Annotated in this window: 60 protein-coding genes, 1 tRNA gene and 1 pseudogene (2 of these 62 cut by a window edge); 22 read left to right on the top strand and 40 right to left on the bottom strand. The window is 57.0% G+C overall.

All coding sequences use genetic code 11. The annotated features are described in order from the left end of the window. The 20 genes from QMX86_RS04355 to trmJ form a co-directional block, all read right to left on the bottom strand. A protein-coding gene (locus QMX86_RS04355; RefSeq protein WP_041479927.1) for a pyridoxal phosphate-dependent aminotransferase crosses the window boundary here: on the bottom strand, positions 1-217 show its 5' end (the start). Its footprint begins 932 nt before the window's first position; the window shows 217 of its 1,149 coding nt (coding positions 1-217); the start codon lies at positions 215-217; its stop codon lies off the left edge, out of view. 401 nt (positions 218-618) lie between these two features. Then, positions 619-2,091, bottom strand: coding sequence for a ribosome biogenesis GTPase Der (gene der / locus QMX86_RS04350; protein ID WP_024014210.1), 1,473 nt, complete (start codon positions 2,089-2,091; stop codon positions 619-621). 135 nt (positions 2,092-2,226) lie between these two features. Beyond that, positions 2,227-3,378 carry an outer membrane protein assembly factor BamB gene (bamB, locus tag QMX86_RS04345; protein ID WP_051600540.1) on the bottom strand — a complete coding sequence of 384 codons (1,152 nt, stop codon included), beginning with the start codon at positions 3,376-3,378 and terminating at the stop codon, positions 2,227-2,229. Beyond that, positions 3,371-4,012 (bottom strand): tetratricopeptide repeat protein, encoded by a 642-nt coding sequence (locus QMX86_RS04340; RefSeq protein WP_056790153.1) that lies wholly within the window; start codon positions 4,010-4,012, stop codon positions 3,371-3,373. Before QMX86_RS04340 ends, bamB begins: the two co-directional genes overlap by 8 nt. Positions 4,013-4,053: 41 nt before the next feature. Then, positions 4,054-5,343 (bottom strand): histidine--tRNA ligase, encoded by a 1,290-nt coding sequence (hisS, locus tag QMX86_RS04335; protein WP_024014212.1) that lies wholly within the window; start codon positions 5,341-5,343, stop codon positions 4,054-4,056. 22 nt (positions 5,344-5,365) lie between these two features. Next, positions 5,366-6,475 (bottom strand): flavodoxin-dependent (E)-4-hydroxy-3-methylbut-2-enyl-diphosphate synthase, encoded by a 1,110-nt coding sequence (gene ispG, locus QMX86_RS04330; RefSeq protein ID WP_282385519.1) that lies wholly within the window; start codon positions 6,473-6,475, stop codon positions 5,366-5,368. A gap of 3 nt (positions 6,476-6,478) precedes the next feature. Next, positions 6,479-7,498, bottom strand: a complete 1,020-nt coding sequence (locus QMX86_RS04325; RefSeq protein WP_282385520.1) for a RodZ domain-containing protein — start codon at positions 7,496-7,498, stop codon at positions 6,479-6,481. Continuing rightward, entirely contained in the window at positions 7,498-8,256 is a 759-nt protein-coding gene (gene pilW / locus QMX86_RS04320) for a type IV pilus biogenesis/stability protein PilW (protein WP_073473307.1), read from the bottom strand. The genes QMX86_RS04325 and pilW overlap by 1 nt, the downstream gene beginning before the upstream one ends. 12 nt (positions 8,257-8,268) lie before the next feature. Further along, the gene (gene rlmN / locus QMX86_RS04315) at positions 8,269-9,417 is read right to left on the bottom strand and encodes a 23S rRNA (adenine(2503)-C(2))-methyltransferase RlmN (RefSeq protein ID WP_024014215.1); all 1,149 of its coding nucleotides are present in this window, start codon (positions 9,415-9,417) and stop codon (positions 8,269-8,271) included. Positions 9,418-9,445: 28 nt separating this feature from the next. Further along, positions 9,446-9,871 (bottom strand): nucleoside-diphosphate kinase, encoded by a 426-nt coding sequence (gene ndk / locus QMX86_RS04310; protein WP_024014216.1) that lies wholly within the window; start codon positions 9,869-9,871, stop codon positions 9,446-9,448. Positions 9,872-9,959: 88 nt separating this feature from the next. Beyond that, positions 9,960-10,160: a Fe-S cluster assembly protein IscX gene (gene iscX, locus QMX86_RS04305; RefSeq protein WP_008084655.1), complete on the bottom strand. Its 201-nt coding sequence runs from the start codon at positions 10,158-10,160 to the stop codon at positions 9,960-9,962. 14 nt (positions 10,161-10,174) lie between these two features. Next, positions 10,175-10,516 carry an ISC system 2Fe-2S type ferredoxin gene (gene fdx / locus QMX86_RS04300; RefSeq protein ID WP_016773327.1) on the bottom strand — a complete coding sequence of 114 codons (342 nt, stop codon included), beginning with the start codon at positions 10,514-10,516 and terminating at the stop codon, positions 10,175-10,177. Continuing rightward, entirely contained in the window at positions 10,516-12,381 is a 1,866-nt protein-coding gene (gene hscA / locus QMX86_RS04295) for a Fe-S protein assembly chaperone HscA (RefSeq protein WP_282385523.1), read from the bottom strand. Before hscA ends, fdx begins: the two co-directional genes overlap by 1 nt. Positions 12,382-12,431: 50 nt before the next feature. Beyond that, the gene (gene hscB, locus QMX86_RS04290; protein WP_282385525.1) at positions 12,432-12,953 is read right to left on the bottom strand and encodes a co-chaperone HscB; all 522 of its coding nucleotides are present in this window, start codon (positions 12,951-12,953) and stop codon (positions 12,432-12,434) included. An 8-nt stretch (positions 12,954-12,961) separates the two neighbouring features. Further along, positions 12,962-13,285: an iron-sulfur cluster assembly protein IscA gene (iscA, locus tag QMX86_RS04285; protein ID WP_003227904.1), complete on the bottom strand. Its 324-nt coding sequence runs from the start codon at positions 13,283-13,285 to the stop codon at positions 12,962-12,964. Positions 13,286-13,319: 34 nt separating this feature from the next. Further along, positions 13,320-13,706 (bottom strand): Fe-S cluster assembly scaffold IscU, encoded by a 387-nt coding sequence (iscU, locus tag QMX86_RS04280; RefSeq protein ID WP_003227907.1) that lies wholly within the window; start codon positions 13,704-13,706, stop codon positions 13,320-13,322. 100 nt (positions 13,707-13,806) lie between these two features. Next, positions 13,807-15,021 carry an IscS subfamily cysteine desulfurase gene (locus tag QMX86_RS04275; protein ID WP_016773324.1) on the bottom strand — a complete coding sequence of 405 codons (1,215 nt, stop codon included), beginning with the start codon at positions 15,019-15,021 and terminating at the stop codon, positions 13,807-13,809. Positions 15,022-15,071: 50 nt separating this feature from the next. Beyond that, positions 15,072-15,563, bottom strand: a complete 492-nt coding sequence (gene iscR / locus QMX86_RS04270) for a Fe-S cluster assembly transcriptional regulator IscR (RefSeq protein WP_016773323.1) — start codon at positions 15,561-15,563, stop codon at positions 15,072-15,074. 245 nt (positions 15,564-15,808) lie between these two features. Continuing rightward, positions 15,809-16,585, bottom strand: a complete 777-nt coding sequence (gene cysE, locus QMX86_RS04265; protein WP_273526225.1) for a serine O-acetyltransferase — start codon at positions 16,583-16,585, stop codon at positions 15,809-15,811. A 3-nt stretch (positions 16,586-16,588) separates the two neighbouring features. Beyond that, positions 16,589-17,359: a tRNA (cytosine(32)/uridine(32)-2'-O)-methyltransferase TrmJ gene (gene trmJ, locus QMX86_RS04260; protein ID WP_282387823.1), complete on the bottom strand. Its 771-nt coding sequence runs from the start codon at positions 17,357-17,359 to the stop codon at positions 16,589-16,591. A gap of 145 nt (positions 17,360-17,504) precedes the next feature. On the opposite strand from trmJ, the gene suhB reads away from it, so the two are divergent. Continuing rightward, a complete protein-coding gene (gene suhB, locus QMX86_RS04255) occupies positions 17,505-18,323 on the top strand; it encodes an inositol-phosphate phosphatase (protein WP_016773320.1) in 819 nt (272 codons plus the stop codon). Between the two features lie 240 nt (positions 18,324-18,563). Here the strand turns inward: suhB and QMX86_RS04250 are convergent, their stop codons facing one another. The 6 genes from QMX86_RS04250 to queA form a co-directional block, all read right to left on the bottom strand. Next, a complete protein-coding gene (locus tag QMX86_RS04250; RefSeq protein ID WP_007916907.1) occupies positions 18,564-19,112 on the bottom strand; it encodes a glycine zipper 2TM domain-containing protein in 549 nt (182 codons plus the stop codon). A 121-nt stretch (positions 19,113-19,233) separates the two neighbouring features. Beyond that, the gene (gene secF / locus QMX86_RS04245; protein ID WP_016773319.1) at positions 19,234-20,148 is read right to left on the bottom strand and encodes a protein translocase subunit SecF; all 915 of its coding nucleotides are present in this window, start codon (positions 20,146-20,148) and stop codon (positions 19,234-19,236) included. A gap of 9 nt (positions 20,149-20,157) precedes the next feature. Beyond that, positions 20,158-22,026 carry a protein translocase subunit SecD gene (gene secD, locus QMX86_RS04240; protein ID WP_016773318.1) on the bottom strand — a complete coding sequence of 623 codons (1,869 nt, stop codon included), beginning with the start codon at positions 22,024-22,026 and terminating at the stop codon, positions 20,158-20,160. Between the two features lie 65 nt (positions 22,027-22,091). Further along, positions 22,092-22,430, bottom strand: a complete 339-nt coding sequence (gene yajC, locus QMX86_RS04235; RefSeq protein WP_016773317.1) for a preprotein translocase subunit YajC — start codon at positions 22,428-22,430, stop codon at positions 22,092-22,094. A gap of 43 nt (positions 22,431-22,473) precedes the next feature. Then, positions 22,474-23,589 (bottom strand): tRNA guanosine(34) transglycosylase Tgt, encoded by a 1,116-nt coding sequence (gene tgt / locus QMX86_RS04230; RefSeq protein ID WP_160768392.1) that lies wholly within the window; start codon positions 23,587-23,589, stop codon positions 22,474-22,476. A gap of 14 nt (positions 23,590-23,603) precedes the next feature. Beyond that, entirely contained in the window at positions 23,604-24,668 is a 1,065-nt protein-coding gene (queA, locus tag QMX86_RS04225) for a tRNA preQ1(34) S-adenosylmethionine ribosyltransferase-isomerase QueA (RefSeq protein ID WP_016773315.1), read from the bottom strand. A 108-nt stretch (positions 24,669-24,776) separates the two neighbouring features. On the opposite strand from queA, the gene QMX86_RS04220 reads away from it, so the two are divergent. From QMX86_RS04220 to QMX86_RS04165, 11 genes are all read left to right on the top strand, one after another. Further along, positions 24,777-24,861: transfer RNA gene (locus QMX86_RS04220), tRNA-Leu, on the top strand. A gap of 165 nt (positions 24,862-25,026) precedes the next feature. Beyond that, positions 25,027-26,268, top strand: a complete 1,242-nt coding sequence (locus tag QMX86_RS04215) for a tyrosine-type recombinase/integrase (RefSeq protein ID WP_282383991.1) — start codon at positions 25,027-25,029, stop codon at positions 26,266-26,268. 246 nt (positions 26,269-26,514) lie between these two features. Next, positions 26,515-27,453, top strand: coding sequence for a hypothetical protein (locus QMX86_RS04210; RefSeq protein ID WP_073473318.1), 939 nt, complete (start codon positions 26,515-26,517; stop codon positions 27,451-27,453). An 82-nt stretch (positions 27,454-27,535) separates the two neighbouring features. Beyond that, a complete protein-coding gene (locus tag QMX86_RS04205; RefSeq protein ID WP_282383992.1) occupies positions 27,536-27,790 on the top strand; it encodes an AlpA family phage regulatory protein in 255 nt (84 codons plus the stop codon). Then, positions 27,787-28,395, top strand: a complete 609-nt coding sequence (locus QMX86_RS04200) for a hypothetical protein (RefSeq protein WP_282383993.1) — start codon at positions 27,787-27,789, stop codon at positions 28,393-28,395. The genes QMX86_RS04205 and QMX86_RS04200 overlap by 4 nt, the downstream gene beginning before the upstream one ends. Continuing rightward, the gene (locus QMX86_RS04195) at positions 28,392-28,697 is read left to right on the top strand and encodes a hypothetical protein (RefSeq protein WP_047599285.1); all 306 of its coding nucleotides are present in this window, start codon (positions 28,392-28,394) and stop codon (positions 28,695-28,697) included. Before QMX86_RS04200 ends, QMX86_RS04195 begins: the two co-directional genes overlap by 4 nt. Positions 28,698-29,225: 528 nt before the next feature. After that, positions 29,226-29,510, top strand: a complete 285-nt coding sequence (locus tag QMX86_RS04190; RefSeq protein ID WP_073473331.1) for a hypothetical protein — start codon at positions 29,226-29,228, stop codon at positions 29,508-29,510. After that, positions 29,507-29,779: a DUF3077 domain-containing protein gene (locus QMX86_RS04185; RefSeq protein ID WP_102901546.1), complete on the top strand. Its 273-nt coding sequence runs from the start codon at positions 29,507-29,509 to the stop codon at positions 29,777-29,779. The genes QMX86_RS04190 and QMX86_RS04185 overlap by 4 nt, the downstream gene beginning before the upstream one ends. Beyond that, complete coding sequence (locus QMX86_RS04180; protein ID WP_282383998.1) at positions 29,776-32,682, top strand: DUF927 domain-containing protein; 2,907 nt, start codon at positions 29,776-29,778, stop codon at positions 32,680-32,682. Before QMX86_RS04185 ends, QMX86_RS04180 begins: the two co-directional genes overlap by 4 nt. Positions 32,683-32,775: 93 nt before the next feature. Then, entirely contained in the window at positions 32,776-33,720 is a 945-nt protein-coding gene (locus tag QMX86_RS04175) for a chromosome segregation protein SMC (RefSeq protein ID WP_282384000.1), read from the top strand. A gap of 222 nt (positions 33,721-33,942) precedes the next feature. Then, positions 33,943-34,308, top strand: coding sequence for a histone-like nucleoid-structuring protein, MvaT/MvaU family (locus QMX86_RS04165; protein WP_282384004.1), 366 nt, complete (start codon positions 33,943-33,945; stop codon positions 34,306-34,308). Positions 34,309-34,467: 159 nt separating this feature from the next. Here QMX86_RS04165 and QMX86_RS04160 read toward each other — a convergent pair whose 3' ends face one another. From QMX86_RS04160 to QMX86_RS04145, 4 genes are read right to left on the bottom strand one after another with little or no spacing between them, the layout of a single operon-like run. Next, positions 34,468-35,427, bottom strand: coding sequence for a hypothetical protein (locus QMX86_RS04160; protein WP_282384006.1), 960 nt, complete (start codon positions 35,425-35,427; stop codon positions 34,468-34,470). Beyond that, complete coding sequence (locus QMX86_RS04155) at positions 35,417-37,492, bottom strand: hypothetical protein (RefSeq protein WP_282384008.1); 2,076 nt, start codon at positions 37,490-37,492, stop codon at positions 35,417-35,419. The genes QMX86_RS04160 and QMX86_RS04155 overlap by 11 nt, the downstream gene beginning before the upstream one ends. 2 nt (positions 37,493-37,494) lie before the next feature. Next, positions 37,495-38,457: a hypothetical protein gene (locus QMX86_RS04150; protein WP_282384010.1), complete on the bottom strand. Its 963-nt coding sequence runs from the start codon at positions 38,455-38,457 to the stop codon at positions 37,495-37,497. Then, positions 38,457-39,797, bottom strand: coding sequence for a hypothetical protein (locus QMX86_RS04145; protein WP_282384012.1), 1,341 nt, complete (start codon positions 39,795-39,797; stop codon positions 38,457-38,459). The genes QMX86_RS04150 and QMX86_RS04145 overlap by 1 nt, the downstream gene beginning before the upstream one ends. Before the next feature lie 1,006 nt (positions 39,798-40,803). Between QMX86_RS04145 and QMX86_RS04140 the strand changes: the two genes are divergently transcribed. Beyond that, positions 40,804-41,214 (top strand): response regulator, encoded by a 411-nt coding sequence (locus QMX86_RS04140; RefSeq protein WP_282384014.1) that lies wholly within the window; start codon positions 40,804-40,806, stop codon positions 41,212-41,214. A 456-nt stretch (positions 41,215-41,670) separates the two neighbouring features. Here QMX86_RS04140 and QMX86_RS04135 read toward each other — a convergent pair whose 3' ends face one another. From QMX86_RS04135 to QMX86_RS04125, 3 genes and pseudogenes are all read right to left on the bottom strand, one after another. After that, the gene (locus tag QMX86_RS04135; protein ID WP_130928493.1) at positions 41,671-42,027 is read right to left on the bottom strand and encodes a hypothetical protein; all 357 of its coding nucleotides are present in this window, start codon (positions 42,025-42,027) and stop codon (positions 41,671-41,673) included. 67 nt (positions 42,028-42,094) lie between these two features. Then, positions 42,095-42,214, bottom strand: a pseudogene (locus QMX86_RS04130) (PAAR domain-containing protein); the annotation flags it as partial. Positions 42,215-42,414: 200 nt separating this feature from the next. Then, positions 42,415-42,633, bottom strand: a complete 219-nt coding sequence (locus tag QMX86_RS04125; protein ID WP_241089700.1) for a DUF6429 family protein — start codon at positions 42,631-42,633, stop codon at positions 42,415-42,417. Positions 42,634-42,854: 221 nt separating this feature from the next. Here QMX86_RS04125 and QMX86_RS04120 point away from each other — a divergent pair, with 221 nt between their 5' ends. Continuing rightward, complete coding sequence (locus tag QMX86_RS04120; RefSeq protein ID WP_016773313.1) at positions 42,855-43,184, top strand: hypothetical protein; 330 nt, start codon at positions 42,855-42,857, stop codon at positions 43,182-43,184. 18 nt (positions 43,185-43,202) lie between these two features. Here the strand turns inward: QMX86_RS04120 and QMX86_RS04115 are convergent, their stop codons facing one another. Further along, positions 43,203-43,571, bottom strand: a complete 369-nt coding sequence (locus tag QMX86_RS04115; protein ID WP_039761415.1) for a PH domain-containing protein — start codon at positions 43,569-43,571, stop codon at positions 43,203-43,205. A gap of 75 nt (positions 43,572-43,646) precedes the next feature. On the opposite strand from QMX86_RS04115, the gene QMX86_RS04110 reads away from it, so the two are divergent. The 5 genes from QMX86_RS04110 (at position 43,647) to QMX86_RS04090 (ending at position 47,678) form a co-directional block, all read left to right on the top strand. Beyond that, positions 43,647-44,105, top strand: a complete 459-nt coding sequence (locus QMX86_RS04110; protein WP_146226152.1) for a hypothetical protein — start codon at positions 43,647-43,649, stop codon at positions 44,103-44,105. Positions 44,106-44,197: 92 nt separating this feature from the next. Continuing rightward, entirely contained in the window at positions 44,198-44,950 is a 753-nt protein-coding gene (locus QMX86_RS04105) for a hypothetical protein (protein ID WP_073473375.1), read from the top strand. Positions 44,951-45,021: 71 nt separating this feature from the next. After that, positions 45,022-46,941, top strand: a complete 1,920-nt coding sequence (locus QMX86_RS04100) for an alkaline phosphatase D family protein (RefSeq protein WP_282384026.1) — start codon at positions 45,022-45,024, stop codon at positions 46,939-46,941. A 231-nt stretch (positions 46,942-47,172) separates the two neighbouring features. Beyond that, positions 47,173-47,427: a type II toxin-antitoxin system prevent-host-death family antitoxin gene (locus QMX86_RS04095; protein WP_282384028.1), complete on the top strand. Its 255-nt coding sequence runs from the start codon at positions 47,173-47,175 to the stop codon at positions 47,425-47,427. Then, the gene (locus QMX86_RS04090) at positions 47,424-47,678 is read left to right on the top strand and encodes a Txe/YoeB family addiction module toxin (protein WP_073473381.1); all 255 of its coding nucleotides are present in this window, start codon (positions 47,424-47,426) and stop codon (positions 47,676-47,678) included. Before QMX86_RS04095 ends, QMX86_RS04090 begins: the two co-directional genes overlap by 4 nt. Here the strand turns inward: QMX86_RS04090 and QMX86_RS04085 are convergent. Next, a complete protein-coding gene (locus QMX86_RS04085; RefSeq protein ID WP_243242057.1) occupies positions 47,672-48,859 on the bottom strand; it encodes an aspartate aminotransferase family protein in 1,188 nt (395 codons plus the stop codon). The genes QMX86_RS04090 and QMX86_RS04085 overlap by 7 nt on opposite strands. A gap of 102 nt (positions 48,860-48,961) precedes the next feature. Between QMX86_RS04085 and QMX86_RS04080 the strand changes: the two genes are divergently transcribed. The 3 genes from QMX86_RS04080 to QMX86_RS04070 all read left to right on the top strand — a co-directional run bounded on the left by QMX86_RS04080 (position 48,962) and on the right by QMX86_RS04070 (position 51,160). Continuing rightward, positions 48,962-49,882 carry a LysR family transcriptional regulator gene (locus tag QMX86_RS04080; protein WP_073473387.1) on the top strand — a complete coding sequence of 307 codons (921 nt, stop codon included), beginning with the start codon at positions 48,962-48,964 and terminating at the stop codon, positions 49,880-49,882. 38 nt (positions 49,883-49,920) lie between these two features. Next, positions 49,921-50,325 (top strand): GNAT family N-acetyltransferase, encoded by a 405-nt coding sequence (locus QMX86_RS04075; RefSeq protein ID WP_282384043.1) that lies wholly within the window; start codon positions 49,921-49,923, stop codon positions 50,323-50,325. Positions 50,326-50,458: 133 nt separating this feature from the next. Then, positions 50,459-51,160: a hypothetical protein gene (locus QMX86_RS04070; protein WP_016773307.1), complete on the top strand. Its 702-nt coding sequence runs from the start codon at positions 50,459-50,461 to the stop codon at positions 51,158-51,160. A gap of 258 nt (positions 51,161-51,418) precedes the next feature. On the opposite strand, the gene QMX86_RS04065 is transcribed toward QMX86_RS04070, so the two are convergent. The 5 genes from QMX86_RS04065 to cyoB form a co-directional block, all read right to left on the bottom strand. After that, positions 51,419-51,910: a RidA family protein gene (locus tag QMX86_RS04065; RefSeq protein WP_110646186.1), complete on the bottom strand. Its 492-nt coding sequence runs from the start codon at positions 51,908-51,910 to the stop codon at positions 51,419-51,421. A 235-nt stretch (positions 51,911-52,145) separates the two neighbouring features. Beyond that, positions 52,146-53,033 (bottom strand): heme o synthase, encoded by an 888-nt coding sequence (cyoE, locus tag QMX86_RS04060; protein WP_016773305.1) that lies wholly within the window; start codon positions 53,031-53,033, stop codon positions 52,146-52,148. A 10-nt stretch (positions 53,034-53,043) separates the two neighbouring features. Next, positions 53,044-53,379: a cytochrome o ubiquinol oxidase subunit IV gene (gene cyoD, locus QMX86_RS04055; protein WP_011335842.1), complete on the bottom strand. Its 336-nt coding sequence runs from the start codon at positions 53,377-53,379 to the stop codon at positions 53,044-53,046. After that, a complete protein-coding gene (gene cyoC, locus QMX86_RS04050) occupies positions 53,379-54,002 on the bottom strand; it encodes a cytochrome o ubiquinol oxidase subunit III (protein WP_016773303.1) in 624 nt (207 codons plus the stop codon). Before cyoC ends, cyoD begins: the two co-directional genes overlap by 1 nt. A 3-nt stretch (positions 54,003-54,005) precedes the next feature. Further along, a protein-coding gene (gene cyoB / locus QMX86_RS04045; RefSeq protein ID WP_016773302.1) for a cytochrome o ubiquinol oxidase subunit I crosses the window boundary here: on the bottom strand, positions 54,006-55,442 show its 3' portion. The gene runs 594 nt beyond the window's last position; 1,437 of the gene's 2,031 nt are visible here — the last part of the coding sequence; the start codon falls outside the window, past its right edge — the gene reads right to left on this strand; it ends in the stop codon at positions 54,006-54,008.

Here is a 55,442-nt window from a genome sequence, read left to right as displayed (position 1 = left end):
TGGCCGCGATCTGCTGACGCAACGCCGGCAAACCGGTCATCGGCGAATACTGGTTATGGCCACTGGCGATATGCCGCCCGACCGCATCACGCAACGACTGCGGGCCGTCGAAATCCGGGAAACCCTGGGACAGGTTGATCGCGCCGGTCTGCGCCGCGAGCTGAGACATCTGCGTGAAAATAGTGATGCCGACATTCGGCAGCTTGCTGGTGATCATCGGGGGTTCTCTGCTCAACACCCGGCTCTGACGACGGCGCGGGAGAGCCCGAGGATAGCCCATCCGGCGCCCATAAAAAAAGGGCGCCAAACGGCGCCCTTCTTTGATTCAACAATGACCGATCGTTCCCATGCTCTGCGTGGGAATGCCGCCACGGACGCTCTGCGTCCCTCGCTTTGTGACGCGGAGCGTCACGGGATGCATTCCCACGCGGAGCGTGGGAACGATCAATCCTGTGGCGAGGGGATTTATCCCCGTTCCGGCTGCGAAGCAGTCGCAAACCCGTTGAATGCGGTTTGACTGATACACCGCGGACACAGGTTTTGGGGCTGCTGCGCAGCCCATCGGGGATAAATCCCCTCGCCACAAAAGCCCCACACAAAATTGTGCAGGGCCTCGGATCACTTCTTGTCGCGGCGCTTCTTGCTGGCTTTCTTGTTGTGCGACATCAAGCGACGCTTCTTGTTGACCTGGCGGTCGGTCAGCGTGTTCTTGTTGCCTTCGTACGGGTTCTCGCCGCCCTTGAACTCGATGCGGATCGGCGTACCGACCAGCTTGAGTACACGACGGTAAGTGTTTTCCAGATAGCGCACATACGACTTCGGCACTTTCTCGATCTGGTTACCGTGGATCACGATGATCGGCGGGTTCGCACCACCCAAGTGAGCGTAACGCAGCTTGATCCGGCGGTTGTTAACCATCGGTGGCGCGTGCTCGCCCACCGCATCTTCCAGAATCTGGGTGAGACGGTTGGTCGGCCAGCGGGTAACCGCGGACTTGAACGAGTTCTGCACCGAGGCGTAGAGGTTGCCCACGCCCGTGCCGTGCAGGGCCGAGATGAAGTGAATGTCGGCGTAGTCGACGAAGAACAGCCGGCGTTGCAGCTCGACTTTGACGAAGTCGCGCTCGCTCGGCGTCATGCCGTCCCACTTGTTGATCGCGATGACCAGCGCACGACCGGATTCGATCGCGAAGCCCAGCAGGTTCAGGTCGTGATCGACCACACCCTCGCGGGCGTCCATCACGAAGATCACCACGTTGGCGTCTTTGATCGCCTGCAGGGTTTTGACCACGGAGAATTTTTCGACTTCTTCGTGGATCTTGCCGCGCTTGCGCACACCGGCAGTGTCGATCAGCGTGTACTTCTCTTCATTGCGCTCGAACGGAATGTAGATGCTGTCGCGGGTGGTGCCCGGCTGGTCATACACGATGACCCGATCTTCACCGAGCATGCGGTTGACCAGGGTCGACTTGCCGACGTTCGGACGACCGATGATGGCGATCTTGATCCCGTCTTTTTCGCTCGGACCAGGAATGCGCTTGGCTTCCTCGCCTTCGGCAACGACTTCTTCCTCTTCACCTTCAGCCGGCTCGTCATCATCGCGCGGGAATTCGCTCAGAGCGGCTTCCAGCAATTGCGTGATGCCACGGCCGTGGGCGCCGGCGATCGGGATCGCGTGGCCCATGCCCAGCGGGGCGAATTCGGCGCGGGCCATTTCCGGGTCGATGTTGTCGACCTTGTTGGCGACCACGTGGGAACGCTTGTTACGTTTGCGCAAATGCTCGGCGATCATCTGGTCGGCAGCGGTAAAACCGGCCTTGGCATCTACCAGAAACAGCACCACATCGGCTTCTTCGATGGCCAGCAGCGACTGCTCGGCCATTTTTTCGTCCATACCATGTTCGTCACCGGAGATACCGCCGGTGTCGATCAGAATGTAGGAACGCCCTTGCCACTTGGCCTCACCGTACTGGCGATCACGGGTCAGACCGGACAGGTCGCCGACGATGGCGTCACGAGTCCTGGTCAGGCGGTTGAACAAGGTGGACTTGCCGACGTTCGGTCGGCCCACCAAGGCGATTACGGGAACCATGCGGCTCTCCACTTCGTTATTTCAGAAAATACAAAAGCCGCTGCGAGGCAGCGGCTGGTGCTCGGGGCAACACCCGGGGGCGCTGCAAACCCTGCTGATGCAGGGCCGCTTGGGGATGAACCCCAAGCATAGTTGTTACTTGATGGTCAGGGCTTCCAGTTTGCCGCTGTTGCCATACACATAAATCGTGTCGCCCACCACCAGCGGACGGGCACGCAGGCCGTCGCTGTCGATGCGCTCACGGCCGACGAAACGACCGTCGACCTGACTCAGCAGATGCAGATAACCTTCCAGATCACCCACAGCTACGTAGCTGGAGAACACTTCCGGTGCCGACAGTTGACGGCGAGCCAGCGAGTCGTTGCTCCACAGTGCGGTGGTGGAACGCTCGTCGACGCCTTCAACGGTGCCCGAAGACAGGCTCACGTAGACGCTGCCGAAACCTTGAGCGATACCGGCATAGCTCGACGCATCGCGCTGCCACAGTTGACGACCGCTTTCCAGGTCCAGTGCCGCAACGCGACCCTGATAGCTGGCCACGTACAGCGTACCGCCGGACAGCAGCAGACCGCCGTCGATGTCGACCACGCGCTCCAGTTCCGAACGACCTTGTGGAATGGCGATGCGTTGTTCCCACACCGGCACGCCGTTGGAGATGTCCAGCGCGACCACTTTACCGGTCGACAGGCCAGCTACGGCCAGACGGTTGGTCACCAGCGGAGCACTGGTGCCACGCAGGGTCAGGACCGCCGGGGTGCTGTCATACACCCAGCGCTGGTTGCCGGTGGCAGCGTCCAGACCGATCAGACGATCGTCCTGGGTCTGCACCACTACCACGTCGCCATTGTTGGCCGGCGGCGCGAGGACTTCACTGTTGACGCGGGCACGCCACTTCTCTTCACCGTTGCTGGTGTCCAGAGCGACGACTTCGCCACGCAGGGTACCGATCAGTACCAGACCGTAACCCACGCCAACGGCGCCGGAGACAGGCAGTTCCAGATCCTGGTCCCACTTCACGTCGCCATTGCTGCGATCCATGGCCATTACGACACCGGTAACATCGGCGGCATAGATGGTGTCACCGTCGATCGCCGGCACCAGCATGTTGTAGGTTTCGCCCTGACCGTCACCGATCGAGCGGCTCCACTGCTTCTGCAGAACGACTTCTTCTTTGAAGTCGGTCAGTTCGGCCGGTGGCAATTCTTTCTTGCTGTTGCTGCTGCAACCCGCGGCCAGAAGGGCCAGAGCCAGCAATGCTGCATGCTTCCAACGGATCACGTCACGCATCCCCTTTGGCCAGGTCGTCGAGCTTGATTTGAAGGCCACCGACCGCCGCTTCATCCGACAGTGCCGCCTTGGCTTTTTGATACGCCTTGTTCGCGTCATCGGTACGGCCCAAGCGCACCAGCAGGTCGCCCTTGAGTTCTTCGCGAGTGGCCAGGAACGCTTTGTCGGCATCGCCGTCGAGCAGTTTCAGGGCGTCTTCGGCCTTGTCCTGCGCGCCCAGCACCTGCGCCAGACGCTGACGGGCGATTTCGCCCAGCGCCGGGTTGGCCGGTTTGTCGACGATGGCTTTGAGTTCGGTTGCCGCGTCGTCCAGCTTGCCGCTGTCGACCGCTACTTTGGCGACGAACAGGCTGCCGTACTGCGCGTAGGCCGAACCGCCGTATTCGCTGTTGAGCTTGCCGGCCAGGTCCGCAACGCGGGCGGCATCAGGCTTGCCGTCAGGCGTCAGCGTGGTTTCCAGCAATTGCTGATAGAGCACCGAGGCGCCTTGCGACTGGTTGCTCTGATATTTGTGCCAGGCCTGCCAGCCGAACACGATGACCAGCGCCAACAGGCCGCCGGTGACCAGAGGTTTGCCGTTGCGTGTCCACCAGTCCTTCAAATCCGCCAACTGTTCGTCTTCGGTACTCGACACCCCAATACTCCTTAATCGCTAAATCGGCTGTTAAGACAGCTTCAACCCTGCACGACGCAGGTGGCCAGGTGAGCGGCGAGCGCATCCCAGGCAATGCTTTGTTGTTCGCCCTGGCCACGCAGGGGTTTGAAACCTACCACTTGCTGGGCCATTTCGTCGTCACCGAGGATCAATGCGTACAGCGCACCGCTCTTGTCGGCCTTCTTGAACTGGCTTTTGAAACTGCCGGCGCCGGCATTGACTTGCAGGCGCAGGTTTGGAAGTTCATCGCGAACCCGTTCGGCCAGGGCCAGACCGGCCAGCTCGGCTTCTTCACCGAAGGCGCAGAGGTAGACGTCGACCTGACGGGAAATTTCCTGCGGGATCTGCTCAAGGGTTTCGAGCATCAATACCAGACGCTCGATGCCCATGGCGAAACCGACGCCCGGGGTTGGCTTGCCGCCCATCTGCTCGACCAGACCGTCGTAACGGCCGCCCGCGCACACGGTGCCCTGGGCGCCGAGCTTGTCGGTGACCCATTCGAAAACGGTTTTGCTGTAGTAATCGAGGCCACGCACCAGTTTCGGATTGAGCACGTAAGGAATGCCAACGGCATCCAGACGCGCCTTCAGGCCTTCGAAGTGAGCGCGGGACTCGTCGTCGAGGTAATCGGCCATTTTCGGCGCATCGACCAGCACGGCCTGGGTGTCGGCATTTTTCGTGTCGAGCACGCGCAGCGGGTTGGTTTTCAGACGACGCTGGCTGTCCTCGTCGAGCTTGTCGTGGTGCGCCGAGAGGTACTCGACCAGCGCTTCACGATAGCGACCACGGGATTCGCTGGTGCCGAGGCTGTTGAGTTCGAGCTTGACCGCATCACGGATGCCCAGCTCGCCCCACAGGCGCCAGGTCATGATGATCAGCTCGGCGTCGATGTCCGGACCGTCGAGGTTGAACACTTCCAGACCGATCTGGTGGAATTGGCGATAACGGCCTTTCTGCGGACGCTCGTGGCGGAACATCGGGCCGATGTACCAGAGTTTCTGCACCTGACCACCGCCGGTGATGCCGTGTTCGAGCACGGCGCGCACGCAGGCCGCAGTGCCTTCCGGACGCAGGGTCAGGGAATCACCGTTGCGGTCTTCGAAGGTGTACATCTCTTTTTCGACGATATCGGTGACTTCGCCGATCGAGCGCTTGAACAGCTCGGTGAACTCGACGATCGGCATGCGGATCTGCTTGTAACCGTAGTTATCCAGAAGACGCGCCACAGTGCCTTCGAAATAACGCCACAGCGGGGTCTGTTCGGGCAGGATGTCGTTCATGCCACGAATGGCTTGCAGAGACTTGCTCACAAAATTTCCTTAATTCGTTCGATCAGCCGCGCGCGATAACGGCAGCGTCAGCTTCGACCTTTTCGGCCGCTTTCTGGCGGATCAGCTTTTCCAGCTCGTCCACCAGATTGTCATTCGTCAGCTTCTGCGACGTCTTGCCGTCGATGTAAATCAGGTTGGGCGTGCCGCCGGTCAAGCCGATATGGGCTTCCTTGGCTTCGCCGGGGCCGTTGACCACGCAACCGATGACCGCGACATCCAGCGGCACCAGCAGGTCTTCAAGGCGCCCTTCCAGCTCGTTCATGGTTTTCACCACATCGAAGTTCTGCCGCGAGCAGCTCGGGCAGGCGATGAAGTTGATGCCACGGGAACGCAGATGCAAAGACTTGAGAATGTCGTAACCGACCTTCACTTCCTCGACCGGATCGGCCGCCAGCGAGATGCGGATAGTATCGCCAATCCCTTCGGCGAGCAGCATACCTAGGCCCACGGCGGATTTCACCGTGCCCGAACGCAAACCGCCAGCTTCAGTGATGCCGAGGTGCAGTGGCTGGACGATTTCTTTCGCCAGCAAACGGTACGCTTCGACGGCCATGAACACGTCGGAGGCCTTAACGCTGACCTTGAAGTCCTGGAAATTCAGGCGTTCAAGGTGTTCAACGTGGCGCAAAGCGGACTCGACCAGCGCCGCCGGGGTCGGCTCGCCGTATTTCTTTTGCAGGTCTTTTTCCAGGGAACCGGCATTGACGCCGATGCGGATCGGAATGCCGCGATCACGGGCCGCATCGACCACGGCACGCACACGATCTTCACGACCGATGTTGCCCGGATTGATACGCAGGCAATCCACACCCAGTTCGGCCACGCGCAAAGCGATTTTGTAGTCGAAGTGGATGTCAGCCACCAACGGCACTTTGACCAGTTGCTTGATCTTGCCGAACGCCTCGGCGGCGTCCATGTCCGGCACCGAGACGCGAACGATATCGACGCCGGCGGCTTCAAGACGATTGATCTGCGCCACGGTCGCGGCGACATCATTGGTATCGCTGTTGGTCATGCTCTGCACAGCGATCGGCGCGTCGCCGCCCACCGGTACGTTGCCGACCCAGATCTTGCGCGATTCGCGACGTTTGATTGGAGATTCGCCGTGCATGACTTATTGACCCAACTTCAGGCGAGCAGTCTCGCCACTGGTGAACGGAGCGATATCGACCGGTTGGCCGTTGTAGCTGACCTGTGCTGCGCGGGCAACGCCCAGACGCACATTGAGCGGCGGCTTGCCGGAAACGCTCACGCTGTCGCCTTTATGCTTCAGACCACTGAAAATCACTTTGCCACGGCCATCGGTCACCTGTGCCCAGCAATCGCCGGTGAACTGCAATTGCACCTGGCCTTCGCCGGCAACCGGAGCAGTTGCTTCAGCGCTTGGCGCTTGAGCAACCGGCGCGGTCGGGGCAGGTGTCGCTGGGACACTCGGCGCTGGAGTGGCCGGAGCCGCCACCACTGGCGCAGGCGTCTGTGCCGGTGCGCTTGGCGCAACTGCCGGGGCAGCTGGCTCGGTCGCTGGCGCAGCAGATTCGGCGCCGGTCGATTCAGCACTGGTTTCCGACTGCGGCAAGGCCAGCGTTGTCGAACTGTCGGCCTGATTTTCGGCGACAGCCTGATCTTCCGGCTCGTCGATCGGGTGGATCTGCGTGGTGCCGTCCGCGCCTTCGACTTCGACGTGCTCCGGTGCGAGGCTGGTCAGATCGCGGGTGCGCTGGGAGGTCTGATCCTGCCACCAGACGAATCCGCCGCCGATGACCGCGATCAGCAACAACAGGCTGACAATACGCAAAATGGTGTGGGAAACGCGCACCGGCTCTTCGATACGACCGAGGGCGTGAACGTTGCTGCCCTGAGAGTCGGTGCCGGTGGACTGGTCGAACTGCTGAACCAGAACGGTCTGGTCCATGCCGAGCAATTTGGCATAGGCGCGAATGTAACCGCGAGCGAAGGTATGCCCCGGCAGCTTGTCGAAAGCGCCGGCTTCAAGATTGCTCAGGGATGTCACGGTGAGGTTGAGCTTGAGGGCCACTTCGGCCAGCGACCAGCCATTGCTTTCGCGGGCCTGGCGCAGGGTCTCACCGGGATTTACGCGATTCGCTGCTACAACTTCGGGATGCGCCGCTTTCATCATTGCTCCGACAGGTATTGCTGATATTCCGGCGTACCGGGATAGAGTCGTTTTAATTGCAGACCGTAACTGGCCGCCTTGTCGCGATCTTCAAACACTTTTGCCAGCCGAACGCCGAGCAATAGACTACGTGCATTTTGTTCGGTGAGCTGGCTGAAACGGTCGTAATAGTCACGCGCGGGCACATAATGCCTGTCTTCGAAGGACAACTCAGCCATTTCCAGCAATGCGCGTGGTTGTTGGCGATTCAGGCGCAGGGCTTTTTCCAGCTGTTGCTGGGCCAGATCACGCTGGCCAAGCTTGGCGGCGGTCATACCGAGGTTTTCGAAGACCCGCGAGCGCTCAGGATACAGGGTATCGGCGGCCGCTTGTTCAAAACGCTCGTAGGCTTCCTTGTAGCGCTGTTCTTCGTAGAGAAAACTGCCGTAGTTGTTGAGAATGCGTGCATCGGTGGGACGTGAGGACAAGGCCTTGCGAAAGTGCTCGTCGGCAAGTGCCGGCTCCATTTCAGCCTGGAACACCAGACCGAGGGCCGCATTGGCGTCGGGGTCGGAACCGTCCAGTTCCAGCGCTTTCTTCAATGGCACCTTGGCGCGCTCGGTCATGCCCTGCTGCAGGTAGCCCAGCCCCAGCTGCACGTAGGCAGCCCGCGCTTCATCGCGGCCCTTGCTGGTCTTCATCGGATTGTAGTCACCCGACAGGACACAACCAGCACACAGGCTGGCCAACAGCAACAGCAGCGCAAAGCGCAGGGACATAGAGATCCTCTCTTAGTTAGTGTTCGCGGCGTTCTGTGCCAGATCGCTGTCGGCGCTCAACTCGCGCACGGCGATGTAACGTTCGCTGCGACGGGTGCGATCCAGCACCTGCCCTACCAATTGACCACATGCGGCATCGATGTCTTCACCACGGGTGGTGCGCACGGTGACGTTGAAACCGGCCTGATGCAACTGATCCTGGAAGCGGCGGATGGCATTGTTGCTTGGCCGCTCGTACCCGGAGTGCGGGAACGGGTTGAATGGAATCAGGTTGATCTTGCACGGGATATCTTTAAGCAACTCGATCATTTCCACCGCGTGCTCAAGCTTGTCGTTGACGTCCTTGAGCAAGGTGTACTCGATGGTCAGCACACGTTTCTCGCCAAGGGCGGACATGTAGCGCTGGCACGACTCGAGCAGCATCTTAAGCGGATATTTCTTGTTGATCGGCACCAATTGGTTACGCAATGCGTCATTCGGTGCGTGCAGGGACAACGCCAGGGATACGTCGATGTGCTTGGCCAGCTCATCGATCATCGGCACCACGCCCGAGGTGGACAGGGTCACGCGGCGCTTGGAGATCCCGTAGCCGAGGTCATCCATCATCAGATGCATGGCGGCGACGACGTTGTCGAAGTTCAGCAACGGCTCGCCCATGCCCATCATCACCACGTTGGTGATGGCGCGGTCGACGGTGGCCGGGACGCTGCCGAAAGATTTGTTGGCAATCCACACCTGACCGATGACTTCGGCGGCGGTGAGGTTGCTGTTGAAGCCTTGCTTGCCGGTGGAGCAGAAACTGCAATCCAGGGCACAGCCTGCCTGGGACGAAACGCACAGAGTGCCGCGCTTGCCCTGGGGAATGTACACGGTCTCGACGCAGCTGCCGGACGCCACGCGCACCACCCACTTACGGGTGCCGTCGCTGGAGATGTCCTCGCTGACCACTTCCGGACCACGCACTTCAGCAATGGCCTTGAGCTTGTCGCGCAAGGCTTTGCTGACGTTCGTCATGGCGTCGAAATCATCGACGCCAAAGTGGTGAATCCATTTCATTACCTGACCGGCACGGAAACGCTTCTCCCCGATTGAGTCGAAGAATTTTTCCATTTCCGGCTGGGTCAGACCCAGCAGGTTTGTTTTAACAGTCGATGTAGTCATGGATTCACCTTCACTCTGCAAGCAATGCTTAGCGAGTGGTTACTTCAGTAGCTGCGAAGAAGTAAGCGATTTCGCGAGCGGCAGCAGCTTCGGAGTCCGAACCGTGAACGGCGTTGGCGTCGATCGATTCAGCGAAGTCAGCACGGATGGTGCCGGCAGCAGCTTCTTTAGGGTTGGTAGCGCCCATCAGCTCACGGTTGCGAGCGATAGCGTTTTCGCCTTCCAGAACCTGAACGACAACCGGACCGGAAGTCATGAATGCAACCAGGTCACCGAAGAAACCGCGCTCGCTGTGCTCAGCGTAGAAGCCTTCGGCTTCGGCTTTGGACAGTTGCTTCAGTTTCGAAGCTACAACGCGCAGGCCAGCGTCTTCGAAGCGAGTGGTGATCTTGCCGATCACGTTTTTAGCAACGGCGTCAGGCTTGATGATGGAGAAAGTACGTTGAACAGCCATGGTGTAACTCCAGAAACGGTAATTTGCGAAAAATTAAACCCGCGAATTATACGCGGGTTCTTGGGTATTGCCTAACCTGCGAGGACGATCAGTCCAATTCTTCAGCCCAGAGCGTCTGGACCGCTTCCAACACCTTCTCGCCAACACGGCCAGAGGTGTTGTCGAAATCCGGCAGCTCTTTGATCCATTGCTGCAGATCGACGAAATTGACAGAAAACGGATCTACGCCCGGCTTGGCCTCAGCCAATTCTTCTGCAATGCGTTGAACATCATTCCAACCGTAGCTCATGACAGTCTTACCAGTCAGTGCGGCGCTTCGGCCGCATGGTTAAGCGAATATTTCGGAATCTCGACGGTGAGGTCTTCCTCACCGACGATGGCCTGGCAAGCCAGACGCGATTGCGCCTCAAGGCCCCAGGCACGGTCGAGGAAGTCTTCTTCCAGCTCGTCGGCCTCTTCCAGCGAGTCGAAACCCTCGCGGATGATGCAATGGCAAGTAGTGCAGGCGCAGACGCCGCCGCATGCGCTTTCCATCTCGATATGGTGTTCGTGGGCCAGTTCGAGAATCGATGTGCCGGGCGCAGCCTCGACCACCATGCCTTCAGGGCAGAACTTCTCGTGGGGCAGAAAAATGACCTGCGGCATCAGATATCCTCGATTTCATTCAGGTTGCGCCCCGACAGAGCGGCTTTCACCGTCAGATCCATGCGGCGGGCAGCAAAAGCATCGGTCACTTGCGACAGACGCTTGGTCTGCTGCTCGATGGCGTAACCATCGGTACCTTTCATCAGTTCGGCCAGTTCCTGCATTTGCAGTTCGATGACCATGCGCTCTTCGGCATCGAGCAAACGCTCGCCATCGGCATCCAGCGCGCCCTGCACCGCTTCGAGCAGGCGCTGGGCATCGACTTGCTGCTCACGCAGAACACGGGCGACCTTGTCGTCATTGGCATGCTGGAACGAATCCTTGAGCATCTTGGCGATTTCGCCATCGGTCAGACCATAGGAAGGTTTGACCTGAATGCTCGCCTCAACGCCCGAGCCCAATTCACGGGCAGACACGCTGAGCAGACCGTCGGCGTCGACCTGGAAGGTCACGCGAATTTTCGCCGCACCGGCCACCATCGCCGGAATGCCGCGCAATTCGAAGCGCGCCAGAGAGCGGCAGTCGCTGATCAGCTCGCGCTCGCCCTGCAACACGTGGATCGCCATGGCCGACTGGCCGTCTTTATAGGTGGTGAAATCCTGAGCGCGCGCGACGGGGATGGTGGTGTTGCGCGGAATCACCTTCTCCATCAGACCGCCCATGGTTTCCAGCCCCAGGGACAGCGGAATCACGTCGAGCAGCAGCAGTTCGCCGCCATCGCGCTTGTTGCCAGCCAGGGTGTCGGCCTGGATCGCGGCCCCGATGGCCACCACTTGATCCGGGTCGATTTCCGTCAATGGCTGACGACCGAAGGCTTCGGCAACGGCTTCACGCACGCGCGGCACGCGGGTCGAACCGCCGACCATGACCACGGCGTGGACGTCTTCCAGTTCGATACCGGAATCGCGAACGGCGCGGCGGCAGGCTTTCAGGCTGCGCGCGACCATCGGTTCGATCAGCGCATCGAAGGCTTCGCGGGTCAGCTGTGCTTTCCAGTCGCCGTAAGCCACTTCCACACTGGCCGCATCGGTCAGGGCTTCTTTGGCCGCGCAGGCGGTTTGCAGCAGATTGCGTTGCGCGCCCGGGTCGAGATCGGCGGAGAGGCCAGCGCTCTCGATGATCCAGCCGGCAATCGCGTGATCGAAGTCATCGCCGCCCAGCGCGCTGTCGCCGCCAGTGGCCAGGACTTCAAAGACGCCGCCGGTCAGACGCAGAATGGAAATGTCGAAGGTGCCGCCGCCCAGGTCGTAGATCGCCACCAGACCTTCGGCGTGTTGATCCAGACCATACGCCACAGCAGCAGCGGTCGGCTCGTTGAGCAGACGCAACACGTTCAGACCGGCGAGTTTGGCAGCGTCTTTGGTGGCCTGACGCTGCGCATCGTCGAAGTAGGCAGGAACGGTGATCACCGCGCCAACCAGCTCGCCACCCAAGGTCGCCTCAGCGCGCTGACGCAGGACCTTGAGGATGTCGGCGGAGACTTCAACCGGGCTTTTCGGGCCTTGCACGGTATCGATAAACGGCATGTGCGATTCGCCGCCGACAAAGCGGTACGGCAGTTGCTCGCCCAATTGCTTGACGTCGGACAGACCACGACCCATCAAGCGCTTGACCGAGAGCACGGTGTTCAGGGGATCGGAGGCTGCCGCCAGCTTGGCGGGCTCACCGACTTCGACGCGGTCGGCGTGATAACGCACGGCGGACGGCAGGATGACCTGCCCGTTGGCGTCGGCCAGCGGTTCGGAAAGACCACTGCGCAGCGCAGCGACCAGCGAATTGGTAGTACCCAAGTCGATGCCCACAGCCAGGCGACGCTGGTGCGGTTGAGGACTTTGGCCGGGTTCGGCGATCTGCAGTAGAGCCATGGTGATCAGGTCTTGTCTGTCTGTCAGCGTGCAATCAGGGCAGCACTGGGTTAATCGTCGAGGCGCTCTTCCAGCTGGCGCACTTCGTAGGTGAGCTTGTCGAGGAACTGCATGCGCCGCATCAGGCGTTCGGCCTGCTCGCGTTGCGCTGCATCATCCCAACAGGCTGCGAAGCTTTCGTTGAGCTGCTCCTGAGCCGCCTTCAAGCGACGCTTGAACACAGCGACACCGTCGAGGTCGGCACTGTCCTGCAGATCTTCGAGCTCTTCGCGCCATTGCATCTGCTGCAGAAGGAATTCGGGATCGTGAACAGTGACTTCCATCGGCACTTCATGCCCGCTGATTTTCAGCAGGTAGCGTGCGCGCTGGGCCGGACTCTTGAGCGTCTGGTAGGCGTCGTTGAGCCGCGCCGATTGCTCGAGCGCCGAGCGCTGCTCGCGTTCGGATGCATCGGCAAAACGGTCAGGATGGACGCCGCGCGCCAACTCACGGTAGCGCGTGGCCAACTGCTCGAGATCCGGGCGGAAGCTCGGTTGCAGCTCGAATAAAGCGAAATGACAAGGAATACCCACGACCAGCCTCAGATGTTGAAGCTTTCGCCGCAGCCACATTCACCGCGCACGTTGGGGTTGTTGAACTTGAAGCCTTCGTTCAACCCTTCCTTGACGAAGTCGAGCTCGGTGCCGTCAAGGTAGGCCAGGCTTTTCGGGTCGATGATCACTTTTTCGCCGTGACTCTCGAACACCTGATCTTCCGCCACTACCTCGTCGACAAACTCCAGCACGTAGGCAAGGCCGGAACAGCCTGTGGTGCGAACACCCAGACGAATCCCTTCACCTTTGCCGCGCCCGTCGAGGGAGCGCCGCACGTGTCGAGCAGCCGCTTCTGTCATGCTGATAGCCATCGTTGACTCCTTACTCGTCGCCGAATCTTGAAATTCAGATCAAGCCTTTCTTCTGCTTGTAGTCGCGAACAGCCGCTTTGATAGCGTCTTCAGCGAGCACGGAGCAGTGGATTTTCACTGGCGGCAAAGCCAGTTCTTCGGCCAGCTGAGTGTTCTTGATGGTTTCGGCTTCGTCCAGGGTCTTGCCCTTCATCCACTCGGTAGCGAGGGAGCTGGAGGCGATTGCCGAACCGCAACCGTAGGTCTTGAACTTGGCGTCTTCGATAACGCCCTGATCGTTGACCTTGATCTGCAGACGCATCACGTCGCCGCACGCCGGAGCGCCGACCATGCCGGTGCCGACATCAGGATCTTCCGCGTTCATCTTGCCGACGTTGCGCGGGTTTTCGTAGTGGTCGATGACCTTTTCGCTGTAAGCCATGATTCTCAATCCTCACTCATCAGGGCCGCTCTTGAGACCCTGCAACTGCGCTGCGTTAACGCCGCGTCGCTACAGGATCTGTATCCGGCGGCTTCTATAGTTAGTGTGCCGCCCACTCGATTTTCGAGATATCGACGCCGTCTTTGTACATGTCCCACAGCGGCGACAAAGCGCGCAGCTTGGTAACGGCCTCGCAGACTTTCTGCGCGGCGTAGTCGATTTCTTCTTCGGTGGTGAAACGGCCGAAGGTAAAGCGGATCGAGCTGTGTGCCAGTTCGTCGTTGCGGCCCAGGGCGCGCAGAACGTACGAAGGCTCCAGCGACGCCGAGGTGCAGGCCGAACCGGACGATACCGCCAGATCCTTGAGCGCCATGATCAGCGACTCGCCTTCAACGTAGTTGAAGCTCAGGTTCAGGTTGTGCGGAACGCGGGCGGTCAGGCTGCCGTTGACGTACAGCTCTTCCAGGTGCTCGACCTGCTTGTAGAAGCGATCGCTCAAGGCTTTGATGCGCACGTTTTCAGCAGCCATGTCTTCCTTGGCTACGCGGAACGCTTCGCCCATGCCGACGATCTGGTGGGTCGCCAGAGTGCCGGAACGCATGCCGCGCTCGTGACCGCCGCCGTGCATGGTCGCTTCGATGCGCACACGCGGCTTGCGGCTGACGTACAGCGCGCCGATGCCTTTAGGGCCATAAGTCTTGTGAGCGGAGAACGACATCATGTCGACTTTCAGCTTCTGCAGGTCGATTTCGACCTTGCCGGTGGACTGAGCCGCGTCGACATGGAACAGCACGCCTTTGGCGCGCAGCATCTCGCCGATGGCGGCGATGTCGTTGATGGTGCCGATTTCGTTGTTGACGTGCATCACCGACACCAGAATGGTGTCTTCGCGCAGTGCGGCGTCAATCATTGCCGGGGTGATCAGACCGTCTTCGGTCGGCTCGAGGTAGGTCACTTCGAAACCTTCACGCTCCAGCTGGCGCATGGTGTCGAGGACAGCCTTGTGCTCGATCTTGCTGGTGATCAGGTGCTTGCCCTTGGAGGCGTAGAAATGTGCCGCGCCCTTGATCGCCAGGTTGTCGGATTCGGTGGCACCGGAGGTCCAGACGATTTCGCGCGGGTCGGCATTGACCAGATCGGCCACCTGACGACGGGCGTTTTCGACGGACTCTTCAGCCTTCCAGCCGAACACGTGGGAGCGGGACGCCGGGTTACCGAAGTTTCCGTCGACCAGCAGGCATTCACTCATTTTCTGCGCAACGCGCGGATCAACCGGGGTGGTTGCAGAGTAATCAAGGTAAATCGGCAATTTCATGGACTATCTCCTAAATCAGGGCTGGCGTGCCGCGGGTAGCTCTTCGGCTGTCATTCGACGGCGGACGCTTCAATCTTGTCCAGGCGTGGCGCCTTGCTGCTGCAACGGCGCTGGTCCTGACGCTGGGCCACTTCTTGTACCTCACGGCGAGTCACAAGGTCGGCCAAGCTGATACCGCTCAGAAATTCGTGAATCTGCAGGCTCAAGTCGCACCACAGGTGATGGGTCAGGCAGGTATCACCGGAATGGCAATCGCCCTGGCCCTGGCACTTGGTGGCATCGACCGATTCGTTCACCGCATCGATCACCTGGGCGACCTGGATGCCCTGCATGTCGCGGGACAACTGGTAGCCACCACCCGGACCGCGAACGCTGGAAACCAGGTTGCTGCGGCGCAGCTTGGCGAACAGCTGTTCGAGGTAGGACAGGGAGATGCCTTGGCGCTCGGAGATATCGGCCAGAGACACCGGCCCGTGCTGCGCGTGCAACGCCAGGTCAAGCATGGCGGTCACGGCGTATCGGCCTTTTGTAGTCAGTCGCATGGACAGTTACCACGGAGTTCGGAATGGGCGGGAGTATGCAATTCCCGAGCATTTAAGTCAACTATAAGACCTAGTGCTTTAGTCGGGTTTACCCGCAAAAGAGCGCGCGAATGATAGCAGGGTCTGCAGCCCAATGGCACACCAGCTGCTGGACGCCTTTGTAGGAGCTGCCGAAGGCTGCGATCTTTTGATCTTAAGAAGGCAAAATCAAAAGATCGCAGCCTTCGGCAGCTCCTACAGAGGCTTTAGCCGGCTTTCGATTCGTCCTTGCCCTTGACGCAAGCGAAATCTTCTTCGCGCAGCTCAGGCAGATCTTTCGCACAGTAATTGCTGCCCAGATCCTTCAGCGCGCCGCACATGCCTTCCAGGCGCCCATCCACCGCTTGCAGATGGTCGAGCAACTGGCCGATGGCGCGGGCCACCGGGTCGGGCATGTCTTCGCTGACACCGTAGGCGTCGAAACCGATCTTTTCCGCCATGGCTTTGCGCTTGGCGTCCTGCTCTTCATCGGTCTTGACGATGATCCGCCCCGGAATCCCCACCACCGTGGCGCCCGGCGGCACTTCCTTGGTGACCACAGCGTTGGAGCCGACTTTGGCGCCGGCACCCACCGTGAACGGGCCAAGCACCTTGGCGCCAGCACCAACCACCACGCCGTCACCCAGTGTCGGGTGGCGCTTGCCTTTGTTCCAGCTGGTGCCGCCGAGGGTCACCCCTTGATAGATGGTGACGTCGTCGCCGATCTCGGCGGTTTCACCAATAACGATGCCCATGCCGTGGTCAATGAAGAAACGCCGACCGACCTTGGCGCCCGGGTGAATCTCGATCCCGGTCAGCCAGCGACCAAAGTTCGATACCAGCCGCGCCAGCCACTTCAATTCGCTGCGCCAGAGCATGCCGGCCAGTCGATGAATCCAGATCGCATGCATGCCGGGGTAGCAGGTCAGGACTTCAAAAGCGTTACGCGCCGCCGGGTCTCGATGGAATACGCTTTGGATATCTTCACGCAAACGCTCAAACATCATTCAATCCTTCCGCTTTAGAAGCTCGCCACGGGCCGCTTTCTGGGTTTCCGTGAGGATGCCACGCAAAATGTTCATTTCCGCCCGGCTGACCGAGCTGCGTCCGTACAACCGGCGCAGGCGCGCCATCAAGTGCCGAGGCTTTTCCGGGTCGAGGAATTCGATGGCAACCAGCGTCTGTTCCAGGTGCTCATAGAATCGCTCCAGCTCATCCATGGTCGCCAGCTCGGCGCTTTTCACCGAGGCCACTTCTTCTTTCTCGACCTTGCTTGGCTGACCCTGTGCGGCCAGCCAGGCCATGCGCACTTCATAACTCAACACCTGCACCGCCGCGGCGAGATTCAGCGAACTGAACGTCGGGTCGGAAGGGATGTGCACGTGAAAGTGACATCGCTGCAGCTCTTCGTTGGTCAGGCCGGAATCTTCACGGCCGAACACCAAAGCAATCTCGGCGCCCTGCCCGGCTTCCTCGACCACTTTGTTGCCGCATTCGCGCGGGTCGAGCAGCGGCCAGGGAATGCGCCGGTCACGGGCGCTGGTGCCGAGCACCAGATTGCAACCGACCAAAGCGTCTTCCAAGGTGGCGACGACTTGGGCTTTTTCAAGGATGTCACCGGCACCGGAGGCGCGGGCGTCGGCCTCGTGGTGCGGGAAGACCCGCGGTTCGACCAGCACCAGTCGCGACAGACCCATGTTTTTCATGGCGCGCGCGGCCCCGCCGATGTTGCCGGGGTGGCTGGTGTTGACCAGGACGACACGAATGTTCTGCAGCAAGGGAGGCGCTCTCGGACACAGGAAAGGGGGGCAAATCTTACAGAACAGCCTACCGTTAAGCTATGAAAGCGAACAGCGTCCTTCACCTGAAGAAAAGTTCTGATAGAATGCGCGGCTTTCTTTAACAACCTTAGGTGACACATCCATGCAGCCCATGCTGAATATCGCGCTGCGCGCCGCCCGCAGCGCCAGTGAACTGATCTTCCGCTCCATCGAGCGCCTGGATACCATCAAGGTCGACGAAAAAGACGCCAAGGATTACGTATCCGAGGTCGATCGCGCCGCTGAACAGAAAATCATCGATGCCCTGCGCAAGGCTTACCCGAATCACTCGATTCAGGGTGAAGAAACCGGCCTGCACGCTGGCACCGGCATCGAAGGCGAAGAGTACCTGTGGATCATCGATCCGCTGGACGGCACCACCAACTTCCTCCGTGGCATTCCGCACTTTGCAGTGAGCATTGCCTGCAAATATCGTGGTCGCCTGGAACACGCAGTGGTTCTGGACCCGGTCCGCCAGGAAGAATTCACCGCCAGCCGTGGTCGCGGCGCTCAACTGAACGGTCGTCGTCTGCGCGTAAGCGGTCGCACCAGCCTCGACGGCGCTCTGCTCGGCACTGGCTTCCCGTTCCGTGACGATCAGATGGACAACCTCGACAACTACCTGGGCATGTTCCGCGCTCTGGTTGGCCAGACTGCCGGCATCCGCCGCGCCGGTTCGGCGAGCCTGGACCTGGCTTACGTAGCTGCCGGTCGTTTCGATGCGTTCTGGGAATCGGGCCTGTCCGAGTGGGACATGGCTGCAGGCGCCCTGCTGATTCAAGAAGCCGGCGGCCTGGTGAGCGACTTCACCGGTGGTCACGACTTCCTTGAGAAAGGCCACATCGTTGCCGGCAACACCAAATGCTTCAAGGCAGTGCTGACGGCGATCCAGCCGCACCTGCCGGCCTCGCTGAAGCGCTAAGCTTTACGCGAAACCAAAAAGCACCCTTCGGGGTGCTTTTTTTATGCCTGCAATTCCAAACAGCATAATTCCCTGTGGGAGCGAGCCTGCTCGCGAATGGGCGTGTCAGCAAAGGAACTATCAACTGCTGGACCGTATTCGCGAGCAGGCTCGCTCCCACAGGTGAGAATCGCGCGCTGCCCTGAATCGCGAGCACAAAAAAAGCACCCCGCAGGGTGCTTCTTTCACAACTCTGGAGCCTTACTGAGCCGGCTCATTCTGCGACAGGATCAGCTTGCCTTCCTTGTCGACCGGAATCTGGTTGCCCGGATCGCGATCCATCCGCACTTTGCCTTCCTTGCCATCAAGCGAGTAACGCACGTCGTAACCGACGACCTTGTCGCTGATGTCATTGACCGTGTTGCAGCGAGTTTGCGTAGTGGTGTAGGTGTCACGCTCCTGCATGCCCTCCTGCACCTTGTTGCCCGCATAACCGCCACCGACCGCACCGGCCACCGTGGCAATCTTCTTGCCGGTACCGCCGCCAATCTGGTTACCCAGCAAACCACCGGCCAGCGCGCCGACCACGGTACCGGCGATCTGGTGTTGATCTTTTACCGGCGCCTGACGGGTCACCGTTACATCCTTGCATACTTCACGTGGAGTCTTGATCTGTGTCTTGACCGGCTCAACGGCTAATACTTGCGCATACTCAGGGCCGCTTTTAACCAGGCTGTAGGTGGCAACAGCACCCCCGGCTGTGACACCGACAGCACCCAATACCGCACCAACCAGCAACGACTTGTTCACATGAACCTCCTGACCATCACATGCGGGACGCGCCCGCGCTTCTCCCAGCCTTGGAGCACAAAAAAAGGCGCGAGTTCAACTCGCGCCTTTTGTTGGCTGACAGCCGGGAAATCGCTGGCCGTTATGGACGGTCGTCGACTTCCTTGTCGGTGTTGGCCGGAGGAATCAGATCCTCGGTGGTCAGGTTCAGCCAGATCAGCACCACGTTGGCGATGTAGATCGACGAGTAGGTACCCGCCAGTACACCGATGAACAGTGCGATGGAGAAACCGAACAGGTTGTCGCCACCGAAGAACAGCAGCGCCGCGATCGCCAGCAGAGTGGAGATCGAGGTCGCCATGGTACGCAGCAGGGTCTGAGTGGTCGAGATGTTGATGTTCTCGATCAGCGTCGCCTTGCGCAGCACGCGGAAGTTCTCACGCACCCTGTCGAAAACCACGATGGTGTCGTTCAGCGAGTAACCAATGATGGCCAGCACCGCCGCCAGCACCGTCAGATCGAAGGTGATCTGGAAGTACGAGAGGATACCCACGGTCACGATCACGTCGTGGATCAGCGAGACAATGGCGCCGACCGCAAACTTCCACTGAAAGCGGAACGCCAGGTAGATCAGGATGCCGCCGAGCGCCAGCAGCATGCCGAGGCCGCCCTGGTCGCGCAGCTCTTCACCGACCTGCGGGCCGACGAACTCGACACGCTTGACCGTCGCCGGGTTGTCACCGCCGACCTTCTGCAGCGCTTCCGCTACTTGATGGCCCAACTGCGGGTCTTCACCCGGCATGCGCACGAGCAGGTCGGTGGTCGCACCGAAGTTCTGCACCACGGCTTCGTGATAACCGGAAGTCGCCAGTTGCTCGCGCACCTTGGTGACGTCGGCCGGACGCTCGTAGGTCAGCTCGATGAGCGTACCGCCGGTGAAGTCCAGGCCCCAGTTCATGCCCTTGGTGGCAACACTGAACAAGGCAATGACGGTAAGCAGCAATGTGACGCCGAACGCGAAGTTGCGAACGCCCATGAAGTTGATTGTACGTAACATGGCAGCCCCTTAAATCCACAACTTCTTGAAGTCACGTCCGCCAAAGATCAGGTTGACCATTGCGCGGGTCACCATGATGGCCGTGAACATCGAGGTAAAGATCCCGAGGGACATCGTCACTGCGAAACCCTTCACCGGGCCGGTGCCCATGGCGAAGAGAATGCCGCCGACCAGCAAAGTGGTCAGGTTGGCGTCGAGAATCGCGGTGAATGCCCGGCCGAAGCCTTCGTTGATTGCCCGCTGCACAGTCATGCCGGCGGCGATCTCTTCACGAATCCGCGAGAAGATCAGTACGTTGGCGTCGACCGCCATACCCATCGTCAAGACGATACCGGCGATACCCGGCAGGGTCAGCGTGGCACCCAGCAACGACATCAATGCCAGCAGCAGCACCATGTTCACCGCCAGCGCGACGGTGGCGATGACGCCGAAGAAGCGGTAGATGGCGATGATGAACAGCGACACGAACAGCATGCCCCACAGGGAAGCGTCGATACCTTTGGTGATGTTGTCAGCACCCAGGCTCGGACCGATTGTGCGCTCTTCAGCGAAGTACATCGGTGCAGCCAGACCACCGGCACGCAGCAGCAGCGCCAGCTCGGACGACTCGCCCTGACCGTTCAGGCCAGTGATGCGGAATTGCGCACCCAGCGGCGACTGAATGGTCGCCAGGCTGATGATCTTCTTCTCTTCCTTGAACGTCTGCACCGCAACGTCTTTCTCGACGCCATCGACCACTTGCTTGGTGTAAGTGGTGACCGGACGCTGTTCGATGAAGATCACCGCCATGCTGCGGCCGACGTTGGAGCGGGTCGCGCGGCTCATCAGCTCGCCACCGTGGCCATCCAGACGGATGTTCACTTCAGGCGTGCCGTGCTCGCCGAAACCGGCCTTGGCGTCGGTGACCTGGTCACCGGTGATGATCAGGCCACGCTCGATCTGCGCAGGAGGACGGTTGCCTTCGCGGAATTCGAACGACTCGGAAGTAGCTTTCGAAGCGCCCGGCTCGGCGGCCAGACGGAACTCGAGGTTGGCCGTCTTGCCGAGAATACGCTTGGCTTCGGCAGTGTCCTGCACGCCCGGCAGCTCAACCACGATGCGGTTGGCGCCCTGACGCTGCACGATCGGTTCGGCAACACCCAGCTCGTTGACGCGGTTACGTACCGTGGTCAGGTTCTGCTTGATGGAGTATTCACGGATTTCCGCCAGCTTGGCCGGGGTCATCGCCAGACGCAGCACCGGTTGACCGTTGAGGTCGGCCGGAACAATGTCGAAATCGTTGAAATTCTTGCGGATCAGCGCACGGGCCTGTTCGCGGGAGTCTTCATCGCTGAAGCCCAACTGAATGGCACCGCCCAGTTGCGGCAGGCTGCGATAGCGCAGCTTCTCTTTGCGCAGCAGGCTCTTGACGTCGCCTTCGTAGACTTTCAGGCGCGCATCGAGGGCTTTGTCCATGTCCACTTCGAGCAGGAAGTGCACACCACCGGACAAGTCCAGACCCAGCTTCATCGGGTGCGCACCGAGGTTGCGCAGCCATTGCGGGGTGGTCTGTGCCAGGTTCAGCGCGACGACGTAGTCATCACCCAACGCCTTGCGCACAACGTCCTTGGCCGGCAGCTGATCTTCAGCCTTGCTCAGACGGATCAGACCGCCCTTGCCGCCCGCCGTCAGCGTTGCCGCCTTGACGTTGATGCCGGACTCTTTCAGCGCCGTGCTGACGCGAGCCAGATCGGCGTCATTGACCTGCAGAGCCGTGCTGGCGCCGCTGATCTGAATGGCCGGGTCATCGGGGTAAAGATTGGGAGCGGAATAAATCAGACCGATCGCCAGCACCGCCAGGATCAGAATGTATTTCCACAGAGGGTATTTGTTCAGCATCACGCCGCCCGTTATGAACGCGGGGCGCCTTGCGCGCCCCGTCGATTGAGTAGAAGTTGTTGCTCTTAGATCGCTTTCAGCGTGCCTTTTGGCAGCGTGGCGGCGATGGCGCCTTTCTGGAACTTCATTTCCACGGTGTCGGAAACTTCCAGAACCACGAAGTCATCGGCAACCTTGGTGATCTTGCCGGCGATGCCGCCAGTGGTCACGACTTCGTCGCCCTTCTGCAGGCTGCTCAGCAGGTTCTTCTGCTCTTTGGCGCGCTTGGCCTGTGGACGCCAGATCATCAGGTAGAAGATGACCAGGAAGCCGACCAGGAAAATCCACTCGAAGCCGCCGCCCATTGGGCTTGCAGCAGCCGGTGCAGCTGCGTCAGCCATGGCGTTAGAGATAAAAAAGCTCATTTAGCACTCCAGTTGCAAATGTTGAATCTTGGGGTCAGAAAACTCAGTCCAAAGGCGGAACGGGAAGTCCGCGTTTGGCGTAGAAGGCATCGACAAAGGCGGCCAATGTACCCTGTTGAATAGCCTCGCGCAAACCAGCCATCAGCACCTGATAATGGCGCAAGTTATGGATGGTATTGAGCATGCTGCCGAGCATTTCGCCGCACTTGTCCAGGTGATGCAGATAAGCGCGCGAGAAGTTCTGGCAGGTGTAGCAATCGCAGGTCGGATCCAGCGGCGATTCATCATGGCGATGGAACGCGTTACGGATCTTCAGCACACCGGTATCGATGAACAGATGCCCATTGCGGGCATTACGGGTTGGCATCACGCAATCGAACATGTCCACCCCGCGGCGCACACCCTCAACCAGATCTTCCGGTTTGCCAACGCCCATAAGGTAACGAGGTTTGTCAGCGGGCATTTGGCCCGGCAGATAATCCAGCACCTTGATCATTTCGTGCTTCGGTTCGCCCACCGACAGACCGCCGATCGCGAGGCCGTCGAAGCCGATCTTGTCGAGGCCTTCGAGCGAGCGCATGCGCAGGTTTTCATGCATGCCACCCTGGACGATACCGAACAGCGCCGCGGTGTTGTCGCCGTGGGCATTCTTCGAACGCTGCGCCCAACGCAACGACAGCTCCATCGATACGCGCGCGACGTCTTCGTCAGCCGGATACGGCGTGCATTCGTCGAAGATCATCACAATGTCGGAACCGAGATCGCGCTGCACCTGCATCGACTCTTCCGGACCCATGAACACTTTGGCGCCGTCGACCGGAGAAGCGAAGGTCACGCCCTCCTCCTTGATCTTGCGCATCGCGCCGAGGCTGAACACCTGGAAGCCGCCGGAGTCGGTGAGGATAGGGCCTTTCCACTGCATGAAATCGTGCAGGTCGCCATGTTCCTTGATCACTTGAGTGCCGGGACGCAACCACAGGTGAAAGGTGTTGCCCAGAATGATTTCCGCGCCCGTGGCGACGATGTCGCGCGGCAGCATGCCCTTGACCGTGCCGTAGGTGCCGACCGGCATGAACGCCGGGGTCTCGACGGTGCCACGGGGGAAGGTCAGGCGACCACGACGAGCCTTGCCATCGGTGGCCAGCAGCTCAAAGGACATTCGACATTCGCGACTCATTCTGTTTCCTCTGGGCCTGTCTGTTCAGGGGCAGTTGGAGCGGGATTGCGGGTGATGAACATCGCATCCCCGTAACTGAAAAAGCGGTAGCCGTTTTCCACGGCGGCCTTGTAGGCAGCCATGGTTTCGGGATAACCGGCAAACGCGGAAACCAGCATCAACAGCGTGGATTCCGGCAAATGGAAATTGGTCACCAGGGCATCGACCACATGAAACGGCCGGCCCGGATAGATAAAGATGTCGGTGTCGCCACTGAACGGCTTGAGCACACCATCGCGCGCCGCACTTTCCAGCGAACGCACGCTGGTGGTGCCGACCGCAATCACCCGACCGCCCCGCGCACGGCACGCAGCGACCGCATCGACTACATCCTGGCCGACTTCCAGCCACTCGCTGTGCATGTGGTGATCTTCGATCTTCTCGACACGCACCGGCTGAAACGTCCCCGCGCCGACGTGCAACGTCACGAATGCAGTCTCGACGCCCTTGGCAGCAATCGCCTGCATCAGCGGCTCGTCGAAATGCAGCCCCGCCGTCGGCGCCGCCACCGCGCCCAAACGCTGGGCATACACGGTCTGATAACGCTCGCGATCCGAGCCTTCATCCGGGCGGTCTATATAAGGAGGCAACGGCATGTGCCCGACGCGATCGAGCAGCGGCAAGACTTCCTCGGCAAAACCCAGCTCGAACAGCGCATCATGACGCGCGAGCATCTCGGCTTCGCCACCGCCGTCGATAAGGATCTTCGAACCCGGTTTCGGCGACTTGCTGGAGCGCACATGCGCCAGCACGCGGTGCGCATCGAGCACGCGCTCGATGAGAATTTCCAGCTTGCCGCCGGACGCTTTCTGCCCGAACAGCCGCGCCGGAATCACCCGGGTATTGTTGAACACCATCAAATCGCCCGGGCGCAAATGCTCAAGCAAATCAGTGAATTGACGGTGTGCCAGGGCGCCGCTCGGCCCATCAAGGGTCAGCAGGCGACTACCGCGACGCTCGGCCAATGGATGGCGGGCGATCAGCGAATCAGGAAGCTCGAAAGTAAAGTCAGCAACGCGCATGATGGGGTTCGTCTAGCAGGGCCGGAAAGTCTAGCGGAAATATCAAAAATTGACCATGAAACGTGATTGACCAACGGTAATCACCTCTCTATACTTCGCCGCCATTGAGCCCTGATGGCGGAATTGGTAGACGCGGCGGATTCAAAATCCGTTTTCGAAAGGAGTGGGAGTTCGAGTCTCCCTCGGGGCACCATATAGCAGTATCTGAAAGTCTCTACCAGACTCTCAGACCCAAAGAAACCGGCCACTTGAGCCGGTTTTTTTGTGTCTGGCTATCTACTCCTGTATCCCTTTATCCGTTGTATCCCTGTATCCCTGCTTGTATCCTGAGAAAATTACCGAACTTTGGGATACAAGGATGAAGCGCGCAGACATCAAGCGCCGCCCTCTCGCTGACACGACACTCGCGGGACTGGAGCCGGAATCAAAGGAATACCGGGAGCTAGACGGAAACGGCCTCTATTTCAGGGTCAAACCTGATGGTGGCAAGTCTTGGCAGCTTCGCTACAAACGTCCGGCGGGCAATTGGGCTTGGATGGGGCTCGGGGGTTACCCGGAAGTAAGCGGTGCACTTGCACGAGACAAAGCGGCCGATCTACGCAAGATCGTAAGTAGCGGTGCCGATCCTCTCGAACAGAAGAGATCTGCCAAAGTAGCCATTAACGCTGCCAAGACTAGAACCTTTCGAGCCGCTGCTGAAGCTTGGCTGAAGGCCAAAGAGGAAAAGGGCCTCGCCACCTCCACCCTTAACAAAATTCGCACCTACCTCGACAAAGACATACTCCCAGCATTGGGAGATAAGCCACTCGATGAAATAACCCGTACCGACTGCGCGAATCTTCAGGCATCCCTCGAAGCCCGAAACGCACACAACGTGGCGGAAAAGTGTCGCACCTGGGTCAACCAGATTTTCGGCCGTGCTATCGGATTAGGACTGACTGAAAACGATCCGGGCAGCCGCCTTCGTGATATTGCAGCGCAGGCCCCTAAGACTCAGCAACACCCACACTTGCTTGAACCTGAGCTGGCTGAATTTCTTCACGCACTAAAAAACACTCCGAGCAGACTGACAGCCCGCACAGCTGCATGGCTTTGTTTATGGACAGCATCGCGTCCAGGCATGGTGCGCTTGGCCGAATGGAAAGAGTTCGACCTTGAGAAAGCCATCTGGACTACGCCCGCCGCCAAGATGAAGATGCGTCGGGATTTTGTGTGCCCTTTGCCCCAGCAAGCGGTTACCGCCCTTAAGGAACTGCACTGCCTAACAGGACGGAGTCGCTGGCTTTTCCCCGGCGTAGGAGCCAAGAACCCGACCATCAGCGAAAACACAATTAACAAAGTCTTCGCGACCATCGGCTACAAAGGTCGCCTCGTTGGGCACGGTACTCGACACACAGCGAGTACATTGCTTCGAGAACATGGCTGGCCGAAGGAGCATGTTGAAGCGCAGCTAGCACACAAGGAAGAAGGTATTTCAGGGGTCTACAACAAAGCTCAATACTTAGAGCAGCGCGTAACCATGATGCAGTGGTATGCCGATCATCTTGATGGACTTGCAGCTGGCAATGTAGTGCAAGGTCAGTTTGGAAAGGCAATATGACTTCCCTACCTATCACCCAGTGCAAAACCAGTGTAACGCGTGTTACAGGTGTAACTAAAAACGACAACCAATTGATTTCATTGGTTTTATTTCCAGTTACACGCGGCAAAACACCGCCCCTTTCTATGTGTAACGTCCCTGAATCGTGTAACAGTACTCTCCCCCCATCAGCCATGCTGGCGGCCTATCCATTTGACGTGCGCCGCTGCGATAACACGCCGATTCCGGGGCGACGGGGGAGCCAGAATGGATATTGAACTGGACGCTGACTTAGGGGAGCTGGAAATTGCAGGAGTCGACGTCGAATGCCTAATTAGGGACATGGACGATATCGAAACAGCTGTTCTAGAGTTAGCGCTGTACCCGCAGTTCAACGACTATTTTCGAGAAACATTCGATCTTATCAATGCCGCCACTTCATTCTGGCTTGAGGATGGGGCCTACGCGCTCTGTGCCGAGCGCGTCACAGGAACCTTGTTTCGACTCCGTGACGTCATCGACGAACATGCTAGTGCCACGGAAGCCGGCTCTTTGCCAAATGTCATTCGACAGCTCCCAGGCTTCAATCATCAAGCAACGGACTCGCAACTGGTCGCGGCCTTCGCCCTAGTGCTCGGTACCCAAGCATTGGAGGTCCTCGCGAATTGGCTGTTCGAACTTGAGCTAGCGACTTACGACATCGATGCCGACCTGATAGAGCAACTGAGAAATGAATCGCCGCGCCAGTACCTCGCCCTCATTGAGAAAGAACGATATCGACGTAGCGGACTTGAAATTCGAGCACGAGAGCAATTTGCTGTTTTTATGGGAGAGGCTAATCAGACGCTGTTGATGGCAAATTTTTATCAACAAGTGGAGCGCATGGATGTATCCAAAAATGGTTTCAACACATCAAGTTTAATGCGCCGACTACTCGACGAAGCTTTCTCAGCGAAAGCAACGAGGCGTGGCCAAGAGGCAGGTAAAGGCAACCTAGACCCCAGCTCAAAAACACAAACGGAGGCCATGGATCGACGGTCAAAAATCAAGGCTGCCGCAGAAACGATTATTGAGGGACGCAAGATTGAGAAGCGAAGCCTTAGCGATGCGGAGCTAACCAACCTTCTTTTCGATCAAACAGTACATGGCACAAAAAAAACCATCCGAGAGCATTTGACCGCCCTAGGCCTTAGACCCTTGAAATAAAAAGGGGAACAGACACAGTCCGTTCCCTCTCCCCTCCGTAGCGTATGACCTGTTGTCTCTATTCACACAGGTTTGGATCGCTATGACTACCCAACTAAAAGCCATCACCCCGCACGACCCCGCTACGACGCTCATTCGCATGCCGGAGGTCATTTCAATCGTAGGGCTCGCACGCCCGACTATCTACAAGCTCATGCGCCAACCTGAGAGCGGATTCCCGCTGCCAGTGAAGCTGAGTACCAGCAACGCCCGAAGTGCTCCAGTTGCATGGGTATTGGGAGAGGTACAGGCGTGGACACGAGCGCGTATCGCCGCCCGTGACCAGGTGGCCGCATGAAGCGCAATTACTGCCCTTTCAAGGGACCATTTCTAGACTCCTACAGCATCGGATTCCGCCTCTACCAGCCCGGGGGGATCAACTGGCGCCATCGCACTATTGCGGGTGTGAGCTGGAACGGCGAAGAGCAAGAAGCGTTCTTTTTCAGCCCTGACGGCCTCGCACTTCCACTCAAAGCCAATCCTTGGGAACTGCCCGAGCTGATCCGCAAAAATGCGGTGCGCAGAGAGTTTTCGAGCGTTCACGGCTCCGGCTTTTTTGCTATGAGCGAAAGCCGCCTCGCCTCGTTGAAATCGCGCGGCATGACCGACTGGGTTACCTACTGGCTCGTCGATCAATCAGCGGGATTCGCGAACGATCCGGCGGTATGGCAACGCATCATTGATGAGGATCTTGCCGTCGAGAAGACGACAAGCGAGCGCGCTCATCAAGATATGCGCTTGACCTCCGACCTGAACGGTTATGTCGAGGAGTGTGTTGCACAACGCCGTGAGCAGATGGTCGTTGTACACCGTCGCCGCTGTGTTGAAGACAGCAAGATCCTCGCCTGGCTCAAAGGTGAAACACCGCCGCCACTGTTCGCTAATGCGCAGGAGGCAGCATGAATCGCAAGATCGCTGATAACGCCTTGATGCATCCGTTCTCCGTGCTGCGCCGCATCGGATTTTCTACTCGCCTCATGCAGCGCCTTGAACGCCACCGCAGCCAACAGGAAAAGCGAGGCCGCGTGGTCAGCGTACTGAGTTGGGCCGACGGCACCTGGTGCGCCCTCTCCCTCCACTGCGAAAAAACCGGCGCGGTGATCGTCGACGAAGGCCAGCAAACCCAAGCCTACGAAGACGCCCGCTCGATGCTCAGCGGCGGCTTCCTACCGCTCCTATCCCTGCGCTGGGAAGCCCATGCCTGAAACGAAAACGCCTCCGGGGGCGATCCGGAGGCGTTGAGGTCAATCTACATGCACGAACAATTTATGCCGCACCTGAAAAAACCGCAAGCCATCAGCGCAGTTGCACTTTCGAATAACGGACGTTACTCTTTGGCCGTCGCTGCAAACTCAGTGACCGGGCTTGGTAACCCGTTGAACAATAGGCGCAACAGCGCCCATATCTCTTTTGCAGGCGCTTTTTTTGCGCCCGCAAATCCGTTTTATGGCGGCTGTGCGTGGGAGACCTTCGGGTCTGCCGGGTTCCTATTGTCCCGGTTTACCAACCTGCGCACAGCTGCCACCCATTCGCTTGGTAACGAACGTGGCAGCTCCTCAACAATAGGAGCTTCGCCAGATGCACGCCCTCAATCCGTCCAAAATTCGCGCCGCTGCACACCGTGCAATGGCTCTCGCCGCTCTACACGCCAATTCCAGTCTCGCTACACGCCTCTCCCGTTACAACGCTCACATGGCCAAAGCCCGCGCACTCGAAACCGCAGGCGGTGCCCAATGAACAACGCTTTGAGTTTCGCCCTGCCCGAAGACCTGCTCTGCGTGAATCCGACCGCAGAAGCCGGTGTGCCCATCGACGCCATTACCTGCGCAATTGCTCGCGCCGACTCGGTGCTGACGTTGCTTGAAGAACACTTTGAAAGCGACTCCTCGCGCCTTGCTAACCACGTTATCGCGGCCGTCCTCTGGGACGTGCGCGGCACTCTTGGTTTGATTAAAACACTGACCTTGCACGGCGACTCCACCTCGACGCCTGCTGCGCAGAAAGGCGGTGCGCTATGAATACCTCCACCACCCTCGGGCATGCCACCTTCACTCGCGTGAATGCCTCCGACTTGAAGTTGTTCCGGGTCAATGCCGGAGTACCGGTCGAGGATGCACTGGAGATGGTTTCCCTGCTGCAGCATCACGCAAACCAACTCAACTTCGACGCCGCCATGAGCGACAGCGGTGAGCGTTTCAGTTGGCCTGCTCTGTACCTTGGCGAGATGGCCAAAGCGCTGATTGATGACATCAACGACGCACTGTTTCTGCCGAGGGCTGACACATGAGCCAGCGTCCGAACAGCAATACCAAACGTCCAAGTTTTGCCGACGTGAAGGCCGCCGCGCTTAAAGACATTGATCGTGTCTTGTCGCACTGGCTGCCCAACGGCAAGCGCGTCGATGGCGGCAAGGAATACACCGCACCGAATCCAACCCGCAGCGACAAGCGCGCCGGTTCGCTCAAGATCAGTTTGAGCAAAGGCACATGGTCCGACTTTGCCACCGGCGACAAGGGCGGCGACCTGATTGATCTGGTGCGCTATCTGGACGGCGGCACCGACATCGAGGCCTGCAACCAACTCGCAGAATTGCTCAACGTGTCGCCCGGCGCCGCCCAGGCGAAGACAGCGCCTGCCAAGATAAAAGCACCTGAGTGGATTGCCATTCAACCGATCCCCTCTGAGGCCATGAACAAATGCCCGGCCAAGCATCGGCAGCACGGCGAACCGTCCAAGGTGTGGATCTACCGCGATGCGCAAGGCCAGCCGCTCATGGCGCTCTACCGCTTCGACCTCGCTCCCGATGAGGACGGCAAGCCGAAGAAGGTCTTTGCACCCCTTACATGGTGCGAGCGTGCAAATGGCCAAACCAAGCAATGGCGCTGGCAGGGTCTGCCCGATCCACGCCCGTTGTTGCGCCTTGATGAATTGGCTCAGCGCAACGACGCACCGGTAGTTTTATGCGAAGGCGAAAAAGCTGCCGACGCTGCCGCCAAACTGCTGCCGAGCCACGTGGCCACCTGCTGGCCGAACGGTTCGAACTCTTGGCATAAAGCTGACCTGACACCACTTAAGGGTCGCGATGTGCTGTTGTGGCCTGACAACGACGACAGCGGCAAAGCTTGCATGAAAACCGTGGCCGAGAAGCTGCGCGAAATCGGCGCCGCCTCGGTCCGTTTCATCGCTCTGGACTCGTTCAAACGCAAGCCCACGCTGAAGAGTGGCCGCGCCGCTTTCGCCAAAGGTGGTCAATGGGATGATGGTGATGACGCTGCCGATGCGCTCACCAAAAATTGGACAGCCGCGCATTTCGCCGAGCTGCAAAGCAGCGGCGAGCTGTTTGGTTTGGTAGAGGAAAAAAAATCCCCGGAGCAAACCGAAGCCAAGCCGGACGCGAAGACGAAACCCGCAGCCAAGCGCCCGACAAAATCGAAAACCGATCTGATGCCCGGTGGCTTTCGACTCACGTCCGAAGGTGTGTTTTATGCCGGTGACGACGGCGAAGCGCGTCCGGTGTGCTCGCCACTGGAGATCCTCGCCCGTACTCGCGACGACAAGGGGCAGAACTGGGGATTGTTGGTTGAATTTGACGATCCCGACGGCGCCAAGAAACGCTGGAACATTCCGGCGCGCACCATGACGGGTGACTTCGGCAAAGACGTACTCGGCCCGCTGGTAGACATGGGCCTACGGCTTGCAGGAAGTCGTTCAGGACGCAATGCACGCAATGATCTGCAGAGTTATCTCGGCGGCTTCGACAGCGCCCAACGGGCTCGACTGGTCACGCGTTTAGGTTGGCATGACACGGCGTTTCTACTGCCCGAGCAGCAGGTTGGTGCGCACAGCGAGCACCTACACTTCTACGAAGCCGGTTCGCAACTTCCGCCAATCAGCGAAGCGGGCACGCTTGACCAATGGCAAGAGCAGATCGGCGCGCTGTGCGTCGGCAATCATCGTTTGGCATTTGTCGTCGGCGTGGCCTTCGCGGGGCCGCTGTTGCACATGCTTGGTCATGAGTCGGGCGGCTTTCACTTGTACGGCGACAGCTCCGGCGGCAAGACCACCCATTTACAGGTCGCCGCCTCGATCTACGGCGGACCGCGACTGGTGCGTTCGTGGCGTTCCACCGACAACGCGCTGGAGTCTATCGCCGCCGCGCATTCCGACGGCCTTCTGGTCTTGGATGAAATCGGCATGTGCGACCCGCGCATCATCGGCGAGACGGTGTACATGCTCGGCAACGGCACAGGCAAGGCACGCGCCAACGATCGAGGCCAAGCTGGCCGACAGGTACAGGAGTGGCGCCTGCTATTTCTCTCCACCGGCGAGAAGACGTTGGCCCAGCACATGGCCGAAGCGAACAAGGAACTAAAAGCGGGTATGGAAGTGCGCATGCTTGCTGTCCCGGCCGATGCCAGCAAAGGCCTCGGCATGTTCGATGTGCTCAACGGTTTTGAAGATGCAGCGGCACTGTCCGACGCGCTCAAAGCACGCGTAGCGAAGTACTACGGCACGCCGCTCACAGCCTTCCTTACCGCGCTGTGTGAACCCGGTAAGCGTCACGGCTGGGCAGCCATCCTGCGCCGCACGCTGGAAGGTTTTATCGCCCAGTCGTTACCGGCGTCGGCCAGTGGACAAGCGCACCGTGCCGCCGCTCGCTTCGGTCTCGCCGCTGCAGCGGGCGAGTTGGCAACCGCGATGGGGATCACAGGCTGGCCCGACGGGACCGCCACCATCGCTGCTCGCGTGTGCCTCAACGCATGGATGAACGAGCGTGGCGGCGCCGGCAACTTCGAGGGCGATGCAATCGTGGCGCGACTTAGACAGATCATCGAGCGCTTCGGTGAGAGCCGCTTTACGCGTTGGGAGTCGACGGCGGCGAAGATCGACGAACACGGTCCGCGCACCATCGACCGACTCGGTTTTCGTAAGACGTTGGAGCACGGTCTTGGTGATTCCCTGCACACAACCAACACCTACTACGTGCTCCCCGAGTTATGGCGCTCGGAAATCTTCCGAGGCATGAACATCAACGCGGTGAACAAGGAACTGCTGCAGCGCGGTGTTCTGGAACCGGGGAAGGACGGCAAGGCGTCGAGCCTGATCCGGTTACCAGGCCTCGGTACGCAACGTTGCTACATCGTGAAGACGATTCCGGGAATGGATGAGAGCGAGGCTCGGGCTGCCTGAGGGCATCTCTGCTGATCGAGGTAGCGCCGGCTTATTCCCGGCCTCGCCAGCCACTAAACCACCCCTCAACCGAATTGAACAGAGACTAACCACATGAATGAGATTCAAGCCCTGAAAGACCGTCGCGACCAACTGCTGAGCGAGGCCGATCAACTGCATGCTCAACTGCTGCCTCTTGAGACCCTGCTGGAAAGCGAGGAAGCCATCGAGCCAACTCAGGAACGCGAACTGCGCGATAAATACAACGAGCTGAAACGGAATTTCGATTCGCGCAAAAACAACGCCGACCTTTTGGACAGGAAGATCAGTCGCCGCGAGAACCTCGCCAACTGCGATTCCCTGATGGCGGGGTACATCGAAGCGATGGATAACTGGACCGCTGATGAACAGGAGCTGAAGGAGAAGCGCCAAAGCCTCAGCACCCGCTTGGAGCAGATTCAGCAGCAGGCGGAAGAGGACATGGCGAAAGCTCGTCAGGCCGAAACGGACGCTGCCACAGCTTACGCGCAGGCAGTCGCTTGGGGTGATATCGAAGGCGAGAAGACCGCCAACACCGATGCGCAAAAGGCGGCGAAGAACCTCACGGTGGCCACCGAACACAATCGTCGCCAACACCTGATCATGACAGCCTTGGAGCAAGAGCTGGTCACCGTAGACAAATACATCGCGGAAGCATTGATAAAGCATAAAGAGATTGAGCGAACCGCCTTGTTGCTTTCGCAGACAGTACTTGAAGAGCAGTGGAACGAGGCCGCAAAAACATTGTTCGAGGTGGGAGGAAAACTTTGGGCGAATTACAACCTGATTGGCCGTGACCAGATTGGACTTATGAAGCTCGCCGTTCCAGAGCAAGGTGAGAACTTTGGGAATTGGACGTGGGAAGAGCTATCAGCTCGCTCCCGCCATTATCGCGCGAGGGACTTAATCCAGCTCGATGGCCTACCGGTACCTCAGCAGCCCGAAGACATGAGCAGCCAAGAACCACGCAAGGATGAACATAATGAACAAGTCAATACAGAACAGCACCAGTTGGTGTGACACGCTCAAAACTCGGAAGGCACATCTCAATGCGCTACTGAAGACCATCAACGCAGGGACGGGAAAATCCAGTCCGATACAAAAGCTAACCATCAACGCGATTAAATCGGAAATGGCGCATATTGAAAGTCAGCTGGATCGCCGGAAACAGCGCTGAACTTGTAACGAGCACTAACATCCAATAAGCAAGCACGTATAACCGAACTAAAGAAGGGAAACAACATGTCCAAACTCGCAGAATACCGTCAGCTCGAAAAACACCTCGCCGAGCAGCTCCAGGCCCTGGAAGCACTGAAAGGTGATGATGGTTTGAAGAAAGAAATCGAGTTCGAAACCAAACTGCGCAAGCTGCTCGAAAACTACGGGTTTAGCCTGAAACACATCATCAACATTCTGGAGCCGCACAGCACGGCGCGGCATCAAACAGCAGCTCCGGCTGCCGGTAGACGCAAACCACGCGAACTCAAGGTCTACGAAAATCCGAGTACTGGTGAGGTGATCGAAACCAAAGGTGGGAATCACAAGGCTTTGAAAGAGTGGAAAGCGAAACACGGAGCCAATGTCGTCGAAGGATGGCTGAAGAAGTAAATCTGCTTCGCCTGAAAAAGGGCCCATGCGGTGCCCTTTTTCGGAGTGACGCGGACACCCTCAGGACTACCAGATTAGCGCCCTCTTTCTTAAAAAAACCAGTGATGGCAGTCCCTGTAACTTTCATCGGCACTTCAGTACTGCCACCGCTAACTTATCTTAAATCGTCCATACTGGTAGCTCTATTGAATATTTCCATATTTCTGCGGTACCTATAGATGTTTCTTGTTCATAGCCATTAGCAAAAGGGAATACTATGCTCGAAGCATTATTTTTTGCATAGAGGTAATATAAAGCAAAGCCTAGTGCTTGCGCCTTAGTGGAAAGAGGGCTCAAATACAAATTCGTGATGGGCTTTTTTAACGACTCCGCCTGCACTACTTCGTGGATTCGCTCAGCGGTAGAGAATGGATCGTTGACGGGAGCATAATATCGTTGCTTACCTCTCCCCGTCGGAAAGGCTGCTTCTGGAGCCTTACTAGCCCGAACAACACTCTCCTGATACATATCTGCTCTAAGAGAAGGAAACCCCCACAATGTAACTATATTTGCGAAGTCTTTATGCTCAGCCACTTGCTTGAGCAGTTCGTGATCATAGCCAATACCGAGGAGCAGAATATCGTTTGAGCTTTCATTGTTAGGCTCACCTTCAAATCCGGCGATTGATCGAACTAGCGTTACGGGACCCGCAGAAAAATTGGTATCGTCTTTTTTCTGATATCGAACAGGTTCAGAATAAATTGCGTCAAATTTCAGAAGACCATAATATTGTAGCAACTTGATCAGAAATAATAAGTGGGGCCGCATAAATCCGGTTATATCAATGCACAGTCGCTTGCCTGCCAGAGACCCAGCATACTTCTGAAAAAACTCGTTTAAAAACTCAGACTCTTCCATCTGCGACGAATAGAACACCTCTCCGCTTTCGGGGTACTCAGATTCGTTAAACTGGTATTGTGGAAAAATTAGCCATAGCTTTAGCGGCGCTTGACATTTATCGAACACGACTCCAATTCGATCGCTCAAATTATATGCAGAAATGAATACATCATACTGGGCGTCGAGCGGCCAGCTTCCTTCTATGGGCAGGCGAGTTTTATAAAAGTAATCAAATCGCATCATCGTCACCAAAATTCAGTGAAAGAGTACCGTTGGTGAATAGCTCTTCCATATGTGGACGATTTAACTGAGCTCTCGACTTGCCAAAATTAGGAGCCTTCATACCTAAGGTTGCCTCGTTCAACTCCTTTTGAAAGCCTGAGCTGTCAAGCGTACCGAATATGGCTTCCGCTACGCTGTGGGGCAAGCGGACATCTCCGCGAACAGATACGGGTAGATCCCACTTCGGCGACAGCATAGGGTTGAGTTGATATTTTTCATCGACGCGCTTGGAGTTTGCGTTGGGACGGCCTTTAGGATGGCGGAAAATATATGACCAATTCTCTGCTCGTTTGAGATTGTATTTGGCGGCTTCTGACAGCTTAGACACATCCAAACTGAAGGCTAATGGAGATACCTCAACTGGTTTGGAGGAGAAGCGCACCTCGCGGAGATATTCAGCCAAACGTTCTACTGCACGCTGAACGTTAGGAACGTCCGCACCTGGCCTAGCGTCTTCGTCAAAGAAAAACCCGGCACTTTGTATGACAGCTTCAGCTTGAGTCAGGATTGGAATAGGCCCCTCTCGGAATGGGCGATCACCATTGAACGATGCCCATTTGTAAACATTTTGCAGTATTACCAACAGATTTCTTGGTACACAGGCTGACATCCTGACGAACGAGTCGAATCCAGCATACATAGGAGTCGGTGACTGTTTGTAATCTCGATATAACTGAGCCAACAAATCTATAGCGAAGTGCCCGTATAAAGTTTTGTGCCGACCGGGCTCACCAGCAAGAAAACCTTTGCATTCTTCGGAAATTAATTCCGCTGACTTAATCAGGTCTTTTCCGCGATACCAGTCTTGGTAAAGCATGAAAATGTTAACTTTCTCAACCAGGGGATGCTCATAGATGCTGAGCAAAGAGACTATTCTTTTAGCGTCAGAAGCAGTTGCCACGGCATTATTTGTACCTTTCGAATGAAGCTGATCACGAAGCCTCTTAAAGTACGGGCGGTCGGATGACTTGGCTATTCCGACTAACTCTTTAGTGTGACTACGATAGTAATCGTCCGAACTATACGCTTCAAAAAGACTCTGCAGCACCCCCTTAAGTTTTTGTTCACCCGGTTTGTTCGCGAAACCACCGTCTTCTAAACGCTTGGCGCATAACTCTCTTGAAAACTCTTTGAACGCTTCCCCCTTAGACCTTAGAATTTGATCCAAATACAACGCCTTAAACTCTGAGCCTTCTTTGTTTTCTTCTTCAGTACCGTAATTAGCAAGGGTCTTGATACCGTACAATCGAGCACCAAGCCTAAAGCTGCAAGGGTCCATTGAATGACGAATTAGCGTATTCAAAAACTTTTGTTGATCTTCGGTTAAGTTCTCAACTTCATCTACCAAATATATAAATCGAAGCTTCTCGAATATCTTTATTCGCTTCGTTACGAGCGCCGGCACGCCAAAGAGCAAAGACCCAGGACTTAACAGTATATTTACATTGAGCGATCTAGTGAATACACAGTTATTTACACTCAGGTCGACAGCTTTCCGAAGGGAAACTATAAAATCCAAAAGACTAGTTAGGGTATCTGGTTTTTGGGTTGGCAGCTCGTCCAGCAGCAACAACACATCGCCGACCAAGGAGTTGAGCTCAAGCATTAATTTGTGATCGAACTTTGATAAATCTATCAAGGTAAGTATCAAGTTCTCAACCAATCTTAGCTCAAAATAATAATTAAACAGCGTCCCCCACTTTTCTCCGTCTTGGCCTTTCCCAGAGAATTTCCCCGTATCTAGAGTGTTAGCACGGAGGAAAATCCCGATATAGCCTTCGCTTATCAGACCTTTTATTGAATTATCGGGAAATCGAAGTTTTTGCACGGGGTAGGAGCAATATCGCATCAGGTGGGTCTTACCGCTCCCCTTACCTCCGAGAATATGCATTGACGTAATCGAGGTTGGTTCGAGCAAAGCCTGTAGTTCTTGCCCCTTAAAATCAACCCAAAAATCTTTTATCTGGAGGTCGGAATAGTCAGCAGCCCGAATAAGATCAAATGGATTAGTATTATTTTCCACGATCACACTCCGTATTTTTTATCGAATCGTTTGAAAATCGGCACCCAAGAGGTTGATAGTGGATTATCGAACCACATAATTGGTAAAGAGTTATCAGGGGTGTTGTGCAAAAATGAAAGTAGCAGCTGACCATTTTTATAGCCTAAAACATGATCGCTAGGGAGTAGCTTAGCGCCGTATCCAGCAGCGACATCTTGCGCACTTTGCTTGTCTAAACCATTGGGAAGGTTAGCAAATGCCCTTGCATTCGGTGAAAAACATTTAAATGTTTCATCCAACTCAAATACGCAAGAAACGTTATCCCCAAAGTATTCTGGCTTTCTTGCGGTCTTCAAACCTTTAGTCGTAGCAAATAAAGCGTAGTAGTGACATTCGACACCTGGAAAGCGGCGAATCTCTTCAAGTTTGTGCGAGAGATATTGTTCAATTTGCGAGCCAGATCCTAGCAAATCATCAATAAATACATAGCGCTTTATACTTTTATCCTGCTGCGAAATTTGAATTTGCCCTTGACTGTCACGGGACAATTTAAAAATATCACCGCTATCAATAAACAAATCCTTCCCTAGATTATTTATCTGCCTGAAATAGTAAAGAAGATGAGGGCCGCTTTCTGAAGGATTGCCTACCCCGACGAATCGGGTCTTGAGGCGCTCTTCTAAAAAAAGGGGCTCGATAATTCCGGGATCTAAAGTATCGTTATTAGCACGACGTATTTGAGATGTTATTGGGTGTCGGTATAGTGTCTGGTATACACACTTAAGCATCTCCCTAAGCAAATCAAGTCCGAAATAGTTAACTTGTGAAAGCAGGTGTAATGCGTGCAACCTCTCATTGCTTTCATCTTTGAACTGGCCATTAAAATTTTCTAGCCAAGCTTCAACATCGGGCCAAGTGAGGCGAGAGTCCCAAGCTTGCTGAGAAAGAATTTCAATCTTACGCTTTAGTATGTCTTTTAGTTCCATTAAATAATCTTCCTCAAAACCAAGACCCACTCACGAGTTATAAGACTGGCGGTTTTGTTACGCTTGGTCATCAAACCTCTTGATTTGATCGAGTCGATCAGCTTCAGCCTTAGCTCCATACCCAAACTTTCACAAATCTCTAGCAAATAATCTGAAGACATAAACTCATGCCCGCATACGATATTATTCCCAATCACCAAGACAAGTTGTCCGCCTGGCTTCAAAACTCTAAATACTTCTGTCAGAGCCTGTCGCATCTCGATCAAATAGGTGGAGGCGATAGATGCTCGCAGAGGGTTTACTTCGTATACGTTTTTTAAGATTTTATCAGCTTCTTTTATGCCGGTACTCGAAAAGCTCATGTATTTCTGCTTTGGTATATGCTCTCTACCAATATTTTGGTCTTCAAGACCGCGAAGCTCGCAAGGCTTCGCAAATTCTAGCCAGCCTAAGTTAAGACTAGTCGCCCTAATGTACTTCTGCGCTCCCGCATACGGCGGAGAAGTTATCACTAGGTCTATAGAGCTAGAAGCTAAGGGCTGTCCCGACTCAACAACTAATCTGCGCGCATCTCTTCCCGCCAGACAGGGTCTATGCGTGCCGCTGTCCATGGCGGACAATTCGCGCATGCGTTTTAGGTTTGATTCGAACTGTTCCGAGAAAAGATCAATTACGCTTGTAGACTTACGATCCCTTCGACCTGGATAGTCTTTGATTTTTACTGGGACGGATAATCGTGGATCCGCCAAACTGCTTTTTCTTGTAATCGATGAAAACGTAACCAGAAGAAAGTCTTTGATTATGCCATTAGGTTGATTGCCTATAGCTGCTTTAAGTCGACTAAGATGCTTGATGGTTTGAGGAGTGTACCAGTGCTCGATATTTACGATTTCAGGATGAGATCGAGTACGATTTTTTTTGAAGTCTGAAAGGCACTGTTTGAACGCCTCGTTAAGATTCTCTTCACTAACAAGGGTCGTCTTTACTGAGGTTATCAAACGCGCTAATGGATTAGCATCAGCATAGAACGCTTCACGACCGGATAGCATTGCCTCTAACGCAACTGTTCCTGTACCTGAGAAAGGGTCAAGCACCCGACCTGCTAGGGGGCAGACCCGATCTGACGCCAAGAAGAAATGCGCAATGTGCGGCAAGAGCTTCGCTGGGTAACTATGAATGTAGTGCGTCGCACGCTCTCCGACCTTCATCCATGGCACGAGCTCTCGGAAGGAGACCTCCTGAGCCTCTCCCGAATTTATGAAGTTGGCGAGTAAGCTGTCAAGGATGGCATCAGTGGAAAACGGATACCCCTTACCTCGCCACTGGACGAATTTATTCATTCCCGTTTGCTCTAGCGAAGCACTCAAAAGAAGCTGGCAAGGTTTTTTCCGTTTGTTTGATCGTTTGTAAAATTTGCTTAGCAAGGCTCGATGTAGTCAGAGCCGCCATTTTGGAACGCATCCTATCATCGGTGAGGGTTGGACGCTCGGTCGTCACCTTATCAACGGCCGTTGGAGGTGAGCGCATATCGCTGATCGGAAGCCCCTCAAAAGTCGAGCTTTGTTCCTCTCTGCTGTCGACCGATATGTTACACCGATCCGAGTTGTTACACCGAATATCGGGATTGCTCCTGACACGTGTTACTCATAGTTTATCTTTTAAATTCAATGACTTGCGACATCTTGTTACACCAGTAACACCTGTAACACGACATTTGTTAGCTATCTGCCCCCGCCCCCCATAATCAAAGCTCCCACCGCGATGAATACTCCAGCGAGAGCGGGGGCGGGGGCCCCTGAGGGAATATGCCCCCCACGGGGTCGGAAACCCGCCGGACTTTGTTAGCGGACAGGTGCGCAGCTTAGTGAACAGGTGAATCGGGTGAACACACAGTTCACCAGTGCAATTGCACAAGGTGTTGAGAAGTCGCCGGGGCCCCTGGGCATTTCTGAATGGCACGGGGCACAAAACCCGCGCGATCTTGGTAGTGGCTGATTTTTTTACATTGGTTGACAGGTTGACTCGGTTGACGGCCCAAGGTGTCCATAATCATCAACACAAAAGGCCATCATTACCGATGCGGTAACGATGGCCTCTTTTCAGCAGAATTCTTTCGATTTCAATGGCTGAAATTTCAGTAACTTTGAAAACCTTCCACTAACGCAGTCCTGCGGGTTTCCGACCCCGTGTCTACTCAATATCGCCAGGGGCCCCCGGCTATTTTTCAATCGCCAGGCGATCCGGACCCGTTTTGCTCATTGCCAAAGGTTCGGAAAACAAGCGAGGCAGTTTGGCGCTAGACTTCACCTTCACGTTCGTCCGCCTAAGGCGATGATAAGGCCATCTATGATCGCAAACTGGGAAGGAATGAGACGAATCGATGGTGAGATATTGATCATCGAGGACGATCCGACTCTGCGTAGGATTACCCAACACATCGTGGAGGAGTTAGGCGCGGAGGCCGTCACGTTTGAGTCAGCCGATGACGCGCTGGTGTATCTCTTGCAATCAAGCAAGCTCTGCTGCCTTGTGATCGCTGACTACGGCGTGCCGGGCCAGCTCAACGGGATGGAGCTTATTCGACTGGTCAGAGAAAAGTGGCCGTCCGTCAAAACATTATTGATGTCCGGTTACGAACTCTTGCCTGCAACAGTGTCTGCTCCTACGGTCTACCTTCAGAAACCGTGGACGATCGATGAGCTCTTGGTTTCGATAGCTGATTTGCTACAACCCGACTTCCCTATACAGAAACTGTAGGTCGCAATCAGTCGTCGATACAGCCCGGCGAAAGGATGAGAAGGCTAACAGAGCAAACCGTGTATCCCAGCTTGTATCCCAAACTTTCGGAATCCTCTACAGACCACAGGATATCTGGAACAAGCGAGTCTCCCTCGGGCACCAACACAGAGAAAAAGGTCTTGCGAAAGCAGGGCCTTTTTTTCGTCTGGTGGAAAGTGGAGGGTTGTTTTTGTCTTTTTTCCAAAACAATCAGGGCAACCAGCTTTTCACTCTTGCGGCGCCGGGGCCAACGCGCCACCGGCTAGCCTAATGCCCAACCGTCTAGGGCAACAAGCCCATCAAAAAACCTCAATCGAACCTGCAGTAATTGCTCTGACTCCATGTCCTGACGCTGGGGAACTGGCCGGATCGGTTACGTGCCGCAGGTTTTGCCAAACGCCCTGTCATAATCGCCTGATCCCGGCTAGTTCGAGCTCAAAGCCTACTTTCGATTTCCTCCCAGATGTACGCGTAGTTGTACTTCAACCAACGAACCAGCACTTTATCGAACTGGCGACGAAACCAGTTTCGCTCTCTAGCTGCCAGCCTTTCCTCAATCGATTTTCTGAGTATGTCGGGGTCGAAACCCGTCCATATCGGAGGCACAGGTGCAACGAGATTGGTAAAGCACACCGGCGCGACCTCTGAATAAAGAATTGAGTAAAGGATTTCAGGGTCGACACCTCTCACCTTATTCGCCAAATAATCATATTCCACGGGAAAATCATTGAATGGCTCGGAAAGAGCGGCTCTAACTTTTGTCAGTTGTGGCTCGGTCAGAAGATGTCCCAATGTGTGAGCTCCTCTAACTCTTCATCCAGTGAACTCGCTACCGCTTCGCCTGCAATACCACCGGCAGGCGAGTTGCGGGCAAACCATCGAAGAAAACGTCAGGCGAACCTGTCGCGATGGGGTTCGTTCCGTGCCCTGGAACAGGACAGCTGGAGGGATCGCTTTTACGAGCGGCTGGGTTAGCCATGGATGACTCCTGTCAAAAAAATCCTTTTCGAAAGATAAACCTATCACGAAATTCAGCCTGGACGGCCGCATCCGATCATTCAAAAAAGTGCTCGATCACCAGACCGCGCTACCTGTTGCTTGGGTTAACGCGGTTGGTACTTCGCTGGCGTTTTCTACCTTGCCATCAACTCAAGTTTCAGAATGGGACGCGGCTCCTCCCTACTCCTTGACTGCAAACATCCGCTCAGCAATCTCCCGCCCCCGCTCCATCCCTTCCTTCGTCAACCATATCGATTTGTTCCGGTTCACCGGATTACTGATCAAACCCTGCTCGTGCAAGCGGTTCATGATTTCGAAGTCATAGCCCTTCCACGCATTGCCGTCGTCGGAGCTATAGGCAGCCAGGAGAGCAAGGACGGCGTCGTCGATCAGTTTCATGTCGTATTACATGATGGTCACTCCGCTGATGTTCAGTGTTTGTAATCAAAGCGTCGTATCAAAGTGGATGTCAATGCTGCGCGAGCTTGTAGGTTTTAGATGCCCGATTGCTGGTTGCCTCGCATGCGATCCCCGCCCGTATAATCACGCCCGCACGGCAAACCTCCTCTGGCCTTTCGCGCATTGGTTTCAAACCCTTCACTTCACTGACAGACATCCCCATGGAAACCTCACTGGAAACCGTCGCCCTCTTCTCCCTCAAACTTGCCTACGAAGAAGAGGGCCTGAGCCCGATCCTGCGCGATGACATGGTCATGGGCGATTACCAGAAAGACGTCTTCGAGTTACTGGTGAAACGCGGCGATGTCGAGGCCATTCAGTTCAAGATGAACGAATGCCTGAACCTGGCGCTGGATGCGCTTGGTGGGGTCGAGAAGCCGTTGGGGCGGGAGTTGCGCAAGTTGTCGGCGGAGTTGGCTCAGGCGCGGTCGGTGGAGCAGCTGGGTCAGCCGCTGCTCGCGCTGAAGGGGTATCTGCGCGACATTCTTTGAGTGCCGCGCAATCGATGCTTACAGCAGATAGCTCGAGATGTACTTGGAAATTTCCACCATCGAGGTCTTGCCGGTGAATTCGAATTTCACTTTGCCCAGCGACGAAAAGTAGATTTCCAGCTCGGAATCCAAGTCGAACGTGCCCGAGGTTTCCACGGAGTAGGCGACGATGTTTTTGTATGGCAGGGAGGTGAAGTCCTTTTTGCTGCCGGTGATACCTTGGACGTTGACGGCAATGATGCGTTTGTTGGTGAAGACCACACCGTCGCGCATGGCTTTGTAGGAATCGATGACTTGTTCACCTTCCAGTAGCAGCGCAGTGACGCGCTCGGCGTATTCGTCGTTCTGCTTGAGTTTGAAGAAGCCTTTGTTGTTGAAGTCGATCATCTGTCCATCCTCTGAGTAAAAAACTCCCGGTAAAGCTTTGGCTCAATGACGCGCCCTTAATGCGAAAGTGGCGCGATGCCAGTATTTTGTTATCTTGCGCCCAAATCTTTCGAGAGGCACTGGCGCCTGCCCGATCAAAGCGTTTTTCTGGAGTGGATTGCAATGGACGGGTGGCTTTTTGTACTAGCTCTGGTCGTAACGTGGGTATGGGTCGTAGGCGAACGAGGTGATTGGAACCTGGTGACGGCCAACCTCGCCGGGTGTTTCGCTGGTTGGGTTGTCGGCTTGGTAGTGAAAGCGGTGTACGAGGGTTTCGTGGGCGACACAAGCATGCAATCGTCGCCACACGTTGTGCGATCCCTGCTGATGGTGCTCAGCAGCCTTGGCGCGTTCGCCGGCGTTTGGATTTGGGTGGTGCAACGCAAACGCCCCACGAGCAAGTTGACACGCCATATCATTGGCGCTGCTTTTGGCATTTTTGCTGGTTTCGATACGCTGATGCTGCTCACTCGGTTCATTCCTTTGAGTGCCTGATAGGGCGGACCAACAGGTTTGCTATCGTGCAGCCCTGTTGGAATGATTCGTGTGTCGTCTAAAGAATTTCAAGGTTTGAGGAAAAGGATCAAATGGAGTTTCTGTATTTCCTGTTGTTTTTGCTCGTCTGGGGCCTCATGTGGCGCTGGGTGATGAAAAACCGCGGCAGCTGGAACCTGTTCTTTGGCACGTTCGCTGGTGTTCTGGCCGGGTTCATCGTCGCCCTAGTGGTACTGTCGATCACCCTCGCCTTATTCCCTCTGGCGCCGCGCTCCCCTGTGGAACCAACGCAAAGCGACGAGGCTGAAATCTCTTCTTCTTCCCCCGCGCCCGTTACACAAACCGTGTCCAGGTTGATGCCAGTGATCGCCTCCACGCCGGATACCTCCGATAACCTTGTCGACTATGTCGCCAGCGCACCTCAGAACGAGCCCTCTCCGCCCGAGTCCGCGCTGTTGCCGAACTACAGCGAACGCCTGCCCTCTTCGCTGCTCGAAAGGGATTTCAAGGACATCATGGGCAATGACTTTGTCGTGTCGCGCCGGCTGGCGGGCAGCAATGCGAATGCGGACAGATCGTTGATGGCGTTCATGATGTGCGAGCCCTTCATAAAGCGCGCCATGCGTTTTGCAGCAGCGACTTCCGTCGCAGGTGCCGAGAGCGCCAGCAGCCATCGGTTCAAAGATCAGACTTACAGCATTGACGGCACCCTGACCGCTCGCAACATGTTGGGCGACGATGTCTCCTATGCCTACGATTGTTCAGTTCAGCAAGTGGACGGCAACAATCCTGACAAGGCCGCATGGCGACTGCTCGGCCTGAAGTTGAAAAAGGTCGACTCTTAAGACTCATTTAAGGGATCAAGGCGCCGGCTGCGCTATCATCGCCGGCCTGTGCGCCTTGAACTTTATCCTCAATGTTTTCAACATCCGATAACCTGATCTCGCTGCCTCCTGTCCTGGCCGGCCCGCTGCTGCGGCGGCTGGAGTCGACGCGCCTGGTGCTGTGGCTGGTGGGCTCGCGTGAACTGTCGCTGACCTTGCGCCTGCAAGGTGTAGGAGATATTCCGCTCGACTCGGAGAAATGCACGGTCATTGCCGTAGGCCGTCATGCGTTCGTGCATCTGATCGACGTCCAACTTGAATGCGCCCTGCCCTGCGACACGTTTATCGATTACGACCTGCTGATCGATGACGCCATCGGTATGGCTGAGTGGGCACCGCACCTGCTTTATCCCGGCGCCACCTGCGCGAACCTCGTCGTGCGTTCGCGGATCGATCAATTGCTCCACGGTTCCTGCCGCAAGCCGCATCATCCGGCAACCGACGGTTTGCTCTGCGTCGATCAATTGCTGGCCGACGAAACCGATGCGCAGCAACGTCCGGCGTTGCTGATGATGAGCGGTGATCAGGTGTATGCCGACGATGTTGCCGGGCCGATGCTGCGGGCGATTCATGCCTTGATCGAGCGTCTCGGTCTGTTCGATGAGCACCTTGACGGTGCCGTGGTCAGCGACAGCGCCAAGCTCTATCAACACCCGGCAAGCTACTACCACCGTGCGGATTTGTTACCGGCGCTGGAGAGCAACGAGACCTTGCGCGAGCGATTTTTCGGTGGCGCGCGTAAGCCGATTTTCACCAGCAGCAGTGCCGACAATCACCTGGTGACGTTCGCCGAAGTCATGGCCATGTACATGCTGGTGTGGTCGCCGACGCCGTGGTCGCTGATCAATCCGAGCGCGCCGACGCTGACGCCGGAACGCCGCAAGCGCTACAACCTCGAGCAGACGCGCATCGATGCCTTCAAGGCGGGCCTGGGCAACGTCGCGCGGGCGCTGGCGCATCTGCCGAGCCTGATGATTTTCGATGATCACGACATCACCGATGACTGGAATCTCTCCGCGCAATGGGAAGAAACCGCCTACGGCCATCCGTTCTCCAAACGCATCATCGGCAATGCGCTGATTGCCTATTTGTTGTGTCAGGGCTGGGGCAACAATCCGGATGCCTTCAAGGACGTACTGGAGCAGACCGCGCAACTGAGTGCCAGCGGTGATGACGGCTATCTGGACATGCCGGTGCAGGACGATCTGATTGATCAGTTGCTGCGCTTTCAACAGTGGCATTTCGTGCTGCCGAGCAGTCCGGCACTGGTGGTGATCGACACGCGCACCCGGCGGTGGCGCAGCGAGATGGCCCTCAAGCAACCATCGGGCCTGCTCGACTGGGAAGCCTTGAGCGAACTGCAACAGGAACTGCTCGATCACCCGTCGGCAATCATCGTGTCGCCGGCGCCGATCTTCGGCGTGAAGCTGATTGAAACCGTGCAGAAGGTGTTCAGCTGGTGCGGTTACCCGCTGCTGGTCGACGCGGAAAACTGGATGGCCCATCGCGGCGCGGCGCAGGTGATCCTGAACATTTTCCGACACTCGCGCACACCGGGGAACTACGTGGTGCTATCCGGCGATGTGCATTATTCCTTCGTCTACGAAGTCCTGATCCGCCACCGCAAAGCCGGCCCCCGGATCTGGCAGATCACCAGCAGCGGCATCAAGAATGAATTCCCACCAACGCTGCTGGAATGGTTCGACCGCCTCAACCGCTGGCTCTACTCACCACGCTCACCGTTGAACTGGTTCACCAAACGCCGCCTGATGCGCATCGTCCCGTATACGCCGGAACATGCCGAGGCCGGGGAACGGTTGTGGAATTCGGCGGGGATCGGACAGGTGTTTTTCAATGAACAGGGGCAGCCGAGCGAGATTGTTCAGCACAACTCGAATGGGGCGATGAAGACGAGGATGCTGGCGCCGGAGTTGGGGGATGGGCTGGATTGAAGCAGTAACCATTTCCTACATCGGCTAGGGCACGGTATGACGAGATAAGGGCTTCGCGACACTGAACAGGAGCGAGGAGGATTACAACCTTCTCAGAAACGTCTCGAATATTCCTGAGCGATACTGATTGAAGTCGCAGTCAGCCCTGCTGCGACACAACCACTGGTAGGTGTCGACTTGTCATCCTGTACTCATTTCTGTACGTTCTCTGCATCCAGCGAGGACTTCAATATGCAAACCATCAACTACACCACCGCCCGTGCGCATTTGGCCGAGACGATGGACCGTGTCAATGAAGATCGTGCGCCGCTATTGGTCACTCGGCAGAAAGGTGAACCCGTAGTGATGATGTCTTTGGCCGAATACAACGCGTTGGAAGAAACAGCCTACTTGCTTCGCTCCCCTGCCAACGCCGAAAGGCTGATGAAATCCATCGTTGAGTTGCGCGCCGGCAAAGCCAAAGTCAGGCAATTGATCGAAGAATGAAAATCGAGTTCACGCCCACAGGCTGGGAAGACTATTTGTGGTTTCAGCAAAACGACAAGGCTGGGCTCAAGCGTATCAATCTTCTGATCAAAGCAATCAAGCGCGAACCGTTTGAGGGTGTCGGTAAACCAGAGGCGCTCAAACATAATATGAGCGGCCTCTGGTCACGCCGAATAACGGCCGAACATCGTCTGGTGTACAGGGTTGAGGACGGCGAAATCTGCGTCATCAGTTGCCGGTATCACTATTGAACCTGAGCTGAATCAGTCATCAGAGCGCGCCCAACCCCTCTGACAATCATCCCCACCTCGCGCTCATCAATCGTCAGCGGCGGGAGCAACCTGATGGTCTTGCCACGAGTTACGTTGATCAACAAGCCATGATCCCGCGCGGCGATCAGCGTCAGGTCGCGCACCGGTTGTTTCAGTTCGATACCGATCATCAGGCCTTGCCCCCGGATTGCCAGCACGTTCGGGTTGTCTGCCAATTCGGCGCGCAAGCGTTCCAGCAGCCGTGCGCCCTGCACCCGCGCATTCTCCAGCAGGCCTTGTTCCTCGATGATGTCCAGCACCGTGCAGCCGACCCGGCAGGCCAGCGGATTGCCGCCGAAGGTGCTGCCGTGGCTGCCCGGGGTGAACAAATCCGCCGCGCGGCCACGGGCCAGGCAGGCGCCGATCGGCACGCCATTGCCGAGGCCTTTGGCCAGGGTCATGACATCGGGCACGATGCCTTCGTGCTGAAAGGCGAACCACTGCCCGGTGCGGCCGATGCCGGTCTGGATTTCATCGAGCATCAGCAGCCACGCGTGGCGATTGCACAGGTCGCGCAGGGCTTTGAGATAACCCGGCGGTGCGATTTGTACGCCGCTTTCGCCCTGGATCGGTTCGACCAGAATCGCCACGATGCGCGCGCCGTGTTTGCGCTGTATTTGCTCCAGCGCCGGGAGATCGCCGAACGGCACTTTGACGAAATCCCCCGGCAGTTCGTTGAAGCCCAGGCGCACCGCCGGGCCATCGCTGGCAGACAGCGTGCCGAGGGTGCGGCCATGAAACGCGTTGGCCATGACCACCACCAGCGGCTGCTCGATGCCTTTGCGCCAGCCGTAAAGGCGCGCCAGTTTCAGTGCCGTCTCGTTCGCTTCGGCGCCGGAGTTGTTGAAGAACGCGCGCTCCATCCCCGACAACGCCGTCAGCCGTTTGGCCAGTTGTAGTTGCCAGTCGATGCTGTATAGGTTGGAGGTGTGCAACAGCAATCCCGCTTGCTCGCTGATCGCCGCGACGATGCGCGGATGCGAGTGGCCGACATTGGTCACTGCCACACCGGCAACGGCATCCAGATATTCGCGCCCCGCCTGATCCCACAGACGCGTGCCCAGGCCCTTGGTGAAACTCAGGGCCAGTGGTTGGTAGGTGTTCATCAGGGCGGCGGTCATGACGTGAAACTCCATTGCAGGTCGGTGTTTTTGCAGTATGGTTAGCCACCTGAGCTGGATAAACTCGGAAAAACTTCAATCATTTAAAAGCCGGGCTTGATAATGGATTTGTTTCAGTCGATGGGCGTGTACGTCAAAGTGGTGGAAACCGGCAGCATGACGGCCGCCGCTGCGAAGTGCGAAATGTCGACGACGATGGTGGGCAATCATCTGCGCGCGCTGGAGCAACGGCTCGGCGTGCAACTGCTGCAACGCACCACGCGCCGCCAGCGCCTGACCGAATTCGGCAGCGTCTATTATCAGCGCTGCCTGGAAGTGCTCGGCCTGGTGGCCGACTCCGAACGCCTTGCTGAACAAGCGTCGGACGAGCCGCGCGGCTTGCTGCGTATCACTGCGCCACTGACCTTCGGAGTCGAACGACTGACCCCGGCCCTCAGCGAATACTCCTTGCTGTATCCGCAAGTGAAACTCGACGTGGTGCTGACCAACAGCCGCCCGGATCTGCTGGAGAACGGCCTCGATGTCGCATTCCGCCTGGGCAATTTCGACCAATCCAACCTGATCGCCCGGCCCTTGATCGACTACACCCTGACGGTCTGCGCCTCCCCCGAATACATCGCGCGGCGCGGCATGCCGCACACGCCACAGGATTTGCAGCAACACGATTGCCTGTCCTTCGCCTACCCGGCTGGGGATGACTGGCAATCGGTGGAAAAACGCTGGCGTCTGAGCGGCCCGGAAGGCGAAGTCCTCGTCGACGTCAGCGGGCCGATGCTGATCAACAGCTCCGCCGGTCTGCACCAGGCGGCGCGCAACGGCATGGGCATCATGATGCTGCCCGACGCGCTGGTGGAACAGGATCTGCGCGACGGCAAACTGGTCAGGGTAATGACGAACTACCAACCGCCGAGCAGGCCGATGCATCTGTTGTATGCGCAGGATCGCTATCGATTGCCGAAGCTGAGACGGTTTGTTGAGTTTGCGATGCGTACGTGGGGGAAACCTGACGTCGGCCGGCCGTAATCAATCACGATGGAAATTGATAAGGACTTGAATATCCCATGAACGACAGCCTTACCGTGCGCGACTTGCATCCCGGCGAAACAGAATCAGCAAGGCTGTTTCTTGGCCAGCATGGCTGGGGCCATCGCACCAGTGATGCCGACTCTTTTGCTCGCTTGATTCACAATTCGCAGCGCACAGCTGTTGCGCTCTTAGGCGAGCAAATTGTCGGTTTCGCTCGAGCAATTACCGATGAGGTCTCCAACGGCTATCTGTCCATGGTGGTGGTCGATGACCAGCATCGGCGCAAAGGAATCGGGCGGGCACTGGTGGAGCACGTCATGGGTGACAACCCGGACATAACCTGGGTGCTGCGCGCTGGACGCGAAGGCGCTGAAGCTTTTTTCGCCAGTCTGGGCTTCCAGACCTCAGTCATTGCCATGGAACGTCAGCGCCGCAAATAGCGCGCAGTGGAAAAATCCCGACCACCAGACCGTTGCTCCGTGACAACGCCGCCCCGCTCCCCTAAATTAGTCGGCCTGAAAAAGACCTCGTGCTTTCTCGCCTCAACTCAAGTTAAAAAGTAGTGAAATTTCAATGTCCGATTTCAACACCGCTGAATCCGTAGTCACCCAGTCGTCCAAAGCGGAATACGAAAACTCCATCAATCTTTCACAACACCTGCCACAAGCCAAAATCATCAGCGAGATGGTCCTGGACGCGTTCCAGTCGACCCGCGAGAGCGACCAGATCCGCGAATTGCGTGCGGCGATCCGTCAGGCGCATGACAGCTTTGATGACGACAAGGCGTACGAGCTGATGGGCGAACTCAAGCGCCTGAAAGACGCCGAGGCAGCGGACATTGCCGCGCTGGAAGACCTGAGCAGCAAGTTCTCGATCGGGCGCATTCTGTCCAGCTTCAAGGACGATCCGGCGTTTCAGGAAATCGTTTATGGCCTGGCGCTGAAAGTGCTGAATCAGACCCATCAGGCGATCAGCAATCCGAGCGGCGGCAAGAGCAAAGCTGCGAAGAAGAAAGAAGTGGAAATCTTCACCATCAGCAAGGACGGCGCCAGCGTGACCCTGCCAATGCGCACGCCGCGTTCGCGCCTGAATGTTGATCGTGAGGCACTGGAATTCCTCGGTTTCACCTTCGTCGGTGAAGGCGATGAAGCCGAGCTGGAGAGCGAAACCTTCGTCGATAACGCCGGTACGGAACAGGCGGTGAACCGCAAGAACATTATCACCGCGCTGCAGCAGCAGACGGCGTTTGATGGTTACAGCATCGCGGCGCAGTAATCTGCCAAGCGCTTGTGAAAAAGCCCCGCGCTGAGATTCAGGCGGGGCTTTTTGTTGTCCGGCTTGTGATTCGTGAGGAAGCGAAAATCGTCGCCCCTCACCCCAGCCCTCTCCCGAGGGAGAGGGAGCCGACTTGTGTGATTTTCAAACCTGAGTTCGGCTCGGTATTTCAGGTCGGCGTATATCTTGAGAGCCCCTCAGTCAGTCCCCTCTCCCTCCGGGAGAGGGTTAGGGTGAGGGCAAACCGCTACCCCCCCCTCAAGCCGAAGGATGCAACGCCGCAATCATGTCCACTTCAATCGCTGCATTCTTCGGCAACTGATACACGCCGATGGTCGTGCGCGTATGCCGTCCGGCATCGCCCAGCACATGGCTGAACACATCCGAAGCGCCGTTCGCCACTTCGCTCAGGTCGACAAAGTCAGCAGTCGACTTCACATACACCGTGACACGCAACAACGCGCGAATCTTGTCCAGCGAACCGACCGCATCGACGATCAGCGCCAGGCAACGCATGGCGCTGATGCTCGCCGCTGCTTGTGCATCCTTGAGGTTCAGTTCCAGCCCCACGCGACCGGGATAGAGAATCTTGCCATTGGCCCGCGGCACCATCCCGCTGATGTACAGCTCGTCGTGATGACGGATCAGCGGCGCGTAATTGCCACCGGCGGTGTTCTCGCCATAGATGTCGTAGTTGAGTTCTTCAGCCAGGGCGATAAAGCGCTCATCGCAGGTCATCCGTTCGGTCATTGCGCCCAGCCTTTTGATCAATGCACGGGTTGAGACAGTCGAGCACCGAAGGATGGCTTGGAGCTACTACTGTCGGGGTTGGATCCGAATCTAGGTCTTTTACCGAATGGCCGCAACCGCAAACTGTGGGAGCGAGCCTGCTCGCGAATGGCAGCACCCCGAACGAGCATATTTCAACCAACAAAAAACCCCGCACATCTCTCAACGTGCGGGGTTTTTCCTGAAGCCTGCAACCTTACGGCGCGTACGTCAGCAACAGCTCTGTCGGCACCTTGAAGTCCAGGGACATCATGACGCTCAATGCAGTGATGGTGAAGATCGAGAACACGAACAGCTTACGTGCCCAGACGGTGTCATCGACTGCCTTGTAGCCGGTCCAGGCCATGTACAGCCAGTACATGCCCATGGCGGCGGCGACGGCGAGGTAGCTCATGCCGGCGTAGCCGCTGAAGGTCAGCATCAAGGTCGCCACGAGGAACGCCAGGATGTAGAGCAGGATGTGCTTCTTCGCCACTTGAATGCCGCGTTTCACTGGCAGCACCGGAATCGATGCGGCCAGGTAATCATTGAAACGGAAAATCGCGATGGCGTAGGAATGCGGCATCTGCCACAGGCTGAACATCACCAGCAGGGTCAGTGCGGCCATGTCGAAGCTGTTGGTCACGGCAACGTAACCGATCACTGGCGGCATGGCGCCCGACAGACTGCCCACCAGCGTGCCGTGAACCGACTTGCGCTTGAGGTACAGGCTGTAGAAGCCGACGTAGATGATGAAGCCGATTACTGCGAACAAGGCAGCCAACGGGTTGGCCACCTTGTACAACAAGGCAACGCCGAGAACACCCAGAATGGTCGCGTAAACCAGGGCCAGTTTCAGGGAGATGAGGCCCTGGACCAGCACACGGTTCTTGGTGCGTTCCATCTTCAGGTCGATGTCGCGGTCGATGCAGTTGTTGAACACGCAACCGGAGGCCACGACCAGGGAAGTACCGATCATGGCGGCCAGAAACACCGCCAGATCGACATGCCCTTTCGAGGCCAGGAAGAACCCGCCTGCCACAGAAAGCACGTTACCGAAAATGATCCCCGGTTTGGTGATTTGGATAAAGTGCTTGAGCGACATCGGGTCTACCTCACTTCGCCATCATGTACGTGTGGATGCTGAACATGATCCACAGCGACAGGCCAACCAGCAGCACGATCACGATCGCCGTGAAGACGAACGCGATCACGTTGTTACGCTGTGCAATGGAACGGTCCAGGTGCAGGAAGTAATACAGGTGAACGATCACCTGGATCACTGCGAACAGCAGAACGATTGCCAGCGTCGTCGACTTCGGCAGGGTCGGGTACATCACCAGACCGAACGGAATGACGGTCAGGATTACCGACAGGATGAAGCCGATGGCGTACGACTTGACGCTGCCGTGGCCAGCATCGTGGCTGTCATGGGAGTGTGCGTTAGCCATTACAGAGTCCCCATCAGGTAAACAACGGTGAAGACGCAGATCCAGACCACGTCCAGGAAGTGCCAGAACAGGCTCAGGCAGCTCAGACGGGTCTTGTTGGTCGACGTCAGGCCATGCTTGTTGACCTGATACATCATGATGCCCATCCAGATCAGACCGGCCGAAACGTGCAGACCGTGGGTACCGACCAGGGTGAAGAACGCCGACAGGAAGCCCGAACGGCTAGGACCAAAGCCCTCGGAGATCAGCAGGTGGAACTCGTTGATCTCCATGGCGATGAAGCCCGCGCCGAGCAGGAAGGTCATGAACAACCAGCCCAGGACCGCCTGCTTCTTGCCCTTGTACAACGCCAGCATGGCGAAGCCGTAGGTGATCGAACTGAACAACAGCAGAGCGGTTTCGCCCAGCACGTATGGCAGTTCGAAGATGTCGTGGCCCGACGGGCCACCGGCAACGTTGTTTACCAGTACTGCGTACACCGCGAAGATCGACGCAAACAGAATGCAGTCGGTCATCAGGTAGAGCCAGAAACCGTATACGGTCATCTCGCCCGAGTCGTGGTGATGGTCATCGTGCCCATGGTCACCATGGGCGTGTCCAACATTGGTCACTAAGTTCGACATGGTTTAAGCCTGTTCCAACGAGGTTTCAACACGGGTGGCATTGGCCGGGATTTTCCCTGCCGCGACCAGACGCTTGTGCTGCTCGGCTTCGATACGCTCGATCGTTTCAACCGGAACCATATAGCCCTGGTCGTCACGTGCAGCGTGGATCACGAAGTAAACGACGGTGCCCACCAGGCTCGCGATCGCCAGCCACCAGATGTGCCAGATCATCGCGAAACCGAAGACGGTCAACAGCGCGCCCATCACCACGCCAGTGGCGGTGTTGTTCGGCATGTGGATCGGCTCGTACTTGGCCGGACGCTGGTACGCAGTACCGTTTTCCTTGGCCTCGGTGAACGGGTCGATGCAGTCAGCCTTAGGCAGCACAGCGAAGTTGTAGAACGGTGGTGGCGACGAGGTCGACCATTCCAGGGTGTGTGCATTCCACGGGTCACCGTGATCGCAAACGTTCTCTGGCTTGTTGCGGTCGCGCACACTGACGTACAGCTGGATCAGTTGGCAGGCGATGCCGACAGCAATCATCACCGCACCGAACATGGCAACGTACAGGTACGGTACCCACTCAGGGTTGGTGGTGGCGTTCAGACGACGGGTCATGCCCATGAAGCCCAGTGCATAGAGCGGCATGAACGCGACGAAGAAGCCCGAGATCCAGAACCAGAACGCTGCTTTACCCCAGCCTTCGTGCAGCTTGAAGCCGAACGCTTTCGGGAAGTAGAACGCGAAGCCAGCGATGTAACCGAATACCGCACCGCCGATGATCACGTTGTGGAAGTGCGCGATCACGAACAGGCTGTTGTGCAGCACGAAGTCAGCACCCGGGATGGCCAGCAGTACGCCGGTCATGCCGCCGATGGCGAAGGTCACCATGAAGCCCAAAGTCCACATTACCTGGCTGGTGAAGCGCAGACGGCCCTGGTAGATGGTGAACAGCCAGTTGAACAGCTTCACACCCGTCGGGATGGAAATCAGCATCGTCGCCAGACCGAAGAAGGCGTTGACGCTCGCACCCGAACCCATGGTGAAGAAGTGGTGCAGCCAGACCATGAAGCCCAGTACCGAGATCGCGCCCGAGGCGTAGATCATCGAGTGGTGGCCGAACAGTTTCTTGCCGGTGAAGGCCGAGATCACTTCCGAGAAGATGCCGAAGGCCGGCAGGATCAGGATGTAAACCTCAGGGTGACCCCACGCCCAGAACAGGTTGACGTACATCATCGGATTGCCACCAAGTTCATTGGTGAAAATGTGGAAATCCATGTAACGGTCAAGGGTCAGCAGTGCCAGGGTAGCGGTCAGGATCGGGAACGAAGCCACGATCAGAACGTTTGCCCAGGTGCAGGTCCAGGTGAAGATCGGCATGTCCATCAGTTTCATGCCAGGGGTACGCATTTTCAGTACGGTCGCGAGGAAGTTGACCCCGGTTAACGTCGTACCCAA

This window comes from Pseudomonas sp. PS01270 (assembly GCF_029959775.1).
GTDB classification, from domain to species: Bacteria; Pseudomonadota; Gammaproteobacteria; order Pseudomonadales; family Pseudomonadaceae; genus Aquipseudomonas; species Aquipseudomonas atacamensis.
The sequence above is the reverse complement of the archived record's forward strand: the minus strand, read 5'-3'. Positions and strand labels throughout refer to the sequence as shown.

Excerpts from the sequence above, each read along its gene's own strand:
- cysE (WP_273526225.1), bottom strand. The coding sequence starts at position 16,585 with ATGTTTGAGCGTTTGCGTGAAGATATCCAAAGCGTATTCCATCGAGAC.
- QMX86_RS04165 (WP_282384004.1), top strand. The coding sequence starts at position 33,943 with ATGTCCAAACTCGCAGAATACCGTCAGCTCGAAAAACACCTCGCCGAG.
- QMX86_RS04150 (WP_282384010.1), bottom strand. The coding sequence starts at position 38,457 with ATGGAACTAAAAGACATACTAAAGCGTAAGATTGAAATTCTTTCTCAG.
- QMX86_RS04160 (WP_282384006.1), bottom strand. The coding sequence starts at position 35,427 with ATGCGATTTGATTACTTTTATAAAACTCGCCTGCCCATAGAAGGAAGC.
- yajC (WP_016773317.1), bottom strand. The coding sequence starts at position 22,430 with ATGAGCTTTTTTATCTCTAACGCCATGGCTGACGCAGCTGCACCGGCT.
- QMX86_RS04200 (WP_282383993.1), top strand. The coding sequence starts at position 27,787 with ATGAAGCGCAATTACTGCCCTTTCAAGGGACCATTTCTAGACTCCTAC.
- bamB (WP_051600540.1), bottom strand. The coding sequence starts at position 3,378 with ATGCGTGACGTGATCCGTTGGAAGCATGCAGCATTGCTGGCTCTGGCC.
- QMX86_RS04215 (WP_282383991.1), top strand. The coding sequence starts at position 25,027 with ATGAAGCGCGCAGACATCAAGCGCCGCCCTCTCGCTGACACGACACTC.
- QMX86_RS04145 (WP_282384012.1), bottom strand. The coding sequence starts at position 39,797 with ATGAATAAATTCGTCCAGTGGCGAGGTAAGGGGTATCCGTTTTCCACT.
- QMX86_RS04205 (WP_282383992.1), top strand. The coding sequence starts at position 27,536 with ATGACTACCCAACTAAAAGCCATCACCCCGCACGACCCCGCTACGACG.
- cyoD (WP_011335842.1), bottom strand. The coding sequence starts at position 53,379 with ATGGCTAACGCACACTCCCATGACAGCCACGATGCTGGCCACGGCAGC.
- QMX86_RS04185 (WP_102901546.1), top strand. The coding sequence starts at position 29,507 with ATGAATACCTCCACCACCCTCGGGCATGCCACCTTCACTCGCGTGAAT.
- QMX86_RS04065 (WP_110646186.1), bottom strand. The coding sequence starts at position 51,910 with ATGACCGAACGGATGACCTGCGATGAGCGCTTTATCGCCCTGGCTGAA.
- suhB (WP_016773320.1), top strand. The coding sequence starts at position 17,505 with ATGCAGCCCATGCTGAATATCGCGCTGCGCGCCGCCCGCAGCGCCAGT.
- QMX86_RS04180 (WP_282383998.1), top strand. The coding sequence starts at position 29,776 with ATGAGCCAGCGTCCGAACAGCAATACCAAACGTCCAAGTTTTGCCGAC.
- secF (WP_016773319.1), bottom strand. The coding sequence starts at position 20,148 with ATGTTACGTACAATCAACTTCATGGGCGTTCGCAACTTCGCGTTCGGC.
- QMX86_RS04120 (WP_016773313.1), top strand. The coding sequence starts at position 42,855 with ATGGAAACCTCACTGGAAACCGTCGCCCTCTTCTCCCTCAAACTTGCC.
- QMX86_RS04115 (WP_039761415.1), bottom strand. The coding sequence starts at position 43,571 with ATGATCGACTTCAACAACAAAGGCTTCTTCAAACTCAAGCAGAACGAC.
- der (WP_024014210.1), bottom strand. The coding sequence starts at position 2,091 with ATGGTTCCCGTAATCGCCTTGGTGGGCCGACCGAACGTCGGCAAGTCC.
- QMX86_RS04110 (WP_146226152.1), top strand. The coding sequence starts at position 43,647 with ATGCCAGTATTTTGTTATCTTGCGCCCAAATCTTTCGAGAGGCACTGG.
- QMX86_RS04075 (WP_282384043.1), top strand. The coding sequence starts at position 49,921 with ATGAACGACAGCCTTACCGTGCGCGACTTGCATCCCGGCGAAACAGAA.
- QMX86_RS04105 (WP_073473375.1), top strand. The coding sequence starts at position 44,198 with ATGGAGTTTCTGTATTTCCTGTTGTTTTTGCTCGTCTGGGGCCTCATG.
- QMX86_RS04140 (WP_282384014.1), top strand. The coding sequence starts at position 40,804 with ATGATCGCAAACTGGGAAGGAATGAGACGAATCGATGGTGAGATATTG.
- rlmN (WP_024014215.1), bottom strand. The coding sequence starts at position 9,417 with ATGACTACATCGACTGTTAAAACAAACCTGCTGGGTCTGACCCAGCCG.
- queA (WP_016773315.1), bottom strand. The coding sequence starts at position 24,668 with ATGCGCGTTGCTGACTTTACTTTCGAGCTTCCTGATTCGCTGATCGCC.
- QMX86_RS04080 (WP_073473387.1), top strand. The coding sequence starts at position 48,962 with ATGGATTTGTTTCAGTCGATGGGCGTGTACGTCAAAGTGGTGGAAACC.
- QMX86_RS04195 (WP_047599285.1), top strand. The coding sequence starts at position 28,392 with ATGAATCGCAAGATCGCTGATAACGCCTTGATGCATCCGTTCTCCGTG.
- iscX (WP_008084655.1), bottom strand. The coding sequence starts at position 10,160 with ATGAGCTACGGTTGGAATGATGTTCAACGCATTGCAGAAGAATTGGCT.
- QMX86_RS04095 (WP_282384028.1), top strand. The coding sequence starts at position 47,173 with ATGCAAACCATCAACTACACCACCGCCCGTGCGCATTTGGCCGAGACG.
- QMX86_RS04210 (WP_073473318.1), top strand. The coding sequence starts at position 26,515 with ATGGATATTGAACTGGACGCTGACTTAGGGGAGCTGGAAATTGCAGGA.
- QMX86_RS04190 (WP_073473331.1), top strand. The coding sequence starts at position 29,226 with ATGAACAACGCTTTGAGTTTCGCCCTGCCCGAAGACCTGCTCTGCGTG.
- cyoE (WP_016773305.1), bottom strand. The coding sequence starts at position 53,033 with ATGTCGCTCAAGCACTTTATCCAAATCACCAAACCGGGGATCATTTTC.
- QMX86_RS04090 (WP_073473381.1), top strand. The coding sequence starts at position 47,424 with ATGAAAATCGAGTTCACGCCCACAGGCTGGGAAGACTATTTGTGGTTT.
- iscR (WP_016773323.1), bottom strand. The coding sequence starts at position 15,563 with ATGCGACTGACTACAAAAGGCCGATACGCCGTGACCGCCATGCTTGAC.
- tgt (WP_160768392.1), bottom strand. The coding sequence starts at position 23,589 with ATGTCCTTTGAGCTGCTGGCCACCGATGGCAAGGCTCGTCGTGGTCGC.
- hscA (WP_282385523.1), bottom strand. The coding sequence starts at position 12,381 with ATGGCTCTACTGCAGATCGCCGAACCCGGCCAAAGTCCTCAACCGCAC.
- secD (WP_016773318.1), bottom strand. The coding sequence starts at position 22,026 with ATGCTGAACAAATACCCTCTGTGGAAATACATTCTGATCCTGGCGGTG.
- QMX86_RS04100 (WP_282384026.1), top strand. The coding sequence starts at position 45,022 with ATGTTTTCAACATCCGATAACCTGATCTCGCTGCCTCCTGTCCTGGCC.
- pilW (WP_073473307.1), bottom strand. The coding sequence starts at position 8,256 with ATGTCCCTGCGCTTTGCGCTGCTGTTGCTGTTGGCCAGCCTGTGTGCT.
- QMX86_RS04275 (WP_016773324.1), bottom strand. The coding sequence starts at position 15,021 with ATGAAATTGCCGATTTACCTTGATTACTCTGCAACCACCCCGGTTGAT.
- cyoC (WP_016773303.1), bottom strand. The coding sequence starts at position 54,002 with ATGTCGAACTTAGTGACCAATGTTGGACACGCCCATGGTGACCATGGG.
- fdx (WP_016773327.1), bottom strand. The coding sequence starts at position 10,516 with ATGCCGCAGGTCATTTTTCTGCCCCACGAGAAGTTCTGCCCTGAAGGC.
- QMX86_RS04070 (WP_016773307.1), top strand. The coding sequence starts at position 50,459 with ATGTCCGATTTCAACACCGCTGAATCCGTAGTCACCCAGTCGTCCAAA.
- QMX86_RS04175 (WP_282384000.1), top strand. The coding sequence starts at position 32,776 with ATGAATGAGATTCAAGCCCTGAAAGACCGTCGCGACCAACTGCTGAGC.
- ispG (WP_282385519.1), bottom strand. The coding sequence starts at position 6,475 with ATGCACGGCGAATCTCCAATCAAACGTCGCGAATCGCGCAAGATCTGG.
- QMX86_RS04085 (WP_243242057.1), bottom strand. The coding sequence starts at position 48,859 with ATGACCGCCGCCCTGATGAACACCTACCAACCACTGGCCCTGAGTTTC.
- QMX86_RS04125 (WP_241089700.1), bottom strand. The coding sequence starts at position 42,633 with ATGAAACTGATCGACGACGCCGTCCTTGCTCTCCTGGCTGCCTATAGC.
- QMX86_RS04325 (WP_282385520.1), bottom strand. The coding sequence starts at position 7,498 with ATGAAAGCGGCGCATCCCGAAGTTGTAGCAGCGAATCGCGTAAATCCC.
- iscA (WP_003227904.1), bottom strand. The coding sequence starts at position 13,285 with ATGGCTATCAGCATGACAGAAGCGGCTGCTCGACACGTGCGGCGCTCC.
- iscU (WP_003227907.1), bottom strand. The coding sequence starts at position 13,706 with ATGGCTTACAGCGAAAAGGTCATCGACCACTACGAAAACCCGCGCAAC.
- ndk (WP_024014216.1), bottom strand. The coding sequence starts at position 9,871 with ATGGCTGTTCAACGTACTTTCTCCATCATCAAGCCTGACGCCGTTGCT.